Source organism: Burkholderia sp. BDU5, from assembly GCF_001522845.1.
GTDB classification, from domain to species: Bacteria; Pseudomonadota; Gammaproteobacteria; order Burkholderiales; family Burkholderiaceae; genus Burkholderia; species Burkholderia mayonis.
The window spans coordinates 1-50,954 of the sequence record NZ_LOWC01000070.1 but is presented as its reverse complement, the minus strand read 5'-3'; the positions used below and the strand labels follow the sequence as shown (position 1 = coordinate 50,954).

Here is a 50,954-nt window from a genome sequence, read left to right as displayed (position 1 = left end):
ATCAAATCGAAAATGATGGGCACCACTTTGATGTCGGTTCTCGCCGTCGTCTACGACGGTCGTCGTGAGGTGCTTACCGCCATTGCCGGATCGCGAGATTTCCAGCGCAGCCGGTACGCCTAATTCGGTGCATGACGACCTGAAAGCCTGAGCATCTTCCCGCCAGTCGGCATCATCGAAATCGACGGCAAGAAAATGACAGGTATCGTCAGCCAGCAAGGGGTAGACGCCAATCGTGTGCCTACCAGCAAGGTGGTCATAGATGATCTGGTCGGACAACGGTATCAGGAGGCGGTGGCCGCAGTCGGAGCATTTGATTCGGGATTTCTCACACAAATACCGGGTCTCCACTCGTTGGCACAAGCGGGTGAGTAGCCTGATTTGCCAGCCTTGCTTTGCCATCTGACCGGATAAACATCGGTACGACCCTGAAACAGCCGGCGAAACAAAGCGACTTTCTCGTCCGTACTAAGCCGGCACACCTCGGACTGCTGCGGGGCTGCTGGCTCGGCCAACGACCGTTGGAAGTCGATGCCGTGCGCATCGAGCACGGCACGGAGCCGTGCATTTTCGGCGCGCAAACGCGCCAGTTCGCTAATCTCTGGCGTTGTGTCGGCGTCGCGAACGGGGTGGCCACCTTTCTGTCCCTGAACACGAACTGTTGGAGAGTCGTTCAATCCTTGTCCTTTGGGTAGGCAATTGCTATATAATGGTGATTATATAGCGAGGAGGGCGCCATGCTTACTTTCAAGGTCACAACTGTCGGGGCTTCTGCCGGTTTCATTCTTACCAAGGAGGCGATGGCACGGCTCAAGGTGCAGAAGGGCGATATCGTTTATCTGACCGAGGCCCCCGAAGGTGGTTATCGGATTACGCCGTACAACCCGGATTTTGAACGCCAGATGAAGTTGGCGGAAGAGATCATGCACGATGACCGCGATATTTTGCGGGCGCTAGCCAAATGACAGCATGGCGCTGGGTGCGTGCGGACCTGGCTTACGCAATCCATGATCGCCAGCTCGCAGAGCATGGCGGGCTCGATGGTGTGCGCGACAAGGGAGCGGTGGAGTCGGCACTGGCACGACCGCAGAATCTCGATGTTTATGCGAGTGCGGACGCGGCGGCGCTCGCCGCCGCATATGCCTATGGGTTAGCGCGGAATCATGGCTTTGCGGACGGCAACAAGAGAACCGCTTGGGTGGTTGCGCGCCTTTTCCTGGCAGACAACGGCTATCGGCTGAAGTTTGATCCGGCCGATGCCGTTAGGACCATGGAAATGGTTGCTGCTGGCGCGCTCGACGAAGCTGCGCTGGCGGAGTGGTTCCGGCAGCGGATCGCCGAGTAAGTCGGTGGACGATAAAACTCGAAACTCGCGCTGGTTTAACCAGTTACGGGCGTCCCTTGGGGGACGCCGATGACAGCATCCTTTCGGTGTACCGCGCGATCATGTCGATCTCCAGATTGACCTTCGCGCCGGCCTTCAGATGCCGCAGCGTCGTCACTTCGACCGTATGAGGAATCAGGTTGATCGAGAATGCACAGCCGTCGTCGCGGTCTTCGACCGAATTGACGGTGAGGCTCACGCCGTTGACGGTGATCGAGCCCTTGTACGCGAGATAGCGGCCGAGCTCGCGCGGCGCGAGTACGCGCAGTTCGTGCGATTCGCCGACGGGCGCAAAGTGCGTGACGGTGCCGAGGCCGTCGACGTGCCCGGACACGATGTGGCCGCCGAGGCGATCGTTCGCGCGCAGCGCTTTTTCGAGATTCACGTCGCCCGGCTCGGCGAGGCCGACCGTCTTGTTCAGGCTTTCGCGTGACACCTCGACGTCGAACGTGTCGGCCGTCTTCGCGACGACCGTCATGCACGCGCCCTGTATCGCAATGCTGTCGCCCAGTGCGACGTCGGTGAGGTCGAGCCCGCCCGCGCGCAACGCGAGACGTACGCCCGCGTCGGGCGAGGAGGCGATCGGCTCGATCGTTTCGATGCGGCCGACTGCCGCGACGATTCCGGTAAACATCGTGTCGGGTTCCGTTATGGGTGAGTAGGGGACGCGCTCGCGTGTGCGTTCGCGAAGCGCGCGAGGATGCGCAGGTCGTCGCCGACGCGCTCGACGCTATGAAACGCAAGCCGCGTGCGGTCGGCGAGCGACGCGGGCGCGGCGACTTCGAACATCGCGGCCGCGTCGGCGCCGAGCAGGCTCGGCGCGAGATAGACGAGCAGCTCGTCGACGCAGCGCTCGCGCAGCAGCGAGCCGTTCAGCTTGTGACCCGCTTCGACGTGCAGTTCGTTGATTCCGCGTTCGCCGAGCACGGCGAGCATGGCGGGCAGATCGACCTTGCCGCGCGCGTTCGCGAGCGGCACGATTTCCGCGCCGCGCGCGCGCAGCGCTTCCGCGCGCGCTTCGCTCTGCGAGTCGAGTGCGCCACAGAAGATGAGGAGCGAGCCGCCTTCGAGCAGGCGCGCGGAGAGCGGAATGTCGAGGCGGCTGTCGATCAGCACGCGGCGCGGCTGACGCGGCGTGTCGACGCCGCGCACGTTGAGCTGCGGATCGTCTTCGCGCACGGTGCCGATGCCCGTCAGGATCGCGCAGGCGCGCGCCCGCCATTTGTGGCCGTCGTCGCGTGCGGCGTCGCCCGTGATCCATTTGCTTTCGCCGGACGCGAGCGCCGTGCGCCCGTCGAGCGATGCGGCCGTCTTCATCCGCACCCAAGGCCGGCCGCGCGTCATCCGCGACACGAAGCCGATGTTCAGTTCGTGCGCCTCGTGCGCGAGCAGGCCGCAGCGCACGTCGATGCCCGCGTCGCGCAGCATCGCGAGGCCGCGCCCGGACACCTGCGGGTTCGGGTCCTCCATCGCCGCGACGACTTTGCCGACGCGCGCGTCGATCAGCGCGTGCGCGCACGGCGGCGTGCGGCCGAAGTGGCTGCACGGCTCGAGCGTCACGTAGACGGTTGCGTCGCGCAGGTCGCTGCCGTGCGCACGCGCGTCCTTCAGCGCCTGCACTTCCGCGTGATCCTGGCCTGCCGGCTGCGTGAAGCCCTCGCCGATCACGGCGTCGTCCTTGACGATCACGCAGCCGACGCGCGGATTCGGCGTCGTCGTATACATCCCGCGCGCGGCGAGCGCGAGCGCGCGCTGCATGTGGGTGAAGTCGTTTTCCGAGAACATCGGTGGGTCCTGTCTGTCGTCCAGCCGTTCAGGGGCGCAGCGCCGCGAACGCGCGGCGCGCGGCGTCGAGCGTCGCGTCGAGCGTGTCGTCGTCGTGCGCGCTCGACACGAAACCCGCTTCGTACGCGGACGGCGCGAAGTACACGCCTTCGTCGAGCATCAGATGGAAGAAGCGGTTGAAGCGCTCGACATCGCTCTTCGTCACGTCGGCGAAGCTCGCCGGCACGCGCTCGATGAAGTAGAGGCCGAACATCCCGCCGATCGCATCGGCCGAGAACGGCACGCCGGCTGCGCGCGCTTCGGCCGCGAGGCCGTCGGCGAGCCGGCGCGTCTTCTGCGCGAGCGCGTCGTGGAAGCCGGGCGCCTGGATCAGCTTGAGCGTCGCCAGGCCCGCCGCGACCGCGATCGGATTGCCCGACAGCGTGCCCGCCTGATAGACGCCGCCGAGCGGCGCGAGGTGCGACATGATGTCGCTGCGACCGCCGAACGCGGCGGCCGGCATCCCGCCGCCGATCACCTTGCCGAGGCACGTGAGGTCCGGCTTGATCCCGTAGTGTTGCTGCGCGCCGCCGAGCGCGACGCGGAAGCCGCACATCACTTCGTCGAAGATCAGCACGGCGCCGTGCTTCGTGCAGAGCGCGCGCAGCGCGTTCAGGAATTCGGGCGTGCCGCGCACGAGGTTCATGTTGCCTGCGACGGGCTCGACGATCACCGCGGCGATCTCGTCGCCGAATGCGGCGAACGCTGCTTCGAGCGCGGCGGCGTTATTGTATTCGAGGACGGTCGTGTGTTTCGCGACGTCGGCCGGCACGCCCGCCGACGTCGGGTTGCCGAACGTGAGGAGCCCCGAGCCCGCCTTCACGAGCAGGCTGTCCGCGTGGCCGTGGTAGCAGCCTTCGAACTTGACGATCCGGCTGCGGCCGGTGAAGCCGCGCGCGAGGCGAAGCGCGCTCATCGTCGCCTCGGTGCCGCTCGACACCATCCGCACCTGCTCGATCGACGGCACGAGCTTGCAGATTTCCTCGGCGATTTCGATCTCGGCTTCGGTCGGCGCGCCGAACGAGAAGCCGTCGGCGAGCACGCGCTGCACGGCCGCCAGCACGTCCGGGTGCACGTGGCCGACGATCATCGGGCCCCACGAGCCGATGTAGTCGATGTAGCGCTTGTCGTCCGCGTCCCAGAAGTATGCGCCTTGCGCGCGCGCGACGAAGCGCGGCGTGCCGCCGACCGAGCGGAATGCCCGCACCGGCGAATTGACGCCGCCCGGGATGGTTCGCTGGGCGCGTTCGAAGAGAGTTTGATTGTTCGACATGAATTGGACCTGCGAGAGAGTGCGCGCGAGCGGCGAAGCGCCGCGGCTCGCGTCGGGCGTATCGATTCGACTGATTGTACCGGAGACGCGCGGCGCGGATCCGGCCGGGGCTGCGGCGGTTGGGCGCGCGAGCAGCGCTGGGGGCGGCGCTGCTCGCGCGATGGGCGGTGCGGTCCGAGTTTGCCGGGCGGGGGGCGGGCCGGATTCGTCCGATTCTTTTCGTGCCGGCTCGCTTCGCCGCATTTGCCGGATCGACGGCGAGCCGCCGCGACGAAGGGCGGCTGGCTCGCCGGCTACGCGCGCCGCAGCGGCTTGCGCTTGCCGGTGAGCTCGGCCCAGCGCTTCTCGAGCGCGCCTTCGGCGATGGGCTTGATCGAGATGCCGGACGTCTGCGCATCCCACGTTTGCACCGAGAACGGATGCGCGCGCAGCGCGTCGCGCGGGATCACGACTTCGCCATGGCCGTCGACGAGCCAGTCGTAGACGAAATCGATGCAAAGCCGGTAGCCGCGCTTCATCTCCGGATCGGGCACTTCGTACGGTCCGCGCGTCACGTAGCCGGAGCCGAACACGCCTTTCGGCTCCTTCGCGACGCGGTGCAGGAACACGCGATCGCCCGGCAGGATGCTGCGCGAGAAGCCGCAGCCCCAGACGTCCGCGACCGCTTCGCCCGACTTCACGCGCTCGGCCATCTCGGGCAGCTCGGGCCACGGCCATTTCTTGGGGCTCCAGATCAGCAGGAAGGCGGTCATGTCGGCGGCTCGGCGCGGAATCGTCCAATGGAAACGGCGAGCTTACCCGATGCGCGGGCGTCGCGCGACGGCGGTGCGGGGCGAAAGGACGGCCGGATCAAGAAAATTGCCGTGGCCGGTGGCGGGCGAGCGCTGGTGCGTCGGGGCGGCGAGACGCTCGCGCGGGGGCGGCCTTGAATGGAAGGCGATGCGGAAACAGCGAAGCTTGGTAATTCGAGGCGCTGAAGCATTGAAGTAGCGAGCGCCGAGCACCAAACCGCCGAAGCACCGGAGCGCCAAACTGCCGACGCACCGACCGCCGGCGCCCCGAAAGCGCAAACCGACGCCCAATCCGGGCCGCGTCAAGAGCGCCGACGATGGGTCGCGTACAATCGAAACCTCGCGTCGGCCCGACCGGCCGACGTCCCCCCTGCCCGACCGTGCAGCGCGCTCACCGGCGCACGCCGGCCGCTTCCGTGGAATTCCAATGTCTCACGTCGCAAGACGCCGGCCTGACGGCCGGCTGATCCTGTTGCTCGGCGCGCTTGCCGCGTGCGGGCCGATCGCCACCGACATGTATCTGCCAAGCCTCCCCGCGATCGCGGACGGCTTCGGCGTGAGCGCCGCCGCCGCGCAGCGCACGCTGACGAGCTTCATGGCCGGCTTCTCGATCGGCATGCTGCTCTACGGCCCGCTGTCCGACACGTACGGCCGCCGTCCCGTGCTGCTCGGCGGCATCGCGCTCTTCACGCTCGCGAGCGTCGGCTGCTTCGTCGCCGCGTCGATCGACATGCTGATCGTCGTCCGCTTCCTGCAGGCGTTCGGCGCGGGCGCCGCGTCGGTGCTCGCGCGTGCGATCGCGCGCGACGCGCACGAGCCCGCCGACGCCGCGAAGGTGCTGTCGATGGTCGCGATCGTCACCGCGGTCGGGCCGCTTCTCGCCCCGCTCATCGGTGGGCAGGTGCTGCGCTTCTCCGGCTGGCGCGGCGTGTTCGTCGTCCTCACGCTGTTCGGCGCGGTATGCGCGGCGGCCGCGTTCCTGCGCGTGCCCGAGACCTGGCCGCGCGAGAAGCGCGCGAGCGCGGCCGTGCTGCGCTCGTTCGCCGCGTACGGACGCATCGTCGCCGATCCGGTCGCATGGGGCCACATGCTGTGCGGCGGGATGGCGTTCGCGTCGATGTTCGCGTACATCACCGCGACGCCGTTCGTCTACATCGACTATTTCCACGTATCGCCGCAGCATTACGGGCTGCTGTTCGGGCTGAACGTCGTCGGCATCATGATCGGCAACTTCCTGAACACGCGTCTCGTCGGCCGCGTCGGCTCGCTGAAGATCATTGCCGCCGCGTCGCTGCTGAGCTGCGCGGCGTCGCTTGCTGTCGCGTTCTTCGCGCTCACGGGGCTGGGTGGCCTGTGGTCGATCGTCACGAGCCTCTTTTTCGTCGTCGGCGTCGTCGGCATCCTGTCGGCGAACTGCACGACCGACCTGATGCACCGCTATCCGCACAACGCGGGCGCCGCGGCCGCCGTGTTCGGCGCGATGCAGCTCGCGCTCGGCGCGCTCGCGAGCGTCGCGATCGGCGCGCTCGCCAACGGCACGCCGTTCGCGATGGGCGTGACGATCGGCGTCACGGGCCTGTTGTGCTTCGGCGGGCGCATGCTCGTGCTGCGCTGGCACGGCCGGCCGGTGAAGGGCCGACTGAGCAACGTCGACGTCGCGTAAAAAAGCGCCGGCGGCTCGCAAGCGAACCGCCGGCCCCGCGGCTCGCCGCCGCGCGACGCGAAGGGCCGCGTCGCGCGCGCGATCACGACGCGTGCGCGACGCCGTACTGCGACGACAGATATCGCCGGATATCGTCGGGCGCGTTGATGAAGCGCGTGCCGTCGCGCTCCTGAACGGCGACCGACGCGTCGTTCGGCATCCGGCCGTTGCCGAGCACGATCACCGGCGCGGACTGATTGGTTTCGCCGATCAGCGCCACGATCGCGTTGCGCGGGCGCGGCGCGTCGATGTACTCGACGTCGACCGCGTCGCGCAGTTGCGGGAAGAAGCTCAGCAAGCCTTCGACCGCCACCGAATCGCCGCAGTAGAACGGGCCTTCCGCGCCGCTGTAGAAGCCCGGACGAAGAATGAACAGTTTGTCTTTCATGGTTGTCTCGCAAAGGTTGGACTACGTGGGTTGGGGCAGGCGCCGGCGATACGCGTGGACACCGCGTGAGAGCGTCCCGCTGCCCGCGCGGCATCGCGGCGGGTCAGGCTTCGATCTGCGTCGGCGCGGCGGCGCGCAGCCGTGAGAATCCGGCTTCGAGGTCGGCGATCATGTCGTCCGGGTGTTCGAGGCCCGCGTGAATCCGCAGCAGCGGGCCTTCCCGCTTCCATTGCGTCGCCGTGCGACAGCATGCCGGGTTCGACCGGAGGATCAGGCTTTCGAAGCCACCCCAGCTGTAGCCCATGCCGAAGCACGTCATCCCGTCGAGCATCGCGCGCAGCGCTTCGTCCGATTGCGGGCGCAGCACGACGCCGAACAATCCGCTCGCGCCCGTGAAGTCGCGCCGCCAGAGCGCGTGTCCGGGCGAACCGGGCCGCGCCGGATACAGGATCTCGGCGACTTCGGGCTGCCCGGCGAGCCATTCCGTCAGCGCGTGCGCATTGCGCTGGTGCCGCTCGAGCCGCACCGACAGCGTGCGCAGCCCGCGCAGCGCGAGATACGCGTCGTCGCCGCTCACGGTCATGCCGAGTTGCCGGTAGAAGCGGTTGATCTTCGGATAGAGCGCGTCGGTCGTCAGGATCGCGCCCATCAGCACGTCGGAGTGGCCCGAGATGTACTTCGTCGCCGCATGAATCGACACGTCGACGCCGTGCTCGAACGAACGGAAATAGAGCGGCGTCGCCCACGTGTTGTCCATCAGCACGATCGCGTCGTGCCGATGCGCGATCCGGCTGATCGCCGGAATGTCCTGCACTTCGAACGTCAGCGAGCCGGGCGACTCGACGAACACGGCGCGCGTATTCGGACGCATCAACGCGGCGATGTCCGCGCCGATCGACGGATCGAAGTACGTCGTCTCGATGCCGAGGCGCGCGAGCGTTTCCGCGCAGAACGCTCGCGTCGGGTCGTAGACGGAGTCCGTCATCAGCAGATGGTCGCCAGGACCGAGCGTCGCGAGCAGCGACGTCGTGATCGCGCTCAGCCCGCTCGGCGTGAGCATCGCGCGATGCGCGCCTTCGAGACGAGCGAGCGCGGCCTCGAGCGCGCGCGTGGTCGGGCTGCCGCCGCGCCCGTAGGCGCTCGGCGTGCCGCTCGCGTGCTTCAGCGTGTCGACGCTGTCGAAGAGCAGCGTCGATTGCCGGTAGACGGGCGGGTTCACGGGCGCGCCGAGCTGGCTGTGCGTGCGGCCCTCGTGGGCGAGGACGGTATCGGTCGAATGCGTGGCGTTCAAGGCGTGATCCTCTGGTCGTCTGTTCAATCGAGGTGAATCGAGCGGCGTCGCGTGTCGCGGCGTGGCAGTTCGTGAAGTCATGTTAATTGCGCGAGATCGGAAATTGTTTTTAAAGATTCGCGCGCATCCGGATAAGATTGGAAAAATTTTCTAATCCGGTGGAGATATGGACAAACGCGATACTCAGATGCTCACGTTGCTGCAACAGGACGCGACGATCGGCCTGAACGACCTCGCGAAGGCGGTGAACCTGTCGCCGACGCCGTGCTGGCGCCGGCTGCAGAAACTGCGTGAAGACGGCGTGATCTGCCGGCAGGTCGTGCTCTGCGATCCGGCGAAGCTGAATCTCGGGCTCACCGCGTTCGTGACGGTGCGCTCGAACCAGCACGGCGACGCGTGGACGATGCGCTTCATCGAGGCCGTCCGCGCGATTCCGGAGATCATCGAAATCTATCGGATGAGCGGCGACGTCGATTACCTGTTGAAGGTCGTCGTGCCCGACATCGCCGGCTACGACAGCGTCTACAAGCGGCTCATCAAGAGCGTCGAGCTGATGGACGTGAGCTCCGCGTTCGCGATGGAGGTCATCAAGCGCACGACCGCGCTGCCGCTCGATTACGTCGCGACCGAGTGACGCGGGCGCGCGGCCTGCCGACGACGATCGCCGGCGGGCCGCGCAAGATTCGCGATCGCGACGTGCGCGCGAGTTCGCGAATCAATCCGTGCCGCACGCGTCGCGATACGCGAACAGCGCGGGCGCGCCGCCCGTGTGCAGGAACAGCACCGGGCCGTTTCGTTCGAAGCGGCCGCGCGCGATGCCGTCGAGCAGGCCCGCCATCGCCTTGCCCGTGTACACGGGATCGAGCAGCAGCCCCTCGGTCCGCGCGAGCAGCCGGACTGCTTCGATGCCCGCGCGATTGGGCTCGCCGTAGCGCGGCGCGAAGTAGTCGTCCCACAGATCGATGCGCGTGTCGGCCGGCGTCGAGATGTCGAGCAGCTCGCTCGTCCGGTCGAGCAGTTGCTGCACCTTCGGACGCTGCGCCGCATCGGTGCGCGACACGGTGACTCCGATCACGGGCAGCGACGGCAATGCGTGCGAGAGCGCGAACGCGAGACCCGCATGCGTGCCCGCGCTGCCGGACGCGAGCACGACGGCCGAGAAGTCGAGTCCCCCCGCGCGGATCTGCTGCGTGAGCTCGAGACCCGCGCGCACGTAGCCGAGTGCGCCGAGCGCATTCGATCCTCCGATCGGAATCACGTACGGACGGCGTCCTTCGTCGCGCAGCTGCTGCGCGGCCGCTTCGAGCTGCCGGTCCGCGTCGTCGAGGCTGCCGACTTCGTGCGCGCGCACGCGGAACAGATCGAGCAGCAGCCGGTTGCCGCTCCGCAGATAATCGTCGCGTGCGGTGCCGATCGGGTTCTCGAGCAGCGCGACGCAATCGAGGCCGAGCTGCGCGGCGAGCGCCGCGGTCTGCCGGACGTGATTCGACTGGATCGCGCCCGCGGTCACGAGCACGTCCGCCTTCTCACGGATCGCGTCCGCGGCGAGAAACTCGAGCTTGCGCAGCTTGTTGCCGCCCATCGCGAGCGGCGTGAAATCGTCGCGCTTCACGTAGACGTCGCGGCCGACGTGCGCCGACAGGCGCGGCAGCCGTTGCAGCGGCGTCGCCGCGTCGATCAGGTTCAGGCGCGCAAAGGCGCTCAGTCGGGTTGAAAGAGGCGTCGTCGTGTTCATGCCGGGTCGAGGTGTCGGGTGGAGGATATCGAGTCGAAGTGTCGGGTCGACGTGTCGCGGCCGGCGGCGGCATGCGGCGCGGGTCAGTGCAGGATCTTGTCGAGGAAGTCGCGTGCGCGCTCGGAGCGCGGCGCATCGAAGAACGCGTCGCTCGCCGCGTCTTCGACGATCACGCCGCGATCCATGAACAGCACGCGATGCGCGACCTTGCGCGCAAAGCCCATCTCGTGCGTGACGCAGACCATCGTCATCCCTTCGCGAGCGAGCTCGACCATCACGTCGAGCACTTCGTTGATCATCTCCGGATCGAGCGCGGACGTCGGTTCGTCGAACAGCATCGCGACGGGATTCATCGACAGCGCACGCGCGATCGCGACGCGCTGCTGCTGGCCGCCCGACAATTGGCCGGGGAATTTCCGCGCATGCGCTTTCAGCCCGACGCGGTCGAGCAGGCGCAGCCCGGTGTCGTGCGCGTCGTCCCTCGCGCGGCGCAGAACCTTGATCTGCGCGAGCGTGAGGTTGTCGAGAACGGACAGGTGCGGGAACAGTTCGAAATGCTGGAACACCATGCCGACGCGCGCACGCAGTTGCGCGAGCTTGACCGACGGATCGTCGAGCCGCGCGCCGTCGACGGTGATGCTGCCTTTCTGGAACGGCTCGAGGCCGTTGATCGTCTTGATGAGTGTCGACTTGCCGGAGCCGGACGGGCCGCAGACGACGACCACTTCGCCTTTCGAGACCGCCGCGCTGCAATCGGTGAGGACCTGATGCTTGTCGTACCACTTCGATACGTTGTCGAGAGTAATCATGTCGGGGTGCTTCGTGAGTGGCGGGACGCGCGGCCGTCCGGGAGCCGGACGGCCGGCGCGCGGGGATCAGTGCGTCGACGGCAGCGCGCAGCGCGTTTCGATGCGGCCCTGCAGTCGCGCGAGCAGCGTGCTCAGCACCCAGTAGATCGCAGCGGCGGCGAGATACAGCGGCAGCGGCTGGAACGTCGACGCGATCACTTCCTGCGTCGAGCGCAGCAGCTCCGTGACGGTGATGACGGAGACGAGCGACGTGTCCTTGATGAGGCTGATCAGCGTGTTGCCGAGGCTCGGCACTGCGAGACGCAGCGCCTGCGGGCAGATCACATGGCGCAGTGTTTGCACGTGCGTGAAGCCGAGACTGTGCGATGCGGCCCACTGGCCGCGGCCGATGCCGAGGATCGCGCCGCGCATGCTTTCCGACAGGTACGCGCCCGCGTTGAGCGTGAGTGTGAGGATGCCAGCGGAGGTCGGATCGAGCGAGATGCCGATGCTGGGCAGTCCGTAGTAGACGACGAACATTTGCACGAGGAGCGGCGTGCCGCGCATCACGCTGACGTAACCCTGAGCGATCGCGGACAGGGGCTTGTTGTTGCCGATGCGCACGATCGCGACGAGAAGGCCGACGATCAAGCCCAGCATCATCGACGCGACCGCGAATTTGATCGTGAGCACCGCGCCTATCGCCAGGATGGGAAGGCTGTGAACGATCAGATTGAACGCTTCCATGAACTTGTCTCCAGATCGTTGCCGGGCGCGCCGGCGGCGCAATGCGGGCCGACGCGCGCACGGGCAGTTGCGGTCAACGTACGTTGGGGGTTGTCGTGTCGGAGCCGAACCACTGCATCGAGATCTTTTTCAGCGTGCCGTCCTGGCGCATCGCCGCGAGCGCGTCGTCGATCGCCTTCGCGAACTTCGGATTACCCTTGCGGAACGGAATGCCCATTTGCGTGTCGGCGCCGGGAATCATGTTGCCCGTGCGCAGCGGCAGGTGCGAGCGCTTGATCAGGTACGAAAGCATCAGGTGGTCATTCACGGCCGCGTCGATCCGGCCCGTTGCGAGATCGCTCAGCATCTCCGCATCGCCGGGATAGGTTCGCAGGCCGACCTCGGGCACCGTCTTCACGAGATCCGCATAGTTGCTGCCCAGCACGACACCCGCCTTGAGGCCCTTCAGGTCGTTCAGCGACTTGAACGCGCGCGAATCGTTTTCACGCTGCAGCAGCTGCACGCTCGAGTACACGTACGGCTGGCTGAAGTCGAGCGCCTGCTTGCGCGCCGGCGTGATCCCAACCTGGTTGACGATCACGTCGAACTTTCCCGCTTGCAGGCCGGCGAGGATCCCGCTCCATTCGGTCGTGATGAATTGAGGCTTCACGCCGAGCCGCGCGGCGACGGCCTTCGCCACGTCGACGTCGAATCCTTCGAGCTGGCCGTCGCTGTTGCGGTAATCGAACGGCGGGTACGTGCCTTCGAGCGCGATCTTGAGCACGCCGGCTTGCTTGACGCTGTCGAGCAGGTCGGCCGCGTGCGCGGAGGCGGTCGCGATGCCCACGAGCGCGGCGGCGACTGCTGACGTGAACATCGGTTTGAATGCCTTCATCTTGATCTCCGTTGATAAAAACTGATCGGGTGATTTCGCGGCTGCGTCGTCGCTTCGGCGGCGATCCCGGCACCGCGCGGATTCATGCGGGATGTGCGGGGCGGGGCGTCGTCCGGCGGCTACGAAAGCGAGTCGATTGAAGGTAAGCTTAATTTTGTCAAAATGGAAAATGTTTCCAAAGAAGTGCGGACTTTGGCCGCCGCGTGGAAAGTTTTTCTAGTGCTTTGGAAGGTTGCGCAAACAATCTGCTGTGGGTGCAACCAGGTGCGACGGGTCGAAGGATTTGCCCGCGTGCCGGTCCCACGCAATGCGGCCGCACAAAAAAACCGGAGCCCCCAGGCTCCGGTTCACTGCGATTCGCGGCTCGCGGCTCGCGTCAGTCTTTTGCCGCAGGCGCCGCGCCGTGGCTCAGCCAGTCGAGCACGTCGGCGGCTTCGTCGTCCGCACTCGTGCCCGCGCGCACCTTCGCGCGCGCCATCGCCTCCGCGAGTTCCGCGTTCGGCGCGGCGCGGCGGATCGCGACGCCGACCGCGAGGATGTCGATCATCACGAGATGCAGGATTCGCGAGATCATCGACAACTGCGACTCGCGCATCTCGATGTGATCGGTCTCGAGCGCGACCGTCGCGCGCTTCGCGAGCGGCGTGTTGCTCGACGTGATCGCGATCACCTTCGCGCCCGCCTGCATCGCGACGTCGAGTACGCGCAACAGCTCCGGCGCGCGGCCCGACTTCGACACAGCGACGATCACGTCGCCCTTGCCGAGGAGCGCCGCGGACGCCGCCTGCATGTACAGGTCGCCGTACGCGATCGTCGGGATTCCGAAGCGGAAGAACTTGTAGTGCGCGTCCTGCGCGACGATGTTCGAATTGCCGAGCCCGTAGAACTCGATGCGCCGCGCGTTGTTGAGGATGTCGATCGCCTGCTCGACGTGCTCGAAGTTCAGATGCTCGCGCAACTGGAGAATCGCCGATACCGTGTTGTCGAGCACCTTCGCGCCGAAGTCGGTGGCGGTGTCGCCGAGATGCACCTGGCTGTGGCTCATCGGAATCGTGCCCGTCAGGCCTGTCGCGAGCTTCAGCTTGAAATCCGACAGCCCCTGGCAGCCGAGCGAGCGGCAGAAGCGGATGACGGTCGGCTGGCTCACGTCGGCCTTGCGCGCGATGTCGACGATCGGATCGTTGATGATCGAGCGCGGATGGTTGAGCGCGAGATCGGCGACGCGGCGTTCGGCGGGCGTCAGCGCATCGCGCATCTGCCGGATCCGCTCGAACACGGCCGACGACGCGCCGCCCGTGCGGTTCGACAACTGCTCGGCGAGGATCGCCGACACGCCGAGGAACGCCGGATACTCGGCGGTGATGAGGTAGGTCGGGATGTTCGCGAGATAGGTCTCGAAGCGGCCCTTCGCCTCGAAGCGCGCGCGAAACGGCGAGCGCATGAACAGCTCGCCCAGCTTCGGCACGACGCCGCCGCCGATGTAGATGCCGCCCAGCGCGCCGAGCGTCACCGCGAGGTTGCCCGCGAACGTGCCGAGAATTCCGCAGAAGCACTTGACCGCCTCGAGCGCGAGCGCATCGCCCGCGTGCGCGCGCTCGACGATGTCGGCCGTGTCGACGTTCGCGGCGGCCCGCTTCTTGTCGCGCGCGGCGAGCGCGCGATAGATGATCTCCATGCCCGGGCCCGCGCACACGCGCTCGAACGACACGTGCGGATACTTGCGGCGCGCGTACTGCAACACGAGATCCTCGCGTTCGTCCATCGGCGCGAACGTCGCGTGGCCGCCTTCGCTGCCGAGCGCGATCCAGCGATCGTCGGCCGGGATGAGGCCCGACACGCCGAGCCCCGTGCCCGGTCCCATCAGGCCGATCACGCTGTTTTGCCGGCGCGCGCCGCCGCCGATCTGCACGCGCTGCGCGTCGGTGAGGCCCGGCAGCGCCATCGCGAGCGCGGTGAAATCGTTGACGACGAGGAGCGTGTCGAAGCCGAGCGCGCGGCGCGTCGCTTCGATCGAGAAGCTCCAGTTGTGATTCGTCATCCGGACCTGATCGCCGTCGACGGGATTCGCGATCGCGATCGCCGCGTGGTTCACGCGGCCGATCTTCACGTCCTTCAGATACTTGCGGATCGCGTCGGTGAGCGTCGGATAGTCGGCGCCCGGGTACACGCGGATCTGCGTGATCTCGCCCGGGCCCGTCTCGAGCGCGAAGCGCGCGTTCGTGCCGCCGACGTCGGCCAATAGGCGCGGCCCGTCGGCGTGCTGGCTCGCCGCGGCGACGTTAGTTTGCGCACCAGTAGACATCGAGCTTCGTCCCCTTGTCGTTGGCGAGTTGCGAAATCGCGTTCTTCTGCGGCGCGGCGGCGGCCGCCTCGAGCACCTCGCGCTTGCGGCTTCCCGCAATCAGCAGGAACAGGCGGTCGATGCGCTTCAGCGCGTCGAGCGACAGGCTCACGCGCGCATGCGGCGCGGCGCCCGGATGGACGGCGACGAAGCGCTCGGTCGTCGCGATCGCGTGATCCCATTCGGGCGCGTCCGCGAAGATCGATGCGGTGTGGCCGTCCTCGCCCATGCCGAGCACGGCGACGTCGGGCAGCGGATGCGCGGGGCTCTGATTGAGCGCGGCGACCTGCGTGTCGGGCGACTCGCGCAGGTCGACGAGCGGCGCGAAGCGCGCGTGCGCGGCCGCGTTTCGCAGCAGCGTTTCGTGTACGAGCTTCGCGTTGCTTGCGTTGTCGGTATCGGGGACCCAGCGGTCGTCGACGAGCGTCACGTCGATCCGCGGCCAGTCGAGCGCGGCGCTCGACAGCGTTTGCAGGAACGGCCGCGGGCTCGTGCCGCCCGACACTGCGAGCGTTGCGCGCGCGCGCTGCGCGAGCGCTGCCGCGAGCGCTTCGCCGACCGCTTGCGCGAGCGCTTCGGATTGCGCGCGCGGGCTTTCGAAAGCGTGAACCTCGATCACTTCTCCTCCAGACTGCCTTTATTGAATTGAATGAATTCAGTGGGAACCATCGAGCGGCTCGCATGCGAAACCGCACGCGCGCCGCTTTGCATCAGTTTTCTTCTTCGAGCCAGCAGGTGCCGTGCTGCGCGAGCATCGCGCTCGCGGCGGCGGGGCCCCAGGTGCCGGCCGCGTACGGCTTCGGCGGCTTCGCCGAGCGCGCCCATTCGTTCAGGATCGGCTCGACCCAGCGCCATGCGGCTTCCTGTTCGTCACGACGGACGAAGAGCGCGAGGCGGCCGTTGATCACGTCGAGCAGCAGGCGCTGATACGCCTCCATCTGGCCTTCCTTGAAGAACTGGTCGAACGCGAGGTCGAGGTGCACGCTCGCGAGATTCATCCCTTCGCCCGGCTGCTTCGCGAGGCAGTACAGACGAATCGACTCGTTCGGCTGCAGCCGGATCACGAGGCGGTTCGCGCCCGCGCGCAGCGCAGTGGGCCCGAGCGCCGAGTGCGGCACCGGACGGAAGTTGACGACGATCTCCGCGACGCGGTCGGCGAGCCGCTTGCCGGTGCGCAGGAAGAACGGCACGCCGGCCCAGCGCCAGTTCTCGATCTCGACCTTCAGCGCGACGAACGTCTCGGTCTGGCTGTCGGACTTCACGCCGGACTCGGTCGCGTAGGCGGGCACCTGCGCGCCCTTGATCACGCCCGCGTGGTACTGGCCGCGCACGGCGACCTTGCCGATGTCGCGCGGATCGACGGGCTTCAGCGCGCGCAACACGCGCAGCTTCTCGTCGCGGACCGAATCGGAATCCATCGAGTGCGGCGGCTCCATCGCGACGATCGACAGAAGCTGCAGCAAGTGGTTTTGCACCATGTCGCGCAGCGCGCCGGTATTGTCGTAGAAATCGCCGCGGGCTTCGACGCCGAGCTCCTCGGCGATCGTGATCTGGATGCTCTCGACCCATTCGCGGCGCCACAGCGGCTCGAAGAGCGCATTGCCGAAGCGCAGCGCGAGCAGGTTCTGCACCGGCTCCTTCCCGAGGTAGTGGTCGATCCGATAGATCTGATCTTCGGCGAAGATCTCGCCGACTGCGTCGTTGATCGCGTTCGACGAGCGCAGGTCGTAGCCAAGCGGCTTCTCGAGCACGATCCGCGCGCCTTCGTTGAGGCCCGCGGCGGCGAGCGCCTTGCAGATCGGCACGAAGAGCGACGGGCCCGTCGCCAGATAGAACACGCGGATGCCCGACAGCCGGCCGACCGCATCGCGCAGCAACGCGTAGTCCTCCGCGCGGCCGAGGTCGAGCTTCACGTACACGATGCGCTCGAGGAAGCCCTGCCAGACGGATTCGTCGAACGCGCCGCCCACCGCCTTCGCCGCGTGCGGCTTCACGTGCTCGTCGACCCATTGCAGGTAGCCGTCGCGGTCCGCCGCATGGCGGGCCACGGCGACGATCCTGCCGGCTTCCGACAGCATGTTCGCGCGGTGCGCCTCGAAGAGCGCGGGGAGAATCTTGCGCATCGACAGATCGCCGGTGCCGCCGAAGAGAACGAAGGTGAAGCTCGAATCGGTATGCATGTGTCTCCGCCGTTTGGGGATGCCCGCGACGCGGGCCGTAGTGCGATAAAAATATTTTTGACACTGAATTGTAGTTTAACTACAATCCGCCGCAAGGGGTAGCACCCGAACGAAGAAAAGAAGCGCACGGCATGAAGAGGCGCGATCTTCGGACGGGCCGTGCGGCGCGAGCGCCGCACGTGGAAATGTTATCGGACATTGATGAAGCGCATGTTCGCGCGCGTCGCTGCCCCGGGTTCGAGCCGCGCGGCGGCGGAACCGGATAGCCCAAAGAGGAGACAGTCGTTGAATCTCGAGTCACTCAGTTCCTAAGAGCCCGCGGCCGGCATCGGCCCGCACGCATCATGCGTCGTTCGCGGCTCGATTTCCCGTGTCGTTCCGTAGCAAAGCCGGCTTTCACGCATCCGCGCAGTCGAAAGCCTGACGAATCGATCCAAATCTGGAGGAGATAACTGATGAAAATTCGCGCGATCATGGGCGCGCTCGGCGCCGCAGGCCTGTTGTTCGGCGCCGCAGCGGCGCAAGCAGCCGAGAACGTCACGGTGCTGCACTGGTGGACGTCGGGCGGTGAATCGAAGGCGGTCGGCGCACTGAAGGACGACCTGCAGAAGCAGGGCTACGTCTGGAAGGACTACGCGGTCGCGGGCGGCGCGGGCGCCGCGGCGATGACCGCGCTGAAGACGAAGGTCATCAGCGGCGACGCGCCGTCGGCCGCGCAGATCAAGGGGCCGCTGATCCAGGAATGGGCGGATCAGGGCGTGCTCGTGAACATCGATTCCGCCGCGGGCGACTGGAAGCAGAACCTGCCGCCCGAGATCGACAAGATCATCAAATACAAGGGCAACACCGTCGCGGCGCCGTTCTCGGTGCACCGCGTCAACTGGCTCTACATCAACAAGGCCGCGCTCGACAAGATCGGCGCAAAGCCGCCCGCGACGTGGCCCGAATTCTTCCAGATCGCCGACAAGCTGAAGGCGGCGGGCATCCAGCCGGTCGCGATGGGCGGTCAGCCGTGGCAGGACCTGACGCTGTGGGAAGACGTCGTGCTGTCGCAAGGCGCCGACTTCTACAAGAAGGCGCTCGTCGATCTCGACCAGAAGACGCTCACGTCGGACAAGATGCTGGAAGTGTTCAACACGGTCCGCAAGATCCAGGGCTACTTCGACACCGGCCGCAACGGCCGCGACTGGAACCTTGCGACCGCGATGGTCATCAACGGCCGCGCCGGCATGCAGTTCATGGGCGACTGGGCGAAGGGCGAGTTCGAGGCGGCGGGCAAGAAGCCGGGCAAGGACTACATCTGCGCGGCGGTGCCGGGCACGGCGAATGCGTACACGTTCAACGTCGATTCGTTCGTGTTCTTCCAGCAGAAGGGCCAGAAGGCGGCGACGCCCGGCCAGATCGCGCTCGCGAAGACGATCATGACGCCCGCATTCCAGGAGCAGTTCAGCTTGCTGAAGGGCTCGATCCCAGTGCGTCTCGGCGTGAAGATGGACAAGTTCGACGATTGCGCGAAGAAGTCCTACGCTGATGAACAGACGGCGATCAAGTCGGGCGGCTACGTGCCGTCGCTCGCGCATGGGATGGCGCAGGGCGACGCGACGGCGGGCGCGATCACCGACGTCGTGACGAAGTTCATGAACTCGCAGCAGGACTCGAAGAGCGCGGTTGCCGCGCTCGCACGAGCCGCGAAGGTGAAGTAACGCACGGCGCGGGCGCCCGGTTTCACGCATCGTCGCGCCGGGTGCTTCGTGCTGCAACCGCAGCAAACGGGCCGCGTGCCGGCCCGCGCCGTACCCGCCGCCCGCGCCGGCTTCTTGCCGACGCGCAGGCGACCTCGTTCCAGGAGTCGAAACACGTGGCTGCCCCTCTTAGCGGAAACGGAACCAGCGCGGCTGCCGCGCACCGCACGTCGCCGCTGTCGGCGTTCGCCGACCGCTGGATTCCGAAACTGGTGCTCGCGCCCAGCATCGCGATCGCCTTGGTTTTCATCTATGGCTTCATCGCCGTCACCGGCTATCTGTCGCTGACGAATTCCCGGCTGTTGCCAAACTACGGCTTCGACGGCTTCGGCCGCTATTCGGATCTGTTCCAGAACGACGTCTGGTGGACGTCGGCCGCGAACCTCGGCTGGTTCGGCGTTCCGTTCATCGCGATCTGCGTCGTGCTCGGTCTCTTTCTCGCGATCCTGCTCGACCAGAAGATCCGCAACGAAGGCGCGCTGCGCGCGGTGTTCCTGTATCCGATGGCGCTGTCGTTCATCGTCACGGGCACCGCGTGGCAGTGGGTCCTGAACCCGGGCCTCGGCCTCGAGAAGGTGATGCACGACTGGGGCTGGACGAGTTTCTCGTTCGGCTGGCTCGACGATCCGGACAAGGCGATCTTCTGCGTCGTGATCGCGGCCGTCTGGCAGTCGACGGGCTTCGTGATGGCGCTCTTCCTCGCCGGCCTGCGCGGCGTCGACAGCGAGATCTTCAAGGCGGCGCAGGTCGACGGCGCGACGCTGCCCACGATCTACCGCAAGATCGTGATTCCGAGCATGCGCCCCGTGTTTTTCTCGGTGCTCCTGATCCTCTGCCACATCACGATCAAGACCTTCGACCTCGTCGTCGCGCTGACGGCGGGCGGGCCGGGCACGTCGTCGTCGCTGCCCGCGATGTTCATGTACACGTATTCGTTCAATCGGGGGCAACTCGGCGTCGGCGCGGCGTCGTCGGTGATGATGCTCGCGACGGTCGTCGCGGTGCTCGTGCCGCTGATGTATCTGGAATCGAGGAGCACCCGCAATGCAGCCTAAGATGACCATCAGCCGGGCAGTCATTTACGCGGCGCTGATCCTGTTCGCGTTGTACTTCCTGTTTCCGATCTACGTGATGCTGTCGACGTCGTTCAAGGACCTCGACCAGCTGCGCACCGGCAACCTGCTGACGCCGCCGTCGAACTGGACTTTCTCGCCGTGGGTGAAGGCGTGGAGCGAGGCGTGCACCGGCGTGCGCTGCGACGGGATGAAGCCGTTCTTCTTCAATTCGATCAAGATGGTGATTCCGGCCGTGCTGATCTCGTCGCTGATCGGCGCGTTCAACGGCTATGTGCTCACGCACTGGCGCTTCCGCGGCGCGGACGCGCTCTTCACGATGCTGCTCGTCGGCTGCTTCATCCCGTTCCAGGTGATCCTGCTGCCGATGGCGCGGCTGCAGGGCTTCTTCGGAATGGCCAACACGATTCCCGGCCTCGTGTTCGTGCACGTCGTGTACGGGATCGCGTTCACGACGATGTTCTTCCGCAACTTCTACGTGAGCGTGCCGGCCGAGCTCGTGAAGGCGGCGCGCATCGACGGCGCGGGCTTCTTCACGATCTTCACGAAGATCCTGCTGCCCGTGTCGCTGCCGATCTTCATGGTGTGCCTGATCTGGCAGTTCACGCAGATCTGGAACGACTTCCTGTTCGGGATCGTGTTCTCGGGCGTCGATTCGATGCCGATCACGGTCGCGCTGAACAACCTCGTCAACACGTCGACGGGCGTGAAGGAATACAACGTCGACATGGCGGGCGCGATCATCGCCGCGCTGCCGACGCTCCTCGTCTACGTGATCGCCGGCCGCTACTTCGTGCGCGGCCTGACGGCGGGCGCGGTCAAGGGGTGACGTCGGGACGCTCGACGCGAACATGCAGGCGCCGCGCGCGGCGCAACGATACGAGACACGACGCGGCGCACGCGCGCCGCACTGAGACAGAGGATTCACAGCATGGCAAGCCTTTCCATCCGTGACGTGTACAAGACCTACCCGAACGGGGTGCCCGTCCTCAAGGGCGTCGACATCGACATCGAGGACGGCCAGTTCCTGATTCTCGTCGGCGGTTCGGGCTGCGGGAAGTCGACGCTCCTCAACATGATCGCGGGCCTCGAGACCGTGACGAAGGGCGAGATCCGGATCGGCGACAAGGTCGTCAACGACCTGTCGCCGAAGGATCGCGACATCGCGATGGTGTTCCAGTCGTACGCGCTGTATCCGTCGATGACGGTGCGCGAGAACATCTCGTTCGGCCTCAACATCCGCAAGGTGGCGAAGAGCGAGCAGAAGCAGATCGTCGACCGCGTCGCCGCGATGCTGCAAATCGAGCACCTGCTCGACCGCAAGCCGGGCCAGCTGTCGGGCGGCCAGCGGCAGCGCGTCGCGATGGGCCGCGCGCTCGCGCGCGATCCGTCGCTGTTCCTGTTCGACGAGCCGCTGTCGAACCTCGACGCGAAGCTGCGCATCGAGATGCGCGCCGAGATCAAGCTGCTGCACCAGCGCCTCGGCACGACGATCGTCTACGTGACGCACGACCAGATCGAGGCGATGACGCTCGGCGACCGGATCGCCGTGATGAAGGACGGCGTCGTCCAGCAGTTCGGCGCGCCGCAGGAGATCTACGATTCGCCGTCGAACCTGTTCGTCGCGGGCTTCATCGGCGCGCCGCCGATGAACTTCATCAGCGGCAAGCTCGTCGAGCAGGGGAGCGGCGTCGGCATCGAGCTCGATACGGGCGCGATGCGCGGCGTGCTGAACCTGCCGTTCGACGCGAAGCGGATGAACGGCCACGTCGGCCGCGACGTGATCCTCGGGCTGCGGCCCGAGCGGATCACCGATGCGAGGAGCGCGCACAACGGCGAGACGTCGCGGCTGCAGCCGGTCGACGTGACGGTCGACGTGACCGAGCCGACCGGCCCGGACACGCACGTGTTCGCGCAGGTCAACGGCAAGCGGATCGTGAGCCGCGTGCACCCGGCCGCCGATCCGAAGCCGCAGCAGAAGCTGTCGCTGTTGTTCGACGTGTCGAAGGCGGTGCTGTTCGATCCGTCGACGGAAGCGCGGATCGCGTGATCCGGCGCGGGCGGCGCTCGGCGACGCGGCGCGGCTTGCGCGCAGCGTTCGTCGTGTGCCGTGCGTCGTGCGTCGCTACGTCGATCGCGGGTGATTCGGGGGATCGCGGGGCGAAGTCAGGGAAGAGAAGGGCGGCCGTGCGTGCACGGGCCGCCCTTTTTGTTCCGTGCATCGTGCGCGGCTAGCGCCTGTTCGTGCTCCCGCCGAACGCGGTCGCGAGCGCGACGACGAACGTGCCGACCGAATCGAGCCGGTTCTTGCGCGCCTCGACGAAGCCCGAGATCGCGAACGGGAGGGGCGCGATCGCCTCCAGGGCCGCGATCGCGAGCGTGGGCCTGGGCGGCACGCGGCCTCCGGTCGCCGCTCTACGCCGGCTGCAGCAGCACGAGCACCGCGCCCGCGCCGCCGTCGTGGCCGCGCGCCTGGCAGAACGCGATCACCTCGTCCTTCTGCACGAGCCACGCGCGCACCTTGCCTTTCAGCACCGGCTCCTTGCCGGCTGAGCCGAGCCCCTTGCCATGGATCACGCGCAGGCAGCGCAGGCCTTTCTTGCCCGCTTCGCGGATGAATTCGGCGAGCGCATCGCGCGCCTCGTCGCGCCGCATTCCGTGCAGGTCGAGTTGCGCCTGGACGATCCACGCGCCGCTTCTCAGCTTGCGCACGACATCGCGGCTCACGCCGGGGCGGTGGTAGTAAAGCGTCTCGTCGGTGTCGAGCAGCGTCTCGGGATCGAATTCGTCGGACAAGGTCTCGGACAGCACCGCTTCCTCGTCTTGCTGCGTGTGCTTCGGCACGGGCGCGGGCGGCGGGCGGCCGCTCTCGGCGCGCGACGGCGCGGCGAGCGGCGTGATCTCGCCGATCTCGCGGCGGAACAGGTCGGCATCCGCGGCGTTCCGGCGGGCGGCCTGCTTCGCCTGCGCCGCTTCGCGCGTGCGGCGCTCGGATTCGCCCGCGAGCGTCGCACGCAGCGCGCCGAGCCCGGCCAGGCCCTGGCCGCGCAGCGCGGCGGGCGGCGGAGGCGGGCTCGCGGGCGCGGGAGTCGGTTCGACGGCCCGTGCGGCGGCTTGCCGCTTCGCGGGGTCGCTCGGATGAGGCTGGTTTTTCGCCATGATGAATCGGATGCGGATGGGCGGGCGCGCCGACGCTGCGGTTTCGCCCGACGGACATGAAAAAGCCGCTGCGCGATGCACAGCGGCTGCGGTGTTCCAGACCCGGCAGGCGGCGCGCGGCGATGCCATTGTAGCGCCGCGCGGCGCGCTTACTTGCGGTCGTGCGGGCTTTCGAGATAGCGCTGCGCGTCGAGCGCCGCCATGCAGCCCGTGCCCGCGCTCGTGATCGCCTGACGGTAGATGTGGTCCTGCACGTCGCCCGCCGCGAACACGCCCGGCACGCTCGTGCCCGTCGCGTTGCCCGACAGGCCGCTGTTCGTGATGATGTAGCCGTCCTTCATCTCGAGCTGGCCCTTGAAGATGTCGGTGTTCGGCTTGTGGCCGATCGCGATGAAGAGGCCCTGCACCGCGACGTCCTCGGTCGCGCCCGTCTTCGCGTGCTTGACGCGCACGCCCGTCACGCCGGAAGCGTCGCCCGTCACTTCGTCGAGCACGTGGTCCCATTTGATCTCGACGACGCCTTCCTTCTCCTTCTCGAGCAGACGGTCGACGAGGATCGGCTCCGCACGGAACTTGTCGCGGCGGTGGATCACCGTGACCTTCTTCGCGATGCCCGTCAGGTAGAGGGCTTCCTCGACGGCCGTATTGCCGCCGCCGACGACGGCGACGTTCTGGCCGCGGTAGAAGAAGCCGTCGCAGGTCGCGCAGGCCGATACGCCCTTGCCCATGAACGCTTCTTCCGACGACAGGCCGAGGTACTGCGCGGACGCGCCCGTCGCGATGACGAGCGCGTCGCACGTGTATTCGCCCGCGTCGCCGATGAGGCGGATCGGCTTTTCATGCAGCTTCGCGGTGTGGATGTGGTCGAACACGATTTCGGTGTTGAAGCGCTCCGCGTGCGCGAGGAAGCGCTGCATCAGCTCCGGGCCCTGCACGCCGTCCGGATCGGCCGGCCAGTTTTCGACGTCGGTCGTCGTCATCAGCTGGCCGCCTTGCGCGATGCCCGTGATCAGGAGGGGCGACAGGTTCGCGCGGGCCGCGTAGACGGCCGCCGTGTAGCCGGCGGGGCCGGAACCGAGAATCAGGACTTTCGCGTGTTTGGGCGTGGGCATGTGCAGGATCCGTAAAAATGCGGCCGGCCGGGCGGATGACGCTGCCGGGCGGCACGTTGCGAGCGGGATACCGTCGCAGATGGGTGCAAAGCTCGCATTATAAAGGCCTGCTTGCTGCGCCGCCGAATGGACTTTTTCAATCGGCGCGATAGCGTCGCGCCGCGACCGCCTGTGGTAGCGCGTGCACATTCCCGGCGGGAACCGGCCGGGCGTTACCGTCATTTACACTTGGCGCGGCGGCGCAGCGTTTACAATAGATCGGATCGAACGATCGGCGGCCCTGCCGCGCAGGCCGCCTCATCGCCCCTCTTGACGGATTCATGGCAAAAGCACCTTACACCGCTCAGGCCCAAGCGCTGCCGCATCGCATGTCGCGCCTACTGACCGAGATCCGCTGGATCCTCCAGGTCGCGCTGCTCGCGTTCCTGCTGATGGCGCTCCTGAGCTACAGCCGGCGCGACCCGAGCTGGACGCACGCCGCACAGGTCGACCACATCGCAAACTGGGCAGGGCGGGTCGGCGCGTGGACGGCCGACATCATGCTGCTGCTCTTCGGCCTCTCCACCTATTGGCTCATCGTGCTGCTCGGGCGGCGCGTCGCCGCGAGCTACCGCCGGATCACCCGGCACGACGCGCTGCCCGACGAGCCGGCGAAACCGGCGGGCTGGCTCGCCGAAGGCTTCGCGTTCGTCCTCGTGCTGCTCGCGAGCGACGGCATCGAGGCGCTCAGGATGTGGTCGCTGAAAGTGCAGCTGCCGCGCGCGCCGGGCGGCGTCGTCGGCGAGACGGTCGCGCGCGGCGTGTCGCACGCGTTCGGCTTCACGGGCGGCACGCTTGCGCTTCTGATCGCGCTCGCGATCGGGTTGTCGCTGTATTTCCGCTTTTCGTGGCTGTCGGTCGCCGAGCGCGTCGGCGACGCGATCATCAACGCGTTCACGCTCGCGAAGCTGCGCCGCGAGGCCGAGCGCGACCGCAAGCTCGGCGAGGCCGCGGCCGTCAAGCGCGAAGGCAAGGTCGAGGAGGAGCGCGTGCGGATCGAGGAGCACGAGCCCGTCACGATCGTGCCGCCCGTCGTCACGCCGGCGAAGTCCGAGCGCGCCGAGAAGGAGCGCCAGCAGCCGCTCTTCACCGATCTGCCGGGCGATTCGACGCTGCCCGCGATTTCGCTGCTCGATCCCGCGCCCGCGTCGCAGGAGTCGATCTCCGCCGATACGCTCGAGTTCACGTCGCGCCTCATCGAGAAGAAGCTGAAGGACTTCGGCGTCGAGGTGAGCGTCGTCGCCGCGTACCCGGGGCCCGTCGTCACCCGCTACGAGATCGAGCCCGCGACGGGCGTCAAGGGCAGCCAGATCGTCAATCTGTCGAAGGATCTCGCGCGCTCGCTGTCGCTCGTGTCGATCCGCGTCGTCGAGACGATCCCCGGCAAGAACTACATGGCGCTCGAACTGCCGAACCAGCGCCGCCAGACCGTGCGCCTGTCCGAGATCCTCGGCTCCGAGGTCTACGCGGACGCGCCGTCGATGCTCACGATCGGCCTCGGCAAGGACATCGGCGGCAAGCCCGTGTGCGCGGATCTCGCGAAGATGCCGCACCTGCTCGTCGCCGGCACGACGGGCTCGGGCAAGTCGGTCGGGATCAACGCGATGATCCTGTCGCTCCTCTACAAGGCGAGCGCCGAGCAGGTGCGCCTGATCCTGATCGATCCGAAGATGCTCGAAATGAGCGTCTACGAAGGGATTCCGCATCTGCTGTGTCCGGTCGTCACCGACATGCGCCAGGCGGGCCATGCGCTCAACTGGACGGTCGCCGAGATGGAGCGCCGCTACAAGCTGATGAGCAAGCTCGGCGTGCGCAACCTCGCCGGCTACAACAACAAAATCGAAGACGCGAAGAAGCGGGAAGAGAAGATCCCGAATCCGTTCAGCCTGACGCCGGACGATCCGGAGCCGCTCGGCCGCCTGCCGCACATCGTCGTCGTGATCGACGAGCTCGCGGACCTGATGATGGTCGTCGGCAAGAAGGTCGAAGAGCTGATCGCGCGGATCGCGCAGAAGGCGCGCGCGGCGGGCATCCATCTGATCCTCGCGACGCAGCGCCCGTCCGTCGACGTGATCACGGGCCTCATCAAGGCGAACGTGCCGACGCGGATCGCGTTCCAGGTGTCGTCGAAGATCGACTCGCGCACGATTCTCGACCAGATGGGCGCCGAATCGCTGCTCGGCCAGGGCGACATGCTGTACCTGCCGCCCGGCAGCGGGCTGCCCGTGCGCGTGCACGGCGCGTTCGTGTCGGACGACGAGGTGCACCGCGTCGTCGAGAAGCTGAAGGAGCACGGCGAGCCGAACTACGTCGAGGGCCTCCTCGAAGGCGGCACGGTCGACGGCGACGAAGGCTCGGGCGCGGGAACGGGCGACGCGAACGGCGAGTCTGATCCGCTGTACGACCAGGCGGTCGAGATCGTCGTCAAGAACCGGCGCGCGTCGATCTCGCTCGTGCAGCGCCATTTGCGGATCGGCTACAACCGCGCGGCGCGGCTGCTCGAGCAGATGGAGCAGTCCGGGCTCGTGTCGGCGATGTCGTCGAGCGGGAATCGTGAAATCCTCGTGCCCGCGCGCGACGCCGAATGAATTCGCGCCGGCGCCGTTGGTCTACGACGCGCCGGCCGTCCACGGAGAAAACTTCACATGCAGCATCAGTCGTTGGCAGTTCACACCGGTTCGGGTCTTGCACCGAAGCGCACGTTCGCGCGCACGTTGTGCGCCGCGCTCGCCGGCGCGGCGCTCGCGCTCGTCGCGTCGCACGCGTTCGCGAGCGGCACCGAGCAGTTGAAGGCGTTCGTGTCGAAGGTTCATGCGGCGAAGGGCGACTTCACGCAGCAGATCGTCAAGGCGCCGTCGAAGGCGGCGAGCGGCGCGGTGCCGACCGTCAAGCCGACCGACAACTCGAGCGGCAGCTTCGTGTTCTCGCGGCCCGGCAAATTCATCTGGACGTATCAGAAGCCGTACCAGCAGGTATTGCAGGCGGATGGCGACAAGCTCTACGTGTACGACAAGGACCTGAACCAGGTCACCGAGCGCAAGCTCGCGGGCGCGCTCGGCGCGAGCCCGGCCGCGATTCTGTTCGGCAGCAACGATCTGGAGAAGAACTACACGCTGCGCGACGCCGGCGAGAAGGGCGGGATCGATTGGCTCGAGATGGTGCCGAAGGCGCAGGACACGCAGTTCCAGCGGATCGGCATCGGCTTCAGGAACGGCGTGCTCGCCGCGATGGAACTACACGACGTGTTCGGCAACGTGACGCTCCTCACGTTCACCCATATCCAGACGAATCCGCCGCTCAAGGCCGACCAGTTCAAGTTCGTCGTGCCGAAGGGCGCGGACGTCGTGACCGGCTGAGCGCGGCCGGCCTCGCGCGTCATCGACCGACGACCGACGACCGGGCCCGCCAGCGATGGCGGGCCCGGTTCGCTTTGGGGCCGCCGCCGGGGGGGACGTGGCGTCGGGCCGCGCGGCTGTCATAATGTCCGGTCCGGCGGCGAATGCGTGCCGTCATCGTTATTCGTGGGAGCCAAGGTCCATGTCCGACCTGTTTGCAGTCGAACCGCGCCGGCCGCTCGCCGAGGCGCTGCGCCCGAAGACGCTCGCCGACGTGATCGGCCAGACGCATCTTCTCGGCGAAGGCAAGCCGCTTCGGCTCGCGTTCGAATCAGGCAAGCCGCATTCGATGATCCTCTGGGGGCCGCCCGGCGTCGGCAAGACGACGCTCGCGCGCCTGACCGCGCTCGCGTTCGATTGCGAGTTCATCGCGCTGTCCGCGGTGCTGGGCGGCGTGAAGGACATCCGCGAGTCGATGGATCAGGCGCGCGACACGCTGAACCGCACCGGCCGCCACACGATCCTGTTCGTCGACGAAATCCACCGCTTCAACAAGGCGCAGCAGGACGCGCTGTTGCCGTTCGTCGAATCGGGGCTCGTCACGTTCATCGGCGCGACGACCGAGAATCCGAGCTTCGAGGTGAACTCGGCGCTCCTGTCGCGCGCGCAGGTGTACGTGCTGAAGTCGCTGACGGAAGACGAGCTGCGCCGGCTGCTCGCGCGCGCGCAGGACACGGCGCTCGCCGGGCTGGCCTTCGAAGATAAGGCGGTCGACGCGCTCGTCGGCTACGCGGACGGCGATGCGCGGCGCTTCCTGAACCTGCTCGAGCAGGCGCAGACGGCGGCGACGTCCGCGGGCGTGACGACGATCGACGCGGCGTTCGTCGAGAGCGCGATGACGATGAACGCGCGCCGTTTCGACAAGGGCGGCGACAACTTCTACGATCAGATCTCCGCGCTGCACAAGTCGGTGCGCGGCTCGAACCCGGACGGCGCGCTGTACTGGTTCTGCCGGATGCTCGACGGCGGCGCCGATCCGAAGTACCTCGCGCGGCGCGTCGTGCGGATGGCGTGGGAAGACATCGGCCTCGCCGACCCGCGCGCGATGCAGATCGCGAACGACGCGGCCGAGACGTACGAGCGGCTCGGTTCGCCGGAGGGCGAGCTCGCGCTCGCGCAGGCGGTGCTCTACTTGGCGTGCGCGGCGAAGAGCAACGCCGGCTACAACGCGTACAACGAGGCGATGGCGTTCGTGCGGCAGGACAAGTCGCGCGAGGTGCCGGTGCACCTGCGCAACGCGCCGACGAAGCTGATGAAGGAGCTTGGCTACGGCCACGCGTACCGCTACGCGCACGACGAGCCGAACGCGTACGCGGCGGGCGAGACTTATCTGCCGGACGGGATGCGCGAGCCGCGCTGGTACAAGCCGGCGCCGCGCGGGCTCGAGACGAAGATCGCCGACAAGCTCGCCTGGCTGCGCGAGCTCGACAAGGACGCCGGCAAGAAGGACTAGGGCGTCGGCCGGCGGGCGTCAGCGCTTGCGGCCCGGCTGCTTCTTCCAGTATTCGAACGGCGGTTCGTGACATTCGATGTCGAGCTCGGCGACGCGCGCTTGCAGGCGCTCCTGCGCATCGGCGATCGCGAGGTTGTAGATCGCGGGCGCGATCTCCTCGACGAAGAAATGAAGCAGCGCGCCGGCCTGGATGTTGCCGATCGGCTCGTCCATGTTCTCGGCGAAATAGCGTTGCAGCGATGCGACTGCTCGGTCGCGCACGTCCTTGTCCAGTTCAATGGCCATCGATTCTCCGGTGTCGACCAGAGTTGGCGCTTTAGCGCTTACTCTGGTCCCATGCAACGCGGTCGACCAGAGTTGGCGCTTTAGCGCTTACTCTGGTCCCATGCATCGCGGTCGACCAGAGTTGGCGCTCTGGCGCTGACTCTGGTCCCATGCAAAACGGTTTCCCGGCATGCGATGCGCAAGCCGGCAGCGCGATATTGCCACGGGCGGCGTCGTGTTTGCGCCGCCGCCCGTCGAGCGTGCGCCGTGGCGGGCGCGCGGTGCGTTAGAATTCGCGTCTTACACAACGATTTTCCTGTCCTCCCATGCTCGACATCCAGTTGCTGCGCAAAGACCTCGACGGCGTCGCGAAACGCCTCGCCGATCGCGGCTACACCCTCGACGTCGCTGCGTTCTCCTCGCTCGAAGCGGAACGCCGTGAGATCCAGACCCGCACCGAAGAACTGCAGGCGCGTCGCAACAGCCTCTCGAAGCAGATCGGCGCGATGAAGGGGCGCGGCGAGGACACGTCGGCGGTGATGGCCGAAGTGGGGGGGATCGGCGACGAGATGAAGGCGTCGGCGGTGAAGCTCGACGAGATCCAGGCGCGCCTGTCCGACCTGATGCTGCAGATGCCGAACCTGCCGCACGAGAGCGTGCCTGTCGGCAAGGACGAGACGGAGAACGTCGAGGTGCGCCGCTGGGGCACGCCGCGACAGTTCGATTTCGACGTGAAGGATCATGTCGATGTCGGCACGCCGCTCGGCCTCGATTTCGAAACGGGCGCGAAGCTGTCGGGCGCGCGCTTCACCGTGCTGCGCGGACCCGTCGCGCGCCTGCATCGCGCGCTCGCGCAGTTCATGCTCGACACGCACACGCAGCAGCACGGCTACAGCGAGACGTACACGCCGTACATCGTCAATCCGGACGTGCTGTACGGCACGGGCCAGTTGCCGAAGTTCGCGGACGACATGTTCCGAGTCGAGAAGGGCGGGGCGGAGAACACCGTCACGCAGTACCTGATCTCGACGTCCGAAATCTCGCTGACGAACACCGTGCGCGACACGATCGTCGACGCGGCCGCGCTGCCGATCAAGCTGACCGCGCATTCGCCGTGCTTCCGGTCGGAGGCGGGCTCGTACGGCCGTGACACGCGCGGGATGATCCGCCAGCACCAGTTCGACAAGGTCGAGATGGTGCAGATCGTCGCGCCGGAGGCGTCGTATGCGGCGCTCGACGAGATGGTCGGCCATGCGGAGACGATCCTGCAGAAGCTCGAGCTGCCGTACCGCGTGATCACGCTGTGCACGGGCGACATGGGCTTCGCCGCGACGAAGACGTTCGACCTCGAAGTGTGGCTGCCCGCGCAGAACACGTATCGCGAGATCTCGAGCTGCTCGAACACGGAATCGTTCCAGGCGCGCCGGATGCAGGCGCGGTTCCGCAACGCGCAGGGCAAGCCGGAACTCGTGCACACGCTGAACGGCTCGGGCCTCGCGGTCGGCCGCACGCTGGTGGCGGTACTGGAGAACTACCAGAACGCCGACGGCTCGGTGACGGTGCCCGTCGCGCTGCGGCCGTACATGGGCGGTATCGAGCGGATCGACGCGCCGTCGAACGCGGCCTGAGTGGGCGTCCGGGTGGCTTCGAAAAATATTTGAAGAAAAACTTGGAAGTCTGCGAGGAGTTGTTCTATAATCTTCGCTTCGCCGAGATGACCTGACGGTGAACCAAAAAAGGAAAGGTGGCAGAGAGGTCGAATGCGCCGGACTCGAAATCCGGTATACGGTTATACCGTATCGTGGGTTCGAATCCCACCCTTTCCGCCAGGAAAGAGAACATCTCGAAATTGTTCGTAAGGAAACGCCGGATTCTGTGAAAGAGTCCGGCGTTTTTTTGCGCCATACGAGAATCGGTTACGCCAGAGTTTCCACACAAGAACAGGAAGCGCGTGCGCAGATCGACGCATTGCCGAAGTCCGGCGTCGACGCAATCCACGAAGAAAAACGGCAGTGGCAAACTTGCACCGATCAGTCCCAGACAAACTCCTCAGAAACCTTAAACGCGGCGATACGCTGGTCGTCTCCGCGTCGCTCAATCACTCGAGCACCTGCTCAGCAGCATCGATCGGCTGCAGGAGCGCGGGGCTGGTTTCGAAAGCCTTACAGAGCGTGTCGGCACAGAACTTCTCCCGCTGGCCGCCTGATGCTCCAAATGCTTGGGGCATTCGCTGGATTCGAACGAGAAATGATCCGCGAGCGGACGAAGAGCGGCGTGCAGACCGTCAAGAGGCGCGGTATCTGCCTAGGCCGGCCGCGAAGCCTCGAACGCGAGGGCGAGCGCCGCGTTGCGCGTCAATGACGCGCCGGGCGCTACACGCCACCGAGCTCGCCCATGAATACGGTGTTCATCTATCGGGCATCAAGCGCGCGGTTCGCCGCGCCGAACAACACGCGTAGCCGCCACTCATTCAGTAAAAGGCGGCTTTGCAGAGGGGGAGGGACGCATACGACACTGCCTACGCTCCTCCTCCCCGGAGATACCCGCTACTCGGTCCGGCGGGCTGCGCTGAGCCGCGCCAACAGTTGCAACTCCGTGTCCGAGTCGTCGCTCTATGTCACTACGGCAAGAGCCGGACACTCCTAACGCTGACGCTGATTTCAATCCACCTGTCAGTAGCACGAGTGGGGGCAAAGAAGTTCGATGCAGTGCGATGAAACAACTCCGAAGAGCATGCTACGCATGTGCGAAATTCGCTTACTCGGGTACGACGCAATAAAGCAACATCAGAAACGACACCGGTCCACTGATTCAAATGGAACGATATGGCATCACGCCTTTTCGGCAGCGGCAGAATGGGGGTAGCGATTGCTTGCAGGCCGGATGGGAATGCCGTGATCGGTGACCACGCCGTTGTCCCTGACATTGATGTCGCTGTCGAAAAGGACATAGAAGTTCTGCTCGCCGTCCTGTCGTTTCACCGCCAGCACGAAGCCGCGCTTGTCCGTGCGATCGAAAGAGGTGGACTTGTTGATGGCCAGCGAGACGTAGCTGTTGTCGGAAGCCCCCCACGAGTTGACCGCGACTTGCAGGCTTTCGGACGAGCTGTTGAGTACGTTAATCATGATTTGCCCTCTTTGTATTGAGGTGATTGATTTGATGGGAAACAATATTTAATTTCACGGCTGCTATCCCTGTGGTCATTGGGTCGAAGGGATGGCATTAATAATATGCCGATTAATTGATTTTTAAACTACTATTTGTGGTGGCCGATTGTTCGTATTTGTTGCGTGGTTTATATAAAAAATTCAGGTTCGAGCAGTGTGTGTCAAGAAAGTAATTTAATCTAATTAAAAAAATATGGTTATGAAACGGCGTTTGGGTGCGTTCCGTATCTTAAAAATAAGCGAATGTCTATTAACTTCTGTGCGCATGAAATCGATCTATCGGTATAACAACAAATAACCTGTCAAAAATAAAGGTACGGCCCAAACTGGCGTTTGGGGGAGGGTGAGGCGAGCCAACCCGAGAGAACCAGCCATGCCAACCATCTGCACGTTCACCCTAAACGGGGCGTCACTATCTACCCTGCAATGTCCCGGCATTGGCGCCTTCGCCGCATTCTCTGGCATGCCGCAGGATCAAAATAGGCATGACGCGGTGTCTCACGTCGACGCCCGGCCGGTACTACGTCATTGACCGACAGTCGGGCGCAGCATGGGATGGTTCTACGATTTCGCGCGCGAATACGGCTATGGAACTAACCGCAGCCAATGGTTCGCGCTTTACCGTGACGACGGCAAGGTCGATGATGAAACGATCATCAACGCCGTACGTCGCAGCGCGTTTCGCTTGCATCCGATCGGCCCGCACGGACGTAGCGACGGCAGCATTACACTGGCGAGCATCGACAGGATTACCATGCGCCTGCCCTCACTCGAGTGTCCTTTCATCCAAGAGGGCAGAAACGACAGGCCCGAATCAATCCAGGTAGCCTTGTCCTGAGTCGGTCCACCGATGAGCAACGCGTCGCCATCCTTCACGCTGAACGGCGATTCGAATTTGCGCGTGTTCTTCGTCGGTGAATTGTTGACGCCGGTCGTCGCGTCGTGCGCACGAAATCGCTTGTCTCCTCAGTGACAGTCAAGTCGATCACGCTCGCCTTAACGGTCGGCTGAACTTGAAAGATCGCGCCTTCATCCCGATACTGCACACTCTGTACCGGTGCGTGCCGTCGCACTGGGATACGACACGGTCCCCACGACCGGCACCGATTGCCCGACGTTCAAACGTGCTACCTGCCCCGGTCGCACGCGCAGATTCGGCGACGCCACAACCTTGAATCGCGAATCGCTATTCAATGCCGCAATCGCGGCCTCGAATCCACCTGCATGCAGCCGTATCACGTTCGAATCATCGCCAATGCTGTTCGCACCGACGAGGCCCAAGGCCCCGACGCGTTCGCCCAAGAGACTCGGCGCGAACTGGAGCGCGGAGTTGTTATCCGCCTGCTCGGTAACCTCGTACACTCGCGGCTTCCCGTCGTCGTAACCTCGCTCCTCGTCTCGGGCCTGTTCGCGCGGGCCGTGAGCCACCTCGTCGCGCGTCGACGCAGCGGCCAAGCTTTGCGCTGCGCGAGCGCTGCGAGATTTCGATGCAACCAACGGACGATGCAGGGGCGCCTTTCGATCTCCCTATCATTTTTGGTAGTTGCACCGCCAATTCAATTGCGAGCCCAATGAAAAGCGAGGGTGATGCGTCGGCGATGCGGCTGCCCGGCGTTTGTTACCCTTGCCAGAGATTCTAAATGTACGTGTACTCGGTAAAAGGAGAATCACATGAACATCAATGGAACTTATAAATCCCAGGACGGCGCTTTCACGTTGACGATCGCCAGCGCAAACGAAGGGAACGGGACATTCGGCGGAAGCTACGTTTCGAAATACACGCCGCAGGGGCAGCAGACCTTCAGCGTGCTCGCCGGAATCTGGAACTACGTAGGCAACGTGACCACGCCCAACAGCATCGCGTTCATCGCGAATATCCGGCCTGCCAACTGGCCCTATTGCATCCAGGATACGTGGAGCGGCGTCATGACTCAGCAAGGGCAGATTTTGCTGAACGGCGTTCGCTCATATCTGAACGCAGACGGTACGTACGTGCTGTCTTCGTTGGGAACGATGCCCTTTAGCGCCCAATAGGACAAGAGCCGGACGCAACGCGAGGTGGAACTCGGCCCGAGCGTCGCAACCGATGGTTCCCGGCGGAAACTGGCTCGCCGCAAGTCGACTGCGCGCGCGGCCTCCCGGCGTTGCAAGTGGAAAGCCCGCGACATTGCGGGCTTTTTCATGTGCGCCCAGCATGGGCGCACTTATATGGACGCCTCCCGGTTTGCCAGGTGATATTCATGTTCGGCGGACAGGATCAGGCTGCAGACTTATATCCGGCCTACGGTGCGGATGTCGGTCCGCTGACCCTGATGGAATTTGCTGGGGAAGGCCTCAACTCCGGGAAGTCCTCGAAGGACCTACGCCCATTCAGGCTTGCTTGCCCACGGTCCGACCTGTTTTGCCATCACGCGTACATCAACCTGCGCAACCTATTGGCGACCCATTCCCTATAGTGAGTTGAACAATTACGCAGCTCGCGCCGCGTCGCTGGTTTCGTACGTCCGATCGTGAGCAAGAAGCGCCCAGATCGTGCGCGCGATTTTGTTCGCCAGAGCGACGACCACCACGTTGAACGGTCGTCGCGCGAGCAGTCGTTGCAGCGCTTCGCTCAAATGCTTAGCGCGTGCGAGCACGGCGCGCGCACCGTGAATCAGCAAAGTACGCATGTAGATGTCGCCGCGCTGATGCCAAGCAGTTTTACTCGGCCACCCGTGCCGCTTTGTCGCGGCACCAGACCCAGGAATGCCGCAAATTCGCGCCCAGAGCGAAACATGCAGGCATCGCCGATTGTGGCCACGGCGGCGGTGGCGCTAAGCAGGGCGACGCCGGGGATGGCTGTGAGGCGCGTGGCCGCTTCGTTTTGTCGCTGCCAAACAGTCAATCTGCGTTCGATCTCGGCGATGTCCTTCGTGAGCATGCCGATGCGATGCAATTGCTCGCGCAGGGTATCGATCACCATCGCCGGCAGCGTATCGGCCAACTGCCCGAGCGCTTGCTCAGCTTCTCGCAGGCTATGTCGACCGGCCGACACGGCAACGCCGAATTCGTAGAGCAACCCATGGATTTGATTGACCTGCATGGTGCGCACCTTGACCAATTGCTCGCGCACGCGGCGCAGGGTCAGCACGCTTTGCTGCGCTTCGCTTTTGACTGCCACGAATCGCATCTCGGGCCGCTGAGCGGCTTCCCAGATCGCATGGGCATCAGCTACATCAGTTTTATTGCGCTTCACGAAAGGTCTGACGAAGTGCGCGGAGATCAGCCGCACCTCATGCCCCAGGCTGGCGAGTTGCCGGGCCCAGTAATGCGCGCTGCCGCAGGCTTCCATGGCAATGACCGCTGGCGCGCGATCGGTAGCGGCCCTCAGCCGTCGCTCGTGGCACAACAGCATGACCGGGCTGCATCACGTCCTGACGATTGCCTACTTTGATCGCCTGGGCAGGCCTCGCCTCACCTGACCTCAACTACTCGAACCGCCCGGTGCGGACCCGCATGCCGGGTGGTGTGGGAGGCGATCGGCTAGGTCACTGGCCGCCCCTATCCCGATACGCCACGGCTTTACGCCTTCCGGAACCACAGGATTTCCATGCCGCCGCCGCTCGATGTCCCTGCATCCCTGAAGGCAGGGCGCCCCAGGCCCGAAACCGATGCGCGTTGTCTCGTTCTGCGTCGGCCCGCCGATGAGCGCCGCGTCGCCCTCACTGATGCGGCCCGACGGTTCGGGCATTCGGCGCGGATGTGCGCGCGCGCATTTATCGTCCTCGTGTCGGCCGACCGGTTAAGCGATGTCCCGCCCGGGCGACGCGACATCTGACAAATCGTTTGTCGCATATTGCTGCGTCGCCGCATAAGCGCGAAACTGCGCATGATATCGCGCTTATCGACGACATTTCACAGTCATTCGAAAATTACGATTTGACTCATGCCCCGCTTTCGGTTGAAGCTAACGGCTTGCTGTCCGAAGGGGGCTGTGCCTGCATGAGTTCGACCTTGACTGTTCGTCGTATTGCCGCGGATCAGGGCGGCGTGTATCGCGAACTCCGCGCCGCCTCGCTGCGCGAGCCCTATGCGAGCGGCGAGACGCCGGAAGCCGAGCTGGCCGTCGACGCGGCGAGAGCGGCGGCGATCGCGCAGCAGCGCGCGACGTCCGACGAATCGACCACGTTCGTGCTGTACACCGAAGGCCATCCGGCCGGCATGATCGGCGCGTATTTCGACAGCACGCCCGCGCGGCGCGCGTTCGTCAGCGAGCTGTGGGTCGCGCACGCGGTCCGTCATCTGCGCGGCGGCGTGCTGCTCGTCGACACGGCGCGCGGGTGGCTTGCCGCGCGCGGCGCCGTCAAGATCTACGCGTGGATCGCCGATCAGAACCGCAGCGCGATCCGTTTCTACGAACATGTCGGCTTTGCCGATACCGGCGAACGCGCGCCGATTGCCCGCGTGCCGGGCGCAATGAAGTCGCTGTTCGTTTCGCGCGAGCACGCGTAAGCCGCGATGCGCGCCGATCCCGGACCCACCCTGCCGCGCCCGGATGGAGCGTTGCAGGCGGGCGGCCCGCGACGCGCGCTTCGGGCGCGCCCAAAAATGATGGCCCCGGGCGTGGACGCCTGTAAAATACGCAAAAATTTTTTGCAGAACGTCCATGTCGCTTAAAAAATCGCCATTCTTCGAACTGCGCAGCGGTTCGGTCGACACGTTGCTGTTCATCGTGAAAACCGCCGACCTCGATGCGTTGCGCGCCGAGTTGGTCAAGCGTTTCGAAGCGACTCCCGAGTTCTTTGCGGACGACGTCGTCGCGATCGACGTGCGTCGGCTCGCGGACGACGAGCGCGTCCCGCTCGACGACCTCCGTCGGATGCTGAACGACGTGCGGATGCGCGCGATCGGCGTCGTCGCGCAGCCGGGGCAACACACGTGGGCGGCGGGCGCCGGCCTGCCGCTTCTCGAGGCGCGGGATCGGCGCGCGCCGGCACCGAAGGCAGCGGGCGACGCACCCACGCAGCCGGAGGAGCAGGACACGCCGGCGGCCGGGCAGGCCGCGCTTTTTGCCGAAGCCGGTTCGTCCGGCGTCGATGCGGGCGCGCAGGCTTCGCCCGTCGCGCCCGTCGTCGCGCCACAATCGGCGACGCTCGTCATCGACAAGCCGCTGCGTTCAGGACAACAGATTTACGCGAAGGGAGATCTCGTGGTGCTCGGCCCGGTCAGCTACGGCGCCGAAGTCATCGCGGAAGGCAACATCCACATCTACGCGCCGTTGCGCGGCCGCGCTCTCGCGGGCGTGCACGGCAATCACGACGCGCGCATCTTCTGCACGTGTCTCGAACCGGAGCTGATCTCGATCGCGGGTATCTATCGGACCACCGAGAACCCGCTGCCGGCCGACGTGCTCGGCAAATCGGTGCAGATCCGGTTGGAACAGGAAAAACTGATGATCGAACCGCTGCGTCTCACCTGACACGCGTGGCGCACCAATCGGGTCGGTCGGTCCTCATTGACGAACACAGGGTAGGTAAATGGCAAAAATCATCGTGGTGACTTCGGGCAAGGGCGGCGTGGGCAAGACGACGACGAGCGCGAGCTTCGCTTCCGGTCTCGCGCTGCGCGGTCACAAGACGGCCGTGATCGACTTCGACGTCGGCCTGCGCAACCTCGACCTCATCATGGGCTGCGAGCGCCGCGTCGTGTACGACCTCGTCAACGTGATCCAGGGCGAAGCGAACCTGAACCAGGCGCTCATCAAGGACAAGAAGTGCGAGAACCTGCACATCCTGCCGGCGTCGCAGACGCGCGACAAGGATGCGCTCACGCGCGAGGGCGTCGAGAAGGTCATCAACGACCTGGTCGCGATGGACTTCGAGTTCATCGTCTGCGATTCGCCCGCCGGCATCGAGTCGGGCGCGCTGCACGCGATGTATTTCGCCGACGAGGCGCTCATCGTGACGAACCCGGAAGTGTCGTCGGTGCGCGACTCGGACCGCATCCTCGGCATCCTGTCGTCGAAGACGAAGCGCGCGACGGAAGGCAAGGAGCCGATCAAGGAACACCTGCTCATCACCCGCTACAACCCGAAGCGCGTGAACGAAGGCGAGATGCTGTCGCTCGACGATATCACCGAGATCCTGCGCATCAAGCTGATCGGCGTCGTGCCGGAGTCCGAAGCCGTGCTGCACGCGTCGAACCAGGGCCTGCCCGCCGTCCATATCGACGGTACGGACGTCGCGGAAGCCTATAAGGACATCGTTGCGCGCTTCCTCGGCGAGGACAAGCCGCTGCGGTTCACCGACTATCAGAAGCCGGGCCTGCTGCAACGCCTCTTCGGCACCAAGTAACGGAGGCGCGTCATGTCGATTCTGTCGTTTCTGCTCGGCGAGAAAAAGAAGTCCGCGGCTGTCGCGAAAGAGCGCTTGCAGCTCATCATCGCGCACGAGCGCGTGGGCGGCCGTCCGCCCGCCGATTACCTGCCCGCATTGCAAAAGGAGCTCGTCGCGGTCATTTCGAAATACGTGAAGATTTCGAACGATGACATCCGCGTGAGCCTCGAGCGCCAGGATGATCTGGAAGTGCTCGAAGTGAAGATCGAGATCCCGCAAGCCTGACGCGTTTTCTTCCGCATCGCGCGCGGCGCGTGGCCGCCGCGCGCGCTCTTACTTTTCGTTGCACTTTCGGGCCCGCGGTAACGCGGCGCCTGTCCGCCGTTACGCCCTCCTGAGCATTGAACGGATACGCTCTCGTCGCGTGTTCAACCGTTCTTGGAGGTCGTGATGTCTTTCTCTCTTCGTCGTGTCGTGCTGCCGTTCGTCGTCGCGGGTGCGGGCGTTGTCGCGGTCGCCGCGCCGCTTGCCGCGAGCGCGGACGAAATCCTCGTCGCGCAGGCGGCGCCCGGCGTCGTCGTCGAGCCGGCCGTGCGCGAGGTTGTCGTCGTTGCACCGACCGCGCCGCCGCCCGTGCGCTACGAGGTCGTGCCCGAACCGCGCGTCGGCTATGTATGGGATCGCGGTCACTGGCGCTGGGATCATGGCCGCTACGAGTGGATCACCGGGCATTGGGAAGTCGAGCGCGTCGGTATGCACTGGGAGCCGGGGCACTGGACGCAGCGCGGACCGAACTGGGTCTGGGTTCGCGGTCATTGGGCTTGAGGAGAACGAGCGATGAAACGAACCTTGTTCGCCCTCGTGCTCGTCGCGCTGACGCTGGCCGGCTGCGTCGTCGTGCCGGCGCGGCCGGTGTATTACCGGCCGGCGCCCGTCGTGATCTACTGAGCCGGGCGATGTGGCGGCTCGTGAGGCTGCGTGTCGTTCGGCTGCGGCGCGGCGCCGTCGGCGCGGGCCGCCGTCTCGCCGTCGGCGTCGCGCGTCGATGCGGCGCCCGCGTGCGCTGGCGGTTGCGCGGTCGTGCGTCCGGCGTCGGCCGCGTTTGCCGCATCGGCAGAGTGAGTCGCCGTGTCCGCGCCCGCGCGGCCCGCATTGGCCTCCCTATCGTTCGCGTTCGTCTCGGCTGCATTCGCGTCGTCGCGCAGTGTGTCGAGCGGATCAGCGGGTGCCGACTCGGCATCTTCGGGCATCTTGACTGCCGTGATGCCGGCATGCGCGGAAGCGGGGGCGGGGGCAGGGGCCGCCGTCGCGAGCTTCGGTTGTGGCGGCTTCAGATAGCGCTCGGCAAGCGTCTCGTACAGCGGCGGCACGAAGAAGCGCGACACGCGGCTCGCGATCAGCGCGGTCGCCATCAACGAGATCACGAGCGCGTGGCCGTTGATCATCTCCATCACGATCACGAACGACGTGATCGGCGACTGCGTGACGGCAGCGAGGTAGCCGACCATCGCGAGCGCGATCAGCATCGGCAGATGCATGCCGCTGAACACGAAGTGCAGCAGATTGCCGAAGCCCGCGCCGATCGACAGCGACGGCGCGAAGATCCCGCCCGGAATTCCCGGCAGATACGACGCGACCATCGAGATCATCTTCAGGAACGGATACAGGACCGACAACTGTTCGCGGCCGTCGAGGAGCCCGCGCGCCTCCGCGTAGCCGCTGCCGAACGTCGTGCCGCCCGATACGACGCCGACGGCGGCGATCGCGAAACCGCATGCCGCCGCAAACACGATCGGCCGTTCGCGGTAGAGCGTCAGCAGCCGCGCCGGCAGCCAGCGGCCGGTGTTCAGCAACAGCCAGCCGAACAGGCCGCCCGCGACGCCCGTGACGAGCGCCGTCAACAGCACGGCGGCGGCGAGCATCTTCGGAAAATGCTGGCCGATCTCGATCGTGCCGAAGTATGTGTAGTTGCCGTTCATGCCGAGCGCAATCACGCCGGCGATGATGATCGCGGTGATGAGCACGCCGCTCGCGCGCGCCGAGAAGCTGCGACTCAATTCCTCGATCGCGAACACGACGCCCGCGAGCGGCGTGTTGAACGCCGCGGACAGGCCCGCCGCCGCGCCCGCGAGCACGAGCTGCCGCTCGATCAGCGCGTTCGAGCGTGGATAGAAGCGGCGCAGGTTGAACATCAGCGACGCGCCGATCTGCACGGTCGGCCCTTCGCGGCCGATCGTGAAGCCGCCGACGATGCCGAACAACGAGATCAGGATCTTGCCGAACAGGATGCGCAGCGTCAGCAGTCGCGAGCCGAATGCACTCGGCTGCGCGTGCAGCGTCGCAATCACCTGCGGAATCCCGCTGCCTTCCGCGCCGCGAAAGAAGCGGCGCGTGAGCCACACGGACAGCGCGGCGACCGCTGGCGTCATCAGGAACGGCAGCCATGGGCGGCCGTGCTGAAGCGTCCGGAACACATCGTAGCCCCAGTCGATGAGCCGCGCGTACATTACTGCTATCAGGCCCACCGCGATCGCACCGAGCCAGAACACGCCGTATTGGCGCCAGATCCGCTGGGTGCGGCGCGTGAGAGAGGGAAGCAGACGAGGGCGTTGCATGGGACGTGACGCAGGTAAAGCGGCGATTATAAGTAGCTATGAGGGCGGTCGTGCGGCCGTCGAGCTATTTGTAATATGGTTGTAAATTTTGTCTTCCGCGTTTCTATGTAATTAGAATGCCAAACTAACAAGCTGGAGACATCCACATACAAATGAAACGTATTCTCATTGTGAAGGTGACATCGCTCGGCGACGTCGTGCAGACACTGCCCGTCGTGGCGGACATCCATCGCGCATTTCCGGGCGTGCAGGTGGATTGGGCCGTCGACGAGTCCTGCGCGGACATTGTGCGCTGGAGCACCGGCGTGAGCCGCGTGCTGTGCGCGCCGCTGCGTCGCTTCAAGAAGGCGCGCAACTGGGGCGATCTGAAGGCGATAGCGACGTCGATCGGCGAGTTGCGCGCGTACCGCTACGATGCGGTGATCGATCTTCACGGAGTCTACAAAAGCGCGATCATTTCATTTCTCGCGCGGGCGCGGCGGCGCTATGGCTATCGGAACCAGGATCTCGGCGAGTTCGGCGCGATGTTCGCGTATAACGGCCGCTTCGGCCCGCGCCCTCTTTGCGACGCTTGGCACGGCATGCGCGTGAGCGCCGGCGAAGCGCTCGGCTACGAGCCGCAGGGCCGCGCCGATTACCTGCTGGAGGTGCCGCCGGAGCCGTGGGAGCCGCATGCGGCGCCGCTCGCGGCGCACGCGGAACCGGATGGGCCGTATGTATTGTTCTTTCACGCGACGTCGAACGACGACAAGCGCTGGCCGACCGATCATTGGGGTGCGCTTGCTCGCGAGATGCTCGCCCGCGGACTGCACGTGCTGCTGCCGTGGGGCGGCGAGCATGAGCGCGAAGAGGCGCAGCGGATCGCGGCGCGCGCGCCGGGCGCAGTCGTGCTGCCCAAGCTGACGCTCACGGATCTCGCGCGCAAGATCGATCGCGCGACACTCGTGATCGGCGTCGATACCGGCTTCGTCCACATGTCACATGCGCTCGAGAAGCCGACCGTGATGATCTTTCGCGCGACGTCGCGCCAGCATCTGGGCGTGAACGGCGCGCCGCAGTCGGTGTCGATCGGCGACGACGGCTCGACGCCGAGCGTCGACGACGTGCTCGGCGCGATCGAGCACGTCTCTCCGGAACATGCGGTAGAGGAGCCGCGACGCGTCGCCGCGATGTAGGCGGGCACGGCGGGTGGCGGTCGCCTGCCGCGCGCCGGCTCGCTCAAGACAGCAGTAATTCGAACGCGATCACGGCCGCGATGGCCGCGAGGTTCGCGGCAAGCGCTTCGAGCGCGATGCCGAGCCAGCTCTTCGGCCTGAAGCGCGCCGCGAGCAGCAGCGCGCCGCCGAGCGACAGCGCGACGAACAAGACGAGGTCGGCGTTCTGCAGGTGGATGACGTCCATCGCGACGGCTCCTGTCGGCTGATACGGAAAGCGGCGCGCCCGTCGCCGCACGGCAGGCGCCCGTTCATCGAGTATAGACAGGACAATTCGCGACGAAAGCGCGCACGGCGGCCGCCATCCGAGGCGACCGGGGGCTTGATCCGGCGCGCGCTGCCCGCTCGCCCCGCTCTCGTTCAGGTCAGCTTCGCATCGCGCGTTTCGCGCATCGACAGCACGCCGACGAGACTGATCGCCGCCGCGACCGACACGTATCCGCCGACCCACGTGAGTCCGCCGCGCGCCGCGAGCAACTGCGCGATGTACGGCGCGATCGACGCGCCGAGAATGCCCCCCAGGTTGTACGCGACGCCCGCGCCCGTGTAGCGCACGTGGGTCGGGAACAGCTCGGGCAGCAGCGCGCCCATCGGCGCGAACGTCACGCCCATCAGGAACAGCTCGATCGTCAGGAACAGCGCGACGAGCGGCGTCGAGCCGCTGCCGAGGAGGGGCGCCATCGTGAAGCCCGACAGCAGCGCGACGACCGAGCCCGCGATCAGCACCGGCTTGCGGCCGAAGCGGTCGGCGGCCGCAGCCGACAGCGGCGTCGCGAGCGCCATGAACAGCACGGCGAAGCACAGCAGGCCGAGGAAGCTCTGGCGCGAGAAATGCAGTGTCGACACGCCATACGACAGCGAGAACACCGTCGAGATGTAAAAGAGCGTGTAGCAGACGACCATCGCGAGCGCGCCGAGCAGCGTCGGCCGCCAGTGGTGCGAGACGAGCGTCGCGATCGGCACGCGCACGCGCTCGTGCCGGTCGAGTGTGGCCTGGAACGCGGGCGTCTCGGCGATCTTCAGGCGGACGTACAGGCCGACCGCGACGAGCGCCGCGCTCACGAGAAACGGAATGCGCCAGCCCCACGCGCGGAACTGCTCGTCGGACAGCGTGAGCGCGAGCGCGAAGAAGAGGCCGTTCGACGCGAGAAAGCCGATCGACGGACCGAGCTGCGGGAACATCCCGAACCAGCCGCGCTTGCCGGCGGGCGCGTGCTCGGTCGCGAGGAGCGCGGCGCCGCCCCATTCGCCGCCGAGGCCGATGCCCTGGCCGAAACGCAGTACGCAGAGCAGCGCCGGCGCGAGCGCACCGATCATGTCGTAGCCGGGCACGAGGCCGATCGCCGTCGTCGAGACGCCCATCACGAGCAGCGAAGCGACGAGCGTCGATTTACGGCCGATCCGGTCGCCGAAGTGGCCGAACAGGAACGAGCCGATCGGACGGGCGATGAACGCGATGCCGAACGTGACGAATGCGGACAGCGCCTGGGCGGCCGCCGAGCCGTGCGGGAAGAACACGGGGCCGATCACGAGCGCGGCGGCCGTCGCGTACACGTAGAAGTCATAGAACTCGATCGCCGTGCCGATGAAGCTCGCGAATACGATGCGCCGATGGCTCGTCGTGTCGGTAGCGCGCGGCGCGGCGGCGGAAGCGGAAAGACGGGTATCCGACATGTGGGTCTCCGGTTGTGGCGGCTTAACGTTCGGCCGAGCGCGTATCGCGCGCGATCGGCGGCTGTTGCACCTTTGTTCGAATCGAGAGTGGGCGCGACGTGCGGCGGGCGACGCATGCCGGCGGTTCGCGCGCGGCCGTGCGAGAGCGTACGCAATGCCTGTGCGGGCCGTCGCGCGCCCGCGAGCCGGCCGCGCGCATGACGCGGCCGCGTGCCGTCGATGCGTTGCGCGGCTGACCGGATAGGCGCGCCGCGCAAGCTGGCCTTGCGGCCGAATGCGGATGCGGGAAATTATAGCGGCGTGGCCGCGAGCCGTCGCGCGCCGCGTGCAGCGGCGTGGCGGTTCGCGGACGCGGACGCGTTCAGTTGAGCGTCTGCGCCTGCGGCGCGGCTTTCGTGCGCAGCTGGAACTGACCGTTATCGTTGAAGAGCCAGCTTTCCATCAGCTCGACTTGACCGCGCCCGTCGAGCATTTTCGTGGGGGGCGGCGGCAATGGCGCGGCACGGCGCAGCGACGCGAGTGCGATCCCTTCCGCTTCGTCGTCGCCGTTGCTGCGATAGACGGCCGATTTCACGAGCTGCCCGTTGCGATCGACGGTGAACGCGACGACGACGAGCGAGCGCAGCATCGCCTGCGGCGTGCCGTGCAGGATGCGGTCCGAATTGCTATCGGAGATGCATTGCGCGACGGCCGCGCGATATTCGGTGGCGCTCATCGAGGGCACGCTCGGCACGACGATCGCGCCGTGCGGCGGCGGCAGCGTGATCGTGCATGCGGCGAGCGCGGCCACGCACGCGGACATGACGGCGCCGCGCAATGCGGCTCGGGTTCGAATGAAGTCGGAGCGAGTCGTCGTCATGATCGCCTCCCGGACGAACGGAGAAGTGCCGATTTCATGATAGGAGCGCTCGGGCCGACGTGCATTGGGACAAACGATCGCCATGATCCGAAGAATCGGTTTGCCACCTCGGGCGACCGTTCTGTATCCGTTCGAGGTGCGCAACGATGAGCGGTGTGGCGATGGCGATTGTTTCGGCGATGTCACGGAAACGGCGATGATGCGTCGCGTCGTTGCCGCTCGAGCGGCTTCTTGCTCGCGTGCGTTCGCCCCGACCAAAAAATCCCGCCAGGCGGTATTCGGCGCGGGCGGGATGTTTGTCCTGGCGGAAGCAATGTCTGGCAATTCAATGCCCTTATGGGTGGAGGCAGCCGCGCCTGCAATCTGGCCGCTATCCATACGCTGCAAATCGACCGGTTGCTCGTCGTTCCAGGCAAACCGCTGACGGCGCCGCACACGGTATTCATGATCGAACTGGAAGGGGCGGTGCTGGACGTGGGTGACGGATTGGAAAACACCGGACGCTCGCTTGCCGATCCGATGGTGCTGCGGATCGATGCGATTACCGACACGCTCTGGTCAAGCGGCGACGACAACCTCGACAGCGATTCCGCGGCGCTGTTTGCGTAAGGGGCGCGCGAGAAGACGAAGTGCCGGCCCAAGCGCGGCATGACGATAGCGCAATCTTCGTGCCGGGAACGATTCCGTGCCTGGGCGTTGACAAGAGCATCGCAGGAAGGTCGCCGCTTGACCCGCCAACCGAGAGTCCGACGGCGGCCCGACGTCGAACTCCCATCTGCGCCGCCTTCGTCCACGCCTATTCACAACGTTTCATCTTTAGGACGCGCGAAACCTGACCAATCGTGAACCCGCTGTTACGAACATATGGCGTGTAATCGAGCGGTGCGGTCAAGGATTCGTTAACGGCAAACAGGCCGACAAAACGAAACACGTCCATCTCCATCTTGATGAACACGGGGATCGCACCGCCCTGACCGGCAAGCATCCTGCCGGCTGCTCTCGCTGAAGCGCTGCCATTGCATATGATGATGTTCGGCGCTTGCGGGTTGAGATCCGTCCGCAGGCAAGCGGCAACGACTTTCCCGTTCTTCGTAGGTAGAAAGGCTTGCTTGCTGCCGCCACAGGCCGTGTGGATGAATTCACGCGTGTAATTCTTGTTGATTTCAAACATGTCGAAACTCCAGGATCGTTAATGCAATGCATGCAGGCGGGTATGCCTGTAAACCAAATTGTTCGAGCCGTCCGAAGCGCATTGCGGTTATGCACGATGGAGCATCTCGCGTGTTCGGCGAGGTGCTGTCGAAGTCAGGCTCGATAGGTAGGCGAAACGGCGTCTTCCCGTGTGATCAGTTCGCTCAGGATCCGCAACATGACCTTCCCCTTTCGCGTGATGGAGAATTTGGGCTTGCCCTTCTCTCGATCAATGAGTTCCGCAAGTCCCGCGTCGCGAAGCATGGTCATGTCGAGCGTTCCCCGCTCGACTTCGACCGGCGCGTGTTCGAGTAGCATCAGTGCCGCCATTTCGTGCGCGCTCAATCGCGGCATGTCCGATGGAGCCGAGGTTCTATGGAGCTCATTCATAAATAGTCCTTTTTTCACCAGGCACGCGGCGTGTGCCGATCGTGTCTTTCGCTACACGCGAAGGATGCGAGGTCTGAAAGGGTGGGCGAAAAGCAAGTGACCGCAATGTGCCGGCGATTGGCAAATCTCGGCTTGCCGGTTTCGGCTATAGACTTCGGTGTCGGGCGGACGCCAGAGCCCGATATCCGTTCAACGATGCCATGCTGTTTACGCATCGGGATGCGTAAACAGCACAAGCTCCGTAGTGCACGAACAAATTCAGTCCGCCTGGCACACTGCTGCCTGAACTGCTGCAGCCTGGGCATCGATGCGTGTAAAGGGAGTTCGGGAAAACCGGCTACCGGTGCGCACCACCCGCCTGTCGGCAAGACGATGGCTCAAGGAAGAGAGCAGGCGTCCCGCCTGTCAGGTAGCGAAGCGACTTGGAGGACGAGGACATCGGATGGTCATGTCACCAGCTCTCGATTGGATTACAGTTGATATTTTATTGAGCGGCAATCGAGTTACAAGTAAAAAGGTTGTAAAGGAGAGTTGGTTGAAGCGCGCTATTCAGCCCGTGCCCCAAGCGCAGCGCAGGGGGCGGTCGGTTGTTTTTGGGCTCGATACTTGGGCGCGTTCGCTCCGCAGGCACTCCGACACCATCTTGAGAACGCATCCGGTACGGTTGCATCGACGCGCGGAGCCGATTCCGGAACACGTCGCATCGCAACCGAATCGCGGCCTGCATGCGGCCGCAACGTTGCCAGTGGTTTCCGCTCACGCTTGAGGAGTGGTCACAGTACGTTCACACGAGTCCGCTCCACGAACCCGGCGGGCGGGCATCTTCCCATTGCCCGTGAACAGACGCGAGAGATTCCGCATGATCATGTTCACCATGTGCGCGCGAGAGCCTCTGCACCGGGGGGGGGAGGTGGCGAGGATCGCGAGCCCGCGCATTCACTCAATGGTCGAATCTCGAACCAAGAACGGCGGTGCACTGTGAGAGCCGTGAATTTTCAATATTGAGCGATACTGAACTTTGAGGCGGCTTCATTAGTACATCTGCAAAAGTTCCTGATTTCGAGAAAAAGCGGAATGAAGTCAAGCGGCATTTAACGTGTCGATCTGAAAATTCGAAGCCGATTGGCGAGTTGATCCACGTCAATTTTCTGGATAAACGCGACACTAAGCCGTGCCAGTGCGTCGGTGGCCAACGCAGGAGTGCTGCGCCGCAGTGATTAGATGTTCTTTTCATCATGTCTTGTACCGCCTGGAGCGCACGCGTGCCAACGCGCCGTGGCTTTCGCGTAACAGCCGTGCCGGCCGTTTCTGTTTACGCAATTTTTATATTCCTACGCTCCGGTTTGTCGGGAAGTTTACTGTGGCTCTCATACGCTGGGTTTAGCGGAAATCCGCTTGGAGGCGCGACCATGGATCTCCTTTATCTCATCGCCATCGGCGTGTTCACCGGCTTGATCGCCGCGATGATATTCGGCTGCGACAAACTGCGCCGCACATCGGGGGGGCGGTCATGAGCGCCTGGATGATGTGGCTTGCGGGTGCCGCGACGGCCATCTTGTTCGCCTATCTCCTCTATGCGCTTTTGCGCGCGGAGGAACTCGAATGAACCTGAACAATTCGATCCAGACCGTCCTTTATATCGTCTTACTGATCGCGCTGGCGATTCCGCTCGGTCAGTATATGGCGAACGTGCTCGACGGCACGTCGGCGATCGTGCGTCGCGTAGGGCGACCGATCGAAACTGTGTTGTACAAACTAGCCGGCGTCGACCCCACTGTGGAGATGTCGTGGCGGCAGTACGCGTTGGCCGTGGTTGCGTTCAATGCGCTCGGGATCGTCGTCGTGTACGGCGTGCTTCGCATCCAGCAATGGCTGCCGGGCAATCCGCAGGCTTTCGGCCCGATGACGCCGGACGCTGCATTCAACACTGCGGTGAGCTTCGTCACGAACACCAACTGGCAGGACTACACGCCTGAGCAGACGGTCAGCTATTTGACCCAGATGGCCGCACTGACCGTGCAGAACTTCTTCTCGGCCGCAACAGGCATTGCAGTCGTAATCGCACTGATTCGCGGTTTCGCACGCCATACGTCGAAGACGATCGGCAACTTCTGGGTCGACTTCACGCGCATTACGTTGTACATCCTGACGCCTGCCGCGCTTGTCGTCGCCCTGGTGCTCGTGAGTCAGGGCGCAATCCAGAACTTTTCGTCGTATGTCGATGTTCCGACCTTGCAGGTCACGCACTACCAGGCGCCCAAGACGGATGCGCAAGGCAACCCGGTCAAGGACGCGAAAGGCAATCCGGTGATGGCGGACTTCAAGGCCGAAAAGCAGACGATTGCGATGGGGCCGGTCGCATCGCAGGAAGCGATCAAGATGCTCGGCACGAATGGCGGCGGATTCTTCAATGCAAACTCCGCGCATCCTTATGAGAACCCGACGCCGTTCGCCAACTTCACGCAGATGATCGCGATACTGGTCATTCCCGCCGCGCTGTGCGTCGTCTTCGGCCGCATGGTCGGCGACCGTCGGCAGGGCCATGCGATTCTCGCAACGATGACGATTGCATTCGCACTTGCATGTTGGGGCGAAATATCCGCCGAGCAGGCCGGCAATCCCGTGTTCACGATGCTGAACGTCGATCAGCGCGCGTCGCCCGTTCAGGACGGCGGCAACATGGAAGGCAAGGAAACCCGTTTCGGCATCGCGCAGTCGGGCATCTTCACCGTCGCCACCACGGCGGCGTCGTGTGGCGCGACGAACAACACGCACGATTCGTTGACGCCGTTGGGCGGATTCGTTCCGCTGATGCTGATCCAACTCGGCGAAGTGATCTTTGGCGGCGTGGGCTCTGGCCTTTACGGCATGCTCGTTTTCGCATTGCTGGCGGTGTTCGTCGCCGGGCTGATGATCGGACGAACGCCGGAATACGTCGGCAAGAAGATCGAATCGTATGAAATGAAGATGGTGTCGATTGCCGTCTTGCTGACGCCGCTCCTCGTGCTGGCCGGCGCATCGGTTGCCGTGCTGTCGGCGGCCGGCGTGGCGGGCGTAGGCAATCCGGGGCCGCACGGCTTCTCGGAGATTCTATACGCGTACAGCTCGGCCGCGAACAACAACGGCAGCGCGTTCGCGGGCCTGTCGGTCAATACGCCGTTCTACAACGTGACGCTCGCGATTGCGATGTGGTTCGGCCGCCTTGGCTCGATTGTCCCGATGCTGGCGATTGCAGGCTCGCTCGCGGACAAGAAGCGCATTGCGGTCACGGCCGGCACGCTTCCGACGCATGGCCCGCTTTTCGTGGTGCTGCTCCTCGGCACCGTCGTGTTGGTCGGCGCGTTGACCTACGTGCCGGCGCTCGCGCTCGGCCCGGTCGTCGAGCATCTGATGATGATTGCCGGTCATTGACGTCGCTCATGACGAGGTACGTATGACTTCCGATACCCAACAATCGCAGCATCGCCCCGACAACCTCGGGCACGCGCGTCTTGCGGCGCGCTCGATGTTCGATCTGGCCATCGTCCGGCCGGCGTTGGTCGATTCGTTCAAGAAACTCAAGCCGCGTACGCAGTTGCGCAACCCGGTGATGTTCTGCGCGTACATCGGCAGCATTCTGACGACGATCCTGTGGATCGCCGCACTGCGTGGCGAGGCCGAGGCGCCCGCAGGTTTCATTCTCGCGGTCACGCTGTGGCTGTGGTTCACCGTGCTGTTCGCGAACTTCGCCGAGGCGCTCGCCGAAGGGCGCTCGAAAGCGCAGGCGGCATCGTTGCGCGCCGCCCGGCACGACGTGATGGCGAAAAAGCTCGAGACGCCGCATCCGAAATCGCCGATCCGCATCATGACCGCAAGCGATTTGCGCCGCGGCGACGTCGTGCTCGTCGAGGCGGGCGACACGATTCCCGCCGACGGCGAGGTGATCGAAGGCGTCGCGTCGGTCGACGAATCGGCGATCACCGGCGAATCGGCGCC

Annotated in this window: 52 protein-coding genes, 1 tRNA gene and 2 pseudogenes; 27 read left to right on the top strand and 28 right to left on the bottom strand. The window is 65.3% G+C overall.

All coding sequences use genetic code 11. The annotated features are described in order from the left end of the window. Together WS69_RS34730 and WS69_RS34725 are read right to left on the bottom strand one after the other, a co-directional pair. The coding region (locus tag WS69_RS34730) for a TOTE conflict system archaeo-eukaryotic primase domain-containing protein (RefSeq protein ID WP_442854902.1) at positions 1-402 on the bottom strand (402 nt) is incomplete at its 3' end. Beyond that, positions 285-677, bottom strand: coding sequence for a TOTE conflict system archaeo-eukaryotic primase domain-containing protein (locus WS69_RS34725; RefSeq protein WP_231747133.1), 393 nt, complete (start codon positions 675-677; stop codon positions 285-287). The genes WS69_RS34725 and WS69_RS34730, both read right to left, overlap by 118 nt. A 60-nt stretch (positions 678-737) precedes the next feature. Here WS69_RS34725 and WS69_RS13230 point away from each other — a divergent pair, with 60 nt between their 5' ends. Both WS69_RS13230 and WS69_RS13225 read left to right on the top strand, forming a co-directional pair. Continuing rightward, on the top strand, positions 738-965 hold the full coding sequence (locus WS69_RS13230; RefSeq protein ID WP_059471221.1) for a hypothetical protein: 228 nt from the start codon (positions 738-740) through the stop codon (positions 963-965). Beyond that, positions 962-1,345: a type II toxin-antitoxin system death-on-curing family toxin gene (locus WS69_RS13225; protein WP_059471220.1), complete on the top strand. Its 384-nt coding sequence runs from the start codon at positions 962-964 to the stop codon at positions 1,343-1,345. Before WS69_RS13230 ends, WS69_RS13225 begins: the two co-directional genes overlap by 4 nt. Before the next feature lie 43 nt (positions 1,346-1,388). Here WS69_RS13225 and WS69_RS13220 read toward each other — a convergent pair whose 3' ends face one another. The 4 genes from WS69_RS13220 to WS69_RS13205 all read right to left on the bottom strand — a co-directional run bounded on the left by WS69_RS13220 (position 1,389) and on the right by WS69_RS13205 (position 5,233). Beyond that, on the bottom strand, positions 1,389-2,018 hold the full coding sequence (locus WS69_RS13220) for a riboflavin synthase (protein ID WP_059471219.1): 630 nt from the start codon (positions 2,016-2,018) through the stop codon (positions 1,389-1,391). A 14-nt stretch (positions 2,019-2,032) separates the two neighbouring features. After that, on the bottom strand, positions 2,033-3,169 hold the full coding sequence (gene ribD / locus WS69_RS13215) for a bifunctional diaminohydroxyphosphoribosylaminopyrimidine deaminase/5-amino-6-(5-phosphoribosylamino)uracil reductase RibD (protein WP_059471218.1): 1,137 nt from the start codon (positions 3,167-3,169) through the stop codon (positions 2,033-2,035). A 28-nt stretch (positions 3,170-3,197) separates the two neighbouring features. After that, on the bottom strand, positions 3,198-4,643 hold the full coding sequence (gene hemL / locus WS69_RS13210; RefSeq protein ID WP_442854903.1) for a glutamate-1-semialdehyde 2,1-aminomutase: 1,446 nt from the start codon (positions 4,641-4,643) through the stop codon (positions 3,198-3,200). A gap of 131 nt (positions 4,644-4,774) precedes the next feature. Further along, on the bottom strand, positions 4,775-5,233 hold the full coding sequence (locus WS69_RS13205; protein ID WP_059471216.1) for a hypothetical protein: 459 nt from the start codon (positions 5,231-5,233) through the stop codon (positions 4,775-4,777). Between the two features lie 466 nt (positions 5,234-5,699). Here WS69_RS13205 and WS69_RS13200 point away from each other — a divergent pair, with 466 nt between their 5' ends. Next, positions 5,700-6,935: a Bcr/CflA family multidrug efflux MFS transporter gene (locus WS69_RS13200; RefSeq protein WP_059471215.1), complete on the top strand. Its 1,236-nt coding sequence runs from the start codon at positions 5,700-5,702 to the stop codon at positions 6,933-6,935. 82 nt (positions 6,936-7,017) lie between these two features. Here WS69_RS13200 and WS69_RS13195 read toward each other — a convergent pair whose 3' ends face one another. Next, positions 7,018-7,362: a DUF3088 domain-containing protein gene (locus WS69_RS13195; protein WP_059471214.1), complete on the bottom strand. Its 345-nt coding sequence runs from the start codon at positions 7,360-7,362 to the stop codon at positions 7,018-7,020. 103 nt (positions 7,363-7,465) lie between these two features. After that, the gene (gene metC, locus WS69_RS13190; protein ID WP_059471213.1) at positions 7,466-8,653 is read right to left on the bottom strand and encodes a cystathionine beta-lyase; all 1,188 of its coding nucleotides are present in this window, start codon (positions 8,651-8,653) and stop codon (positions 7,466-7,468) included. A 166-nt stretch (positions 8,654-8,819) separates the two neighbouring features. Between metC and WS69_RS13185 the strand changes: the two genes are divergently transcribed. Then, complete coding sequence (locus tag WS69_RS13185) at positions 8,820-9,287, top strand: Lrp/AsnC family transcriptional regulator (RefSeq protein ID WP_059471212.1); 468 nt, start codon at positions 8,820-8,822, stop codon at positions 9,285-9,287. Between the two features lie 81 nt (positions 9,288-9,368). Here WS69_RS13185 and WS69_RS13180 read toward each other — a convergent pair whose 3' ends face one another. The 7 genes from WS69_RS13180 to zwf all read right to left on the bottom strand — a co-directional run bounded on the left by WS69_RS13180 (position 9,369) and on the right by zwf (position 17,318). Then, on the bottom strand, positions 9,369-10,388 hold the full coding sequence (locus WS69_RS13180) for a D-cysteine desulfhydrase (RefSeq protein ID WP_059471211.1): 1,020 nt from the start codon (positions 10,386-10,388) through the stop codon (positions 9,369-9,371). Positions 10,389-10,471: 83 nt separating this feature from the next. After that, the gene (locus WS69_RS13175; protein WP_059471210.1) at positions 10,472-11,197 is read right to left on the bottom strand and encodes an amino acid ABC transporter ATP-binding protein; all 726 of its coding nucleotides are present in this window, start codon (positions 11,195-11,197) and stop codon (positions 10,472-10,474) included. Between the two features lie 66 nt (positions 11,198-11,263). Then, the gene (locus WS69_RS13170; protein ID WP_059471209.1) at positions 11,264-11,923 is read right to left on the bottom strand and encodes an amino acid ABC transporter permease; all 660 of its coding nucleotides are present in this window, start codon (positions 11,921-11,923) and stop codon (positions 11,264-11,266) included. 73 nt (positions 11,924-11,996) lie between these two features. Then, the gene (locus WS69_RS13165; RefSeq protein WP_059471208.1) at positions 11,997-12,797 is read right to left on the bottom strand and encodes a transporter substrate-binding domain-containing protein; all 801 of its coding nucleotides are present in this window, start codon (positions 12,795-12,797) and stop codon (positions 11,997-11,999) included. Between the two features lie 376 nt (positions 12,798-13,173). Continuing rightward, positions 13,174-15,099, bottom strand: a complete 1,926-nt coding sequence (locus tag WS69_RS13160) for a bifunctional transcriptional regulator/glucokinase (RefSeq protein WP_059471207.1) — start codon at positions 15,097-15,099, stop codon at positions 13,174-13,176. Further along, a complete protein-coding gene (gene pgl / locus WS69_RS13155; RefSeq protein ID WP_059471206.1) occupies positions 15,077-15,757 on the bottom strand; it encodes a 6-phosphogluconolactonase in 681 nt (226 codons plus the stop codon). The genes WS69_RS13160 and pgl overlap by 23 nt, the downstream gene beginning before the upstream one ends. Before the next feature lie 91 nt (positions 15,758-15,848). Further along, positions 15,849-17,318 carry a glucose-6-phosphate dehydrogenase gene (gene zwf, locus WS69_RS13150; RefSeq protein ID WP_059471205.1) on the bottom strand — a complete coding sequence of 490 codons (1,470 nt, stop codon included), beginning with the start codon at positions 17,316-17,318 and terminating at the stop codon, positions 15,849-15,851. Positions 17,319-17,773: 455 nt separating this feature from the next. Here zwf and WS69_RS13145 point away from each other — a divergent pair, with 455 nt between their 5' ends. The 4 genes from WS69_RS13145 (at position 17,774) to WS69_RS13130 (ending at position 22,183) form a co-directional block, all read left to right on the top strand. After that, positions 17,774-19,021: an ABC transporter substrate-binding protein gene (locus WS69_RS13145; protein ID WP_059471204.1), complete on the top strand. Its 1,248-nt coding sequence runs from the start codon at positions 17,774-17,776 to the stop codon at positions 19,019-19,021. A 155-nt stretch (positions 19,022-19,176) separates the two neighbouring features. Further along, entirely contained in the window at positions 19,177-20,115 is a 939-nt protein-coding gene (locus WS69_RS13140; RefSeq protein ID WP_059471203.1) for a carbohydrate ABC transporter permease, read from the top strand. Beyond that, the gene (locus tag WS69_RS13135) at positions 20,105-20,962 is read left to right on the top strand and encodes a carbohydrate ABC transporter permease (RefSeq protein WP_059471202.1); all 858 of its coding nucleotides are present in this window, start codon (positions 20,105-20,107) and stop codon (positions 20,960-20,962) included. The genes WS69_RS13140 and WS69_RS13135 overlap by 11 nt, the downstream gene beginning before the upstream one ends. 102 nt (positions 20,963-21,064) lie before the next feature. Continuing rightward, positions 21,065-22,183 (top strand): ABC transporter ATP-binding protein, encoded by a 1,119-nt coding sequence (locus WS69_RS13130; RefSeq protein WP_059471201.1) that lies wholly within the window; start codon positions 21,065-21,067, stop codon positions 22,181-22,183. A 187-nt stretch (positions 22,184-22,370) separates the two neighbouring features. Here the strand turns inward: WS69_RS13130 and WS69_RS30960 are convergent. The 3 genes and pseudogenes from WS69_RS30960 to trxB all read right to left on the bottom strand — a co-directional run. Beyond that, positions 22,371-22,529 (bottom strand): annotated as a pseudogene (locus tag WS69_RS30960) (TRIC cation channel family protein); the annotation flags it as partial. Positions 22,530-22,548: 19 nt separating this feature from the next. After that, positions 22,549-23,292 carry a Smr/MutS family protein gene (locus WS69_RS13125; protein WP_059471200.1) on the bottom strand — a complete coding sequence of 248 codons (744 nt, stop codon included), beginning with the start codon at positions 23,290-23,292 and terminating at the stop codon, positions 22,549-22,551. A gap of 149 nt (positions 23,293-23,441) precedes the next feature. Further along, positions 23,442-24,404, bottom strand: a complete 963-nt coding sequence (trxB, locus tag WS69_RS13120) for a thioredoxin-disulfide reductase (protein WP_059471199.1) — start codon at positions 24,402-24,404, stop codon at positions 23,442-23,444. Positions 24,405-24,724: 320 nt separating this feature from the next. Here trxB and WS69_RS13115 point away from each other — a divergent pair, with 320 nt between their 5' ends. From WS69_RS13115 to WS69_RS13105, 3 genes are all read left to right on the top strand, one after another. Then, positions 24,725-27,031: a DNA translocase FtsK gene (locus WS69_RS13115; protein WP_059471198.1), complete on the top strand. Its 2,307-nt coding sequence runs from the start codon at positions 24,725-24,727 to the stop codon at positions 27,029-27,031. A 57-nt stretch (positions 27,032-27,088) separates the two neighbouring features. Next, on the top strand, positions 27,089-27,799 hold the full coding sequence (gene lolA, locus WS69_RS13110) for an outer membrane lipoprotein chaperone LolA (protein WP_059471197.1): 711 nt from the start codon (positions 27,089-27,091) through the stop codon (positions 27,797-27,799). Positions 27,800-27,980: 181 nt separating this feature from the next. Then, on the top strand, positions 27,981-29,291 hold the full coding sequence (locus WS69_RS13105) for a replication-associated recombination protein A (RefSeq protein WP_059471196.1): 1,311 nt from the start codon (positions 27,981-27,983) through the stop codon (positions 29,289-29,291). Positions 29,292-29,309: 18 nt separating this feature from the next. Here WS69_RS13105 and WS69_RS13100 read toward each other — a convergent pair whose 3' ends face one another. Next, entirely contained in the window at positions 29,310-29,576 is a 267-nt protein-coding gene (locus tag WS69_RS13100; RefSeq protein ID WP_059471195.1) for a DUF2164 domain-containing protein, read from the bottom strand. Positions 29,577-29,881: 305 nt separating this feature from the next. Between WS69_RS13100 and serS the strand changes: the two genes are divergently transcribed. From serS to WS69_RS35660, 3 genes are all read left to right on the top strand, one after another. Then, positions 29,882-31,183, top strand: a complete 1,302-nt coding sequence (serS, locus tag WS69_RS13095; protein WP_059471194.1) for a serine--tRNA ligase — start codon at positions 29,882-29,884, stop codon at positions 31,181-31,183. A gap of 110 nt (positions 31,184-31,293) precedes the next feature. Then, positions 31,294-31,384 (top strand) — tRNA-Ser (locus tag WS69_RS13090). A gap of 376 nt (positions 31,385-31,760) precedes the next feature. Further along, positions 31,761-31,916 carry a recombinase family protein gene (locus WS69_RS35660; RefSeq protein WP_418230157.1) on the top strand — a complete coding sequence of 52 codons (156 nt, stop codon included), beginning with the start codon at positions 31,761-31,763 and terminating at the stop codon, positions 31,914-31,916. Between the two features lie 470 nt (positions 31,917-32,386). Here WS69_RS35660 and WS69_RS13080 read toward each other — a convergent pair whose 3' ends face one another. Then, a complete protein-coding gene (locus WS69_RS13080) occupies positions 32,387-32,680 on the bottom strand; it encodes a hypothetical protein (protein ID WP_059471193.1) in 294 nt (97 codons plus the stop codon). A gap of 592 nt (positions 32,681-33,272) precedes the next feature. On the opposite strand from WS69_RS13080, the gene WS69_RS30950 reads away from it, so the two are divergent. Then, positions 33,273-33,560, top strand: coding sequence for a tlde1 domain-containing protein (locus WS69_RS30950; RefSeq protein WP_082716174.1), 288 nt, complete (start codon positions 33,273-33,275; stop codon positions 33,558-33,560). A gap of 191 nt (positions 33,561-33,751) precedes the next feature. On the opposite strand, the gene WS69_RS34125 is transcribed toward WS69_RS30950, so the two are convergent. Continuing rightward, entirely contained in the window at positions 33,752-34,177 is a 426-nt protein-coding gene (locus WS69_RS34125) for a hypothetical protein (protein WP_197419252.1), read from the bottom strand. Between the two features lie 216 nt (positions 34,178-34,393). On the opposite strand from WS69_RS34125, the gene WS69_RS13070 reads away from it, so the two are divergent. Further along, complete coding sequence (locus tag WS69_RS13070) at positions 34,394-34,756, top strand: hypothetical protein (protein WP_059471192.1); 363 nt, start codon at positions 34,394-34,396, stop codon at positions 34,754-34,756. 434 nt (positions 34,757-35,190) lie between these two features. On the opposite strand, the pseudogene WS69_RS30940 reads toward WS69_RS13070, so the two are convergent. Further along, positions 35,191-36,077 (bottom strand): annotated as a pseudogene (locus WS69_RS30940) (IS110 family transposase); the annotation flags it as partial. Between the two features lie 518 nt (positions 36,078-36,595). Between WS69_RS30940 and WS69_RS13060 the strand changes: the two are divergent. From WS69_RS13060 to WS69_RS13040, 5 genes are all read left to right on the top strand, one after another. Next, a complete protein-coding gene (locus WS69_RS13060; RefSeq protein ID WP_418230156.1) occupies positions 36,596-37,213 on the top strand; it encodes a GNAT family N-acetyltransferase in 618 nt (205 codons plus the stop codon). Positions 37,214-37,367: 154 nt separating this feature from the next. Next, a complete protein-coding gene (gene minC, locus WS69_RS13055) occupies positions 37,368-38,180 on the top strand; it encodes a septum site-determining protein MinC (protein WP_059471190.1) in 813 nt (270 codons plus the stop codon). Between the two features lie 58 nt (positions 38,181-38,238). Beyond that, positions 38,239-39,054, top strand: coding sequence for a septum site-determining protein MinD (gene minD, locus WS69_RS13050; protein WP_059471189.1), 816 nt, complete (start codon positions 38,239-38,241; stop codon positions 39,052-39,054). A gap of 12 nt (positions 39,055-39,066) precedes the next feature. After that, a complete protein-coding gene (minE, locus tag WS69_RS13045) occupies positions 39,067-39,321 on the top strand; it encodes a cell division topological specificity factor MinE (RefSeq protein WP_004186076.1) in 255 nt (84 codons plus the stop codon). A 165-nt stretch (positions 39,322-39,486) separates the two neighbouring features. Beyond that, the gene (locus WS69_RS13040) at positions 39,487-39,861 is read left to right on the top strand and encodes a YXWGXW repeat-containing protein (RefSeq protein WP_059471223.1); all 375 of its coding nucleotides are present in this window, start codon (positions 39,487-39,489) and stop codon (positions 39,859-39,861) included. A 116-nt stretch (positions 39,862-39,977) separates the two neighbouring features. Here WS69_RS13040 and WS69_RS13035 read toward each other — a convergent pair whose 3' ends face one another. Further along, entirely contained in the window at positions 39,978-41,651 is a 1,674-nt protein-coding gene (locus WS69_RS13035) for a chloride channel protein (protein ID WP_059471188.1), read from the bottom strand. Positions 41,652-41,803: 152 nt separating this feature from the next. On the opposite strand from WS69_RS13035, the gene waaC reads away from it, so the two are divergent. Further along, a complete protein-coding gene (waaC, locus tag WS69_RS13030; RefSeq protein WP_059471187.1) occupies positions 41,804-42,826 on the top strand; it encodes a lipopolysaccharide heptosyltransferase I in 1,023 nt (340 codons plus the stop codon). A gap of 43 nt (positions 42,827-42,869) precedes the next feature. Here waaC and WS69_RS13025 read toward each other — a convergent pair whose 3' ends face one another. From WS69_RS13025 to WS69_RS13015, 3 genes are all read right to left on the bottom strand, one after another. Continuing rightward, positions 42,870-43,052, bottom strand: coding sequence for a hypothetical protein (locus WS69_RS13025; RefSeq protein ID WP_059471186.1), 183 nt, complete (start codon positions 43,050-43,052; stop codon positions 42,870-42,872). A gap of 173 nt (positions 43,053-43,225) precedes the next feature. Further along, complete coding sequence (locus WS69_RS13020; RefSeq protein WP_059471185.1) at positions 43,226-44,539, bottom strand: MFS transporter; 1,314 nt, start codon at positions 44,537-44,539, stop codon at positions 43,226-43,228. 361 nt (positions 44,540-44,900) lie between these two features. Continuing rightward, positions 44,901-45,398 carry a TonB family protein gene (locus WS69_RS13015; protein WP_059471184.1) on the bottom strand — a complete coding sequence of 166 codons (498 nt, stop codon included), beginning with the start codon at positions 45,396-45,398 and terminating at the stop codon, positions 44,901-44,903. Between the two features lie 444 nt (positions 45,399-45,842). Between WS69_RS13015 and WS69_RS13010 the strand changes: the two genes are divergently transcribed. Next, positions 45,843-46,007 carry a hypothetical protein gene (locus tag WS69_RS13010; RefSeq protein ID WP_156438109.1) on the top strand — a complete coding sequence of 55 codons (165 nt, stop codon included), beginning with the start codon at positions 45,843-45,845 and terminating at the stop codon, positions 46,005-46,007. 187 nt (positions 46,008-46,194) lie between these two features. On the opposite strand, the gene WS69_RS13005 is transcribed toward WS69_RS13010, so the two are convergent. Continuing rightward, positions 46,195-46,569 (bottom strand): hypothetical protein, encoded by a 375-nt coding sequence (locus WS69_RS13005; RefSeq protein WP_059471182.1) that lies wholly within the window; start codon positions 46,567-46,569, stop codon positions 46,195-46,197. 134 nt (positions 46,570-46,703) lie between these two features. After that, positions 46,704-46,979 (bottom strand): hypothetical protein, encoded by a 276-nt coding sequence (locus tag WS69_RS13000; RefSeq protein WP_059471222.1) that lies wholly within the window; start codon positions 46,977-46,979, stop codon positions 46,704-46,706. A 1,409-nt stretch (positions 46,980-48,388) separates the two neighbouring features. On the opposite strand from WS69_RS13000, the gene WS69_RS34120 reads away from it, so the two are divergent. The 4 genes from WS69_RS34120 to WS69_RS12985 form a co-directional block, all read left to right on the top strand. After that, entirely contained in the window at positions 48,389-48,493 is a 105-nt protein-coding gene (locus WS69_RS34120) for a potassium ABC transporter ATPase (protein WP_197419251.1), read from the top strand. Then, positions 48,490-48,585: a K(+)-transporting ATPase subunit F gene (kdpF, locus tag WS69_RS12995; protein WP_059471181.1), complete on the top strand. Its 96-nt coding sequence runs from the start codon at positions 48,490-48,492 to the stop codon at positions 48,583-48,585. The genes WS69_RS34120 and kdpF overlap by 4 nt, the downstream gene beginning before the upstream one ends. Then, a complete protein-coding gene (gene kdpA / locus WS69_RS12990; protein WP_059471180.1) occupies positions 48,582-50,390 on the top strand; it encodes a potassium-transporting ATPase subunit KdpA in 1,809 nt (602 codons plus the stop codon). The genes kdpF and kdpA overlap by 4 nt, the downstream gene beginning before the upstream one ends. A 22-nt stretch (positions 50,391-50,412) precedes the next feature. Then, the coding region (locus WS69_RS12985) for a P-type ATPase (RefSeq protein ID WP_442854901.1) at positions 50,413-50,954 on the top strand (542 nt) is incomplete at its 3' end.

Coding starts and splice junctions, on each gene's coding strand:
- WS69_RS13230 (WP_059471221.1), top strand. CDS start 738: ATGCTTACTTTCAAGGTCACAACTGTCGGGGCTTCTGCCGGTTTCATT.
- WS69_RS13225 (WP_059471220.1), top strand. CDS start 962: ATGACAGCATGGCGCTGGGTGCGTGCGGACCTGGCTTACGCAATCCAT.
- WS69_RS13220 (WP_059471219.1), bottom strand. CDS start 2,018: ATGTTTACCGGAATCGTCGCGGCAGTCGGCCGCATCGAAACGATCGAG.
- ribD (WP_059471218.1), bottom strand. CDS start 3,169: ATGTTCTCGGAAAACGACTTCACCCACATGCAGCGCGCGCTCGCGCTC.
- WS69_RS13205 (WP_059471216.1), bottom strand. CDS start 5,233: ATGACCGCCTTCCTGCTGATCTGGAGCCCCAAGAAATGGCCGTGGCCC.
- WS69_RS13200 (WP_059471215.1), top strand. CDS start 5,700: ATGTCTCACGTCGCAAGACGCCGGCCTGACGGCCGGCTGATCCTGTTG.
- WS69_RS13195 (WP_059471214.1), bottom strand. CDS start 7,362: ATGAAAGACAAACTGTTCATTCTTCGTCCGGGCTTCTACAGCGGCGCG.
- WS69_RS13185 (WP_059471212.1), top strand. CDS start 8,820: ATGGACAAACGCGATACTCAGATGCTCACGTTGCTGCAACAGGACGCG.
- WS69_RS13180 (WP_059471211.1), bottom strand. CDS start 10,388: ATGAACACGACGACGCCTCTTTCAACCCGACTGAGCGCCTTTGCGCGC.
- WS69_RS13175 (WP_059471210.1), bottom strand. CDS start 11,197: ATGATTACTCTCGACAACGTATCGAAGTGGTACGACAAGCATCAGGTC.
- WS69_RS13170 (WP_059471209.1), bottom strand. CDS start 11,923: ATGGAAGCGTTCAATCTGATCGTTCACAGCCTTCCCATCCTGGCGATA.
- WS69_RS13165 (WP_059471208.1), bottom strand. CDS start 12,797: ATGAAGGCATTCAAACCGATGTTCACGTCAGCAGTCGCCGCCGCGCTC.
- WS69_RS13160 (WP_059471207.1), bottom strand. CDS start 15,099: ATGTCTACTGGTGCGCAAACTAACGTCGCCGCGGCGAGCCAGCACGCC.
- zwf (WP_059471205.1), bottom strand. CDS start 17,318: ATGCATACCGATTCGAGCTTCACCTTCGTTCTCTTCGGCGGCACCGGC.
- WS69_RS13145 (WP_059471204.1), top strand. CDS start 17,774: ATGAAAATTCGCGCGATCATGGGCGCGCTCGGCGCCGCAGGCCTGTTG.
- WS69_RS13135 (WP_059471202.1), top strand. CDS start 20,105: ATGCAGCCTAAGATGACCATCAGCCGGGCAGTCATTTACGCGGCGCTG.
- WS69_RS13130 (WP_059471201.1), top strand. CDS start 21,065: ATGGCAAGCCTTTCCATCCGTGACGTGTACAAGACCTACCCGAACGGG.
- WS69_RS13125 (WP_059471200.1), bottom strand. CDS start 23,292: ATGGCGAAAAACCAGCCTCATCCGAGCGACCCCGCGAAGCGGCAAGCC.
- trxB (WP_059471199.1), bottom strand. CDS start 24,404: ATGCCCACGCCCAAACACGCGAAAGTCCTGATTCTCGGTTCCGGCCCC.
- WS69_RS13115 (WP_059471198.1), top strand. CDS start 24,725: ATGGCAAAAGCACCTTACACCGCTCAGGCCCAAGCGCTGCCGCATCGC.
- lolA (WP_059471197.1), top strand. CDS start 27,089: ATGCAGCATCAGTCGTTGGCAGTTCACACCGGTTCGGGTCTTGCACCG.
- WS69_RS13105 (WP_059471196.1), top strand. CDS start 27,981: ATGTCCGACCTGTTTGCAGTCGAACCGCGCCGGCCGCTCGCCGAGGCG.
- WS69_RS13100 (WP_059471195.1), bottom strand. CDS start 29,576: ATGGCCATTGAACTGGACAAGGACGTGCGCGACCGAGCAGTCGCATCG.
- serS (WP_059471194.1), top strand. CDS start 29,882: ATGCTCGACATCCAGTTGCTGCGCAAAGACCTCGACGGCGTCGCGAAA.
- WS69_RS35660 (WP_418230157.1), top strand. CDS start 31,761: ATGCTCCAAATGCTTGGGGCATTCGCTGGATTCGAACGAGAAATGATC.
- WS69_RS13080 (WP_059471193.1), bottom strand. CDS start 32,680: ATGATTAACGTACTCAACAGCTCGTCCGAAAGCCTGCAAGTCGCGGTC.
- WS69_RS30950 (WP_082716174.1), top strand. CDS start 33,273: ATGGGATGGTTCTACGATTTCGCGCGCGAATACGGCTATGGAACTAAC.
- WS69_RS13070 (WP_059471192.1), top strand. CDS start 34,394: ATGAACATCAATGGAACTTATAAATCCCAGGACGGCGCTTTCACGTTG.
- minC (WP_059471190.1), top strand. CDS start 37,368: ATGTCGCTTAAAAAATCGCCATTCTTCGAACTGCGCAGCGGTTCGGTC.
- minD (WP_059471189.1), top strand. CDS start 38,239: ATGGCAAAAATCATCGTGGTGACTTCGGGCAAGGGCGGCGTGGGCAAG.
- minE (WP_004186076.1), top strand. CDS start 39,067: ATGTCGATTCTGTCGTTTCTGCTCGGCGAGAAAAAGAAGTCCGCGGCT.
- WS69_RS13040 (WP_059471223.1), top strand. CDS start 39,487: ATGTCTTTCTCTCTTCGTCGTGTCGTGCTGCCGTTCGTCGTCGCGGGT.
- WS69_RS13035 (WP_059471188.1), bottom strand. CDS start 41,651: ATGCAACGCCCTCGTCTGCTTCCCTCTCTCACGCGCCGCACCCAGCGG.
- waaC (WP_059471187.1), top strand. CDS start 41,804: ATGAAACGTATTCTCATTGTGAAGGTGACATCGCTCGGCGACGTCGTG.
- WS69_RS13025 (WP_059471186.1), bottom strand. CDS start 43,052: ATGGACGTCATCCACCTGCAGAACGCCGACCTCGTCTTGTTCGTCGCG.
- WS69_RS13020 (WP_059471185.1), bottom strand. CDS start 44,539: ATGTCGGATACCCGTCTTTCCGCTTCCGCCGCCGCGCCGCGCGCTACC.
- WS69_RS13015 (WP_059471184.1), bottom strand. CDS start 45,398: ATGACGACGACTCGCTCCGACTTCATTCGAACCCGAGCCGCATTGCGC.
- WS69_RS13010 (WP_156438109.1), top strand. CDS start 45,843: ATGATCGAACTGGAAGGGGCGGTGCTGGACGTGGGTGACGGATTGGAA.
- WS69_RS13005 (WP_059471182.1), bottom strand. CDS start 46,569: ATGTTTGAAATCAACAAGAATTACACGCGTGAATTCATCCACACGGCC.
- WS69_RS13000 (WP_059471222.1), bottom strand. CDS start 46,979: ATGAATGAGCTCCATAGAACCTCGGCTCCATCGGACATGCCGCGATTG.
- WS69_RS34120 (WP_197419251.1), top strand. CDS start 48,389: ATGGATCTCCTTTATCTCATCGCCATCGGCGTGTTCACCGGCTTGATC.
- kdpF (WP_059471181.1), top strand. CDS start 48,490: ATGAGCGCCTGGATGATGTGGCTTGCGGGTGCCGCGACGGCCATCTTG.
- kdpA (WP_059471180.1), top strand. CDS start 48,582: ATGAACCTGAACAATTCGATCCAGACCGTCCTTTATATCGTCTTACTG.